General features: G+C 63.2%; 53 protein-coding genes and 2 tRNA genes (1 of these 55 running past the window's edge). 25 read left to right on the forward strand and 30 right to left on the reverse strand.

Features of this window, described 5'->3' with window-relative positions; translation table 11 throughout:
• Positions 1-782 carry the start of a peptidyl-prolyl cis-trans isomerase gene (locus tag AAG612_RS02300; protein WP_342506867.1) on the reverse strand. Its footprint begins 1,156 nt before the window's first position, so only the first 782 of its 1,938 coding nucleotides appear in the window; its start codon is at positions 780-782; its stop codon lies beyond the left edge, outside the window.
• Positions 783-1,044: 262 nt separating this feature from the next.
• On the opposite strand from AAG612_RS02300, the gene tpiA reads away from it, so the two are divergent.
• From tpiA to AAG612_RS02315, 3 genes are all read left to right on the forward strand, one after another.
• The gene (tpiA, locus tag AAG612_RS02305; RefSeq protein WP_342506869.1) at positions 1,045-1,815 is read left to right on the forward strand and encodes a triose-phosphate isomerase; all 771 of its coding nucleotides are present in this window, start codon (positions 1,045-1,047) and stop codon (positions 1,813-1,815) included.
• A gap of 81 nt (positions 1,816-1,896) precedes the next feature.
• Positions 1,897-2,304 (forward strand): preprotein translocase subunit SecG, encoded by a 408-nt coding sequence (gene secG / locus AAG612_RS02310; RefSeq protein WP_342506870.1) that lies wholly within the window; start codon positions 1,897-1,899, stop codon positions 2,302-2,304.
• A gap of 88 nt (positions 2,305-2,392) precedes the next feature.
• Positions 2,393-4,027 carry a CTP synthase gene (locus tag AAG612_RS02315; RefSeq protein WP_342506871.1) on the forward strand — a complete coding sequence of 545 codons (1,635 nt, stop codon included), beginning with the start codon at positions 2,393-2,395 and terminating at the stop codon, positions 4,025-4,027.
• A 326-nt stretch (positions 4,028-4,353) separates the two neighbouring features.
• On the opposite strand, the gene AAG612_RS02320 is transcribed toward AAG612_RS02315, so the two are convergent.
• Positions 4,354-4,848, reverse strand: coding sequence for an Hsp20 family protein (locus AAG612_RS02320; protein ID WP_342506872.1), 495 nt, complete (start codon positions 4,846-4,848; stop codon positions 4,354-4,356).
• 143 nt (positions 4,849-4,991) lie between these two features.
• Here AAG612_RS02320 and grxC point away from each other — a divergent pair, with 143 nt between their 5' ends.
• From grxC to AAG612_RS02345, 5 genes are all read left to right on the forward strand, one after another.
• Complete coding sequence (gene grxC / locus AAG612_RS02325) at positions 4,992-5,252, forward strand: glutaredoxin 3 (RefSeq protein WP_342506873.1); 261 nt, start codon at positions 4,992-4,994, stop codon at positions 5,250-5,252.
• A complete protein-coding gene (locus AAG612_RS02330; RefSeq protein WP_342506874.1) occupies positions 5,252-6,079 on the forward strand; it encodes a carbon-nitrogen hydrolase family protein in 828 nt (275 codons plus the stop codon). The genes grxC and AAG612_RS02330 overlap by 1 nt, the downstream gene beginning before the upstream one ends.
• Positions 6,076-6,552, forward strand: coding sequence for a DUF1178 family protein (locus AAG612_RS02335; RefSeq protein ID WP_342506875.1), 477 nt, complete (start codon positions 6,076-6,078; stop codon positions 6,550-6,552). The genes AAG612_RS02330 and AAG612_RS02335 overlap by 4 nt, the downstream gene beginning before the upstream one ends.
• Before the next feature lie 213 nt (positions 6,553-6,765).
• Positions 6,766-6,842 (forward strand) — tRNA-Arg (locus tag AAG612_RS02340).
• A gap of 27 nt (positions 6,843-6,869) precedes the next feature.
• Entirely contained in the window at positions 6,870-7,604 is a 735-nt protein-coding gene (locus AAG612_RS02345; RefSeq protein ID WP_342506877.1) for a DUF1499 domain-containing protein, read from the forward strand.
• A 3-nt stretch (positions 7,605-7,607) separates the two neighbouring features.
• On the opposite strand, the gene AAG612_RS02350 is transcribed toward AAG612_RS02345, so the two are convergent.
• The 3 genes from AAG612_RS02350 to hppD form a co-directional block, all read right to left on the reverse strand.
• On the reverse strand, positions 7,608-8,531 hold the full coding sequence (locus AAG612_RS02350) for a mechanosensitive ion channel family protein (protein ID WP_342506879.1): 924 nt from the start codon (positions 8,529-8,531) through the stop codon (positions 7,608-7,610).
• A gap of 82 nt (positions 8,532-8,613) precedes the next feature.
• Positions 8,614-9,192 (reverse strand): VOC family protein, encoded by a 579-nt coding sequence (locus AAG612_RS02355; RefSeq protein WP_342506881.1) that lies wholly within the window; start codon positions 9,190-9,192, stop codon positions 8,614-8,616.
• The gene (gene hppD, locus AAG612_RS02360; protein WP_342506884.1) at positions 9,189-10,319 is read right to left on the reverse strand and encodes a 4-hydroxyphenylpyruvate dioxygenase; all 1,131 of its coding nucleotides are present in this window, start codon (positions 10,317-10,319) and stop codon (positions 9,189-9,191) included. Before hppD ends, AAG612_RS02355 begins: the two co-directional genes overlap by 4 nt.
• A 246-nt stretch (positions 10,320-10,565) precedes the next feature.
• On the opposite strand from hppD, the gene AAG612_RS02365 reads away from it, so the two are divergent.
• The 3 genes from AAG612_RS02365 (at position 10,566) to AAG612_RS02375 (ending at position 13,521) form a co-directional block, all read left to right on the forward strand.
• The gene (locus AAG612_RS02365) at positions 10,566-10,907 is read left to right on the forward strand and encodes an FtsB family cell division protein (RefSeq protein ID WP_342506886.1); all 342 of its coding nucleotides are present in this window, start codon (positions 10,566-10,568) and stop codon (positions 10,905-10,907) included.
• Positions 10,908-11,025: 118 nt separating this feature from the next.
• A complete protein-coding gene (gene pdhA / locus AAG612_RS02370; RefSeq protein WP_425341825.1) occupies positions 11,026-12,114 on the forward strand; it encodes a pyruvate dehydrogenase (acetyl-transferring) E1 component subunit alpha in 1,089 nt (362 codons plus the stop codon).
• 3 nt (positions 12,115-12,117) lie between these two features.
• Entirely contained in the window at positions 12,118-13,521 is a 1,404-nt protein-coding gene (locus AAG612_RS02375; RefSeq protein WP_342506887.1) for a pyruvate dehydrogenase complex E1 component subunit beta, read from the forward strand.
• Between the two features lie 49 nt (positions 13,522-13,570).
• Here AAG612_RS02375 and AAG612_RS02380 read toward each other — a convergent pair whose 3' ends face one another.
• The 3 genes from AAG612_RS02380 to AAG612_RS02390 are packed head-to-tail and all read right to left on the reverse strand — an operon-like array spanning position 13,571 to position 16,700.
• Positions 13,571-14,332 (reverse strand): TadE/TadG family type IV pilus assembly protein, encoded by a 762-nt coding sequence (locus tag AAG612_RS02380; protein WP_342506889.1) that lies wholly within the window; start codon positions 14,330-14,332, stop codon positions 13,571-13,573.
• A gap of 8 nt (positions 14,333-14,340) precedes the next feature.
• A complete protein-coding gene (locus AAG612_RS02385) occupies positions 14,341-14,955 on the reverse strand; it encodes a TadE/TadG family type IV pilus assembly protein (protein ID WP_342506891.1) in 615 nt (204 codons plus the stop codon).
• Positions 14,952-16,700, reverse strand: coding sequence for a TadE/TadG family type IV pilus assembly protein (locus tag AAG612_RS02390; protein ID WP_342506893.1), 1,749 nt, complete (start codon positions 16,698-16,700; stop codon positions 14,952-14,954). Before AAG612_RS02390 ends, AAG612_RS02385 begins: the two co-directional genes overlap by 4 nt.
• A gap of 160 nt (positions 16,701-16,860) precedes the next feature.
• On the opposite strand from AAG612_RS02390, the gene AAG612_RS02395 reads away from it, so the two are divergent.
• The gene (locus tag AAG612_RS02395; protein ID WP_342506895.1) at positions 16,861-17,538 is read left to right on the forward strand and encodes a hypothetical protein; all 678 of its coding nucleotides are present in this window, start codon (positions 16,861-16,863) and stop codon (positions 17,536-17,538) included.
• 24 nt (positions 17,539-17,562) lie between these two features.
• The gene (locus AAG612_RS02400; RefSeq protein WP_342506897.1) at positions 17,563-18,039 is read left to right on the forward strand and encodes an EF-hand domain-containing protein; all 477 of its coding nucleotides are present in this window, start codon (positions 17,563-17,565) and stop codon (positions 18,037-18,039) included.
• On the opposite strand, the gene trmFO is transcribed toward AAG612_RS02400, so the two are convergent.
• On the reverse strand, positions 18,036-19,418 hold the full coding sequence (gene trmFO, locus AAG612_RS02405) for a methylenetetrahydrofolate--tRNA-(uracil(54)-C(5))-methyltransferase (FADH(2)-oxidizing) TrmFO (RefSeq protein WP_342506899.1): 1,383 nt from the start codon (positions 19,416-19,418) through the stop codon (positions 18,036-18,038). The genes AAG612_RS02400 and trmFO overlap by 4 nt on opposite strands.
• A 350-nt stretch (positions 19,419-19,768) precedes the next feature.
• Between trmFO and AAG612_RS02410 the strand changes: the two genes are divergently transcribed.
• Complete coding sequence (locus AAG612_RS02410; RefSeq protein ID WP_342506901.1) at positions 19,769-20,362, forward strand: lysoplasmalogenase family protein; 594 nt, start codon at positions 19,769-19,771, stop codon at positions 20,360-20,362.
• A gap of 105 nt (positions 20,363-20,467) precedes the next feature.
• On the opposite strand, the gene gyrA is transcribed toward AAG612_RS02410, so the two are convergent.
• A complete protein-coding gene (gene gyrA, locus AAG612_RS02415) occupies positions 20,468-23,293 on the reverse strand; it encodes a DNA gyrase subunit A (RefSeq protein ID WP_342506904.1) in 2,826 nt (941 codons plus the stop codon).
• Between the two features lie 298 nt (positions 23,294-23,591).
• On the opposite strand from gyrA, the gene AAG612_RS02420 reads away from it, so the two are divergent.
• Complete coding sequence (locus AAG612_RS02420) at positions 23,592-24,896, forward strand: hypothetical protein (protein WP_342506906.1); 1,305 nt, start codon at positions 23,592-23,594, stop codon at positions 24,894-24,896.
• A gap of 79 nt (positions 24,897-24,975) precedes the next feature.
• On the opposite strand, the gene AAG612_RS02425 is transcribed toward AAG612_RS02420, so the two are convergent.
• Complete coding sequence (locus AAG612_RS02425) at positions 24,976-25,701, reverse strand: NYN domain-containing protein (protein WP_342506908.1); 726 nt, start codon at positions 25,699-25,701, stop codon at positions 24,976-24,978.
• A gap of 110 nt (positions 25,702-25,811) precedes the next feature.
• Between AAG612_RS02425 and lipA the strand changes: the two genes are divergently transcribed.
• Both lipA and AAG612_RS02435 read left to right on the forward strand, forming a co-directional pair.
• A complete protein-coding gene (gene lipA / locus AAG612_RS02430; RefSeq protein WP_342506910.1) occupies positions 25,812-26,768 on the forward strand; it encodes a lipoyl synthase in 957 nt (318 codons plus the stop codon).
• A complete protein-coding gene (locus AAG612_RS02435; protein ID WP_342506911.1) occupies positions 26,768-27,226 on the forward strand; it encodes a type II toxin-antitoxin system RatA family toxin in 459 nt (152 codons plus the stop codon). The genes lipA and AAG612_RS02435 overlap by 1 nt, the downstream gene beginning before the upstream one ends.
• Here the strand turns inward: AAG612_RS02435 and AAG612_RS02440 are convergent.
• From AAG612_RS02440 to AAG612_RS02450, 3 genes are read right to left on the reverse strand one after another with little or no spacing between them, the layout of a single operon-like run.
• Complete coding sequence (locus tag AAG612_RS02440; protein WP_342506913.1) at positions 27,187-27,687, reverse strand: CinA family protein; 501 nt, start codon at positions 27,685-27,687, stop codon at positions 27,187-27,189. The two genes, AAG612_RS02435 and AAG612_RS02440, sit on opposite strands and share 40 nt — an antisense overlap.
• Positions 27,684-28,223, reverse strand: coding sequence for a hypothetical protein (locus AAG612_RS02445; RefSeq protein ID WP_342506915.1), 540 nt, complete (start codon positions 28,221-28,223; stop codon positions 27,684-27,686). Before AAG612_RS02445 ends, AAG612_RS02440 begins: the two co-directional genes overlap by 4 nt.
• On the reverse strand, positions 28,220-29,377 hold the full coding sequence (locus AAG612_RS02450; RefSeq protein WP_342506917.1) for a bifunctional 2-C-methyl-D-erythritol 4-phosphate cytidylyltransferase/2-C-methyl-D-erythritol 2,4-cyclodiphosphate synthase: 1,158 nt from the start codon (positions 29,375-29,377) through the stop codon (positions 28,220-28,222). Before AAG612_RS02450 ends, AAG612_RS02445 begins: the two co-directional genes overlap by 4 nt.
• Before the next feature lie 61 nt (positions 29,378-29,438).
• Here AAG612_RS02450 and dusB point away from each other — a divergent pair, with 61 nt between their 5' ends.
• The 5 genes from dusB (at position 29,439) to hflX (ending at position 36,395) form a co-directional block, all read left to right on the forward strand.
• Entirely contained in the window at positions 29,439-30,458 is a 1,020-nt protein-coding gene (gene dusB / locus AAG612_RS02455; protein WP_342508584.1) for a tRNA dihydrouridine synthase DusB, read from the forward strand.
• 115 nt (positions 30,459-30,573) lie between these two features.
• Positions 30,574-32,808 (forward strand): sensor histidine kinase, encoded by a 2,235-nt coding sequence (locus tag AAG612_RS02460; RefSeq protein ID WP_342506919.1) that lies wholly within the window; start codon positions 30,574-30,576, stop codon positions 32,806-32,808.
• A 28-nt stretch (positions 32,809-32,836) separates the two neighbouring features.
• A complete protein-coding gene (gene ntrX, locus AAG612_RS02465) occupies positions 32,837-34,216 on the forward strand; it encodes a nitrogen assimilation response regulator NtrX (RefSeq protein ID WP_342506921.1) in 1,380 nt (459 codons plus the stop codon).
• A 179-nt stretch (positions 34,217-34,395) separates the two neighbouring features.
• Entirely contained in the window at positions 34,396-35,025 is a 630-nt protein-coding gene (gene hfq / locus AAG612_RS02470; RefSeq protein ID WP_342506923.1) for an RNA chaperone Hfq, read from the forward strand.
• A 41-nt stretch (positions 35,026-35,066) separates the two neighbouring features.
• Positions 35,067-36,395, forward strand: a complete 1,329-nt coding sequence (gene hflX, locus AAG612_RS02475; RefSeq protein ID WP_342506925.1) for a GTPase HflX — start codon at positions 35,067-35,069, stop codon at positions 36,393-36,395.
• Here hflX and mazG read toward each other — a convergent pair.
• From mazG to AAG612_RS02525, 10 genes are all read right to left on the reverse strand, one after another.
• A complete protein-coding gene (mazG, locus tag AAG612_RS02480) occupies positions 36,387-37,166 on the reverse strand; it encodes a nucleoside triphosphate pyrophosphohydrolase (protein ID WP_342506927.1) in 780 nt (259 codons plus the stop codon). The two genes, hflX and mazG, sit on opposite strands and share 9 nt — an antisense overlap.
• Positions 37,167-37,274: 108 nt before the next feature.
• Positions 37,275-37,442 (reverse strand): hypothetical protein, encoded by a 168-nt coding sequence (locus AAG612_RS02485; RefSeq protein ID WP_342506929.1) that lies wholly within the window; start codon positions 37,440-37,442, stop codon positions 37,275-37,277.
• Positions 37,439-38,206, reverse strand: a complete 768-nt coding sequence (locus tag AAG612_RS02490; RefSeq protein WP_342506931.1) for an MBL fold metallo-hydrolase — start codon at positions 38,204-38,206, stop codon at positions 37,439-37,441. The genes AAG612_RS02485 and AAG612_RS02490 overlap by 4 nt, the downstream gene beginning before the upstream one ends.
• The gene (locus AAG612_RS02495) at positions 38,203-38,997 is read right to left on the reverse strand and encodes a TatD family hydrolase (protein ID WP_342506933.1); all 795 of its coding nucleotides are present in this window, start codon (positions 38,995-38,997) and stop codon (positions 38,203-38,205) included. The genes AAG612_RS02490 and AAG612_RS02495 overlap by 4 nt, the downstream gene beginning before the upstream one ends.
• Positions 38,997-40,571 (reverse strand): methionine--tRNA ligase, encoded by a 1,575-nt coding sequence (gene metG / locus AAG612_RS02500; protein WP_342506935.1) that lies wholly within the window; start codon positions 40,569-40,571, stop codon positions 38,997-38,999. Before metG ends, AAG612_RS02495 begins: the two co-directional genes overlap by 1 nt.
• Complete coding sequence (locus tag AAG612_RS02505) at positions 40,564-41,523, reverse strand: DNA polymerase III subunit delta' (protein WP_342506937.1); 960 nt, start codon at positions 41,521-41,523, stop codon at positions 40,564-40,566. Before AAG612_RS02505 ends, metG begins: the two co-directional genes overlap by 8 nt.
• Entirely contained in the window at positions 41,520-42,179 is a 660-nt protein-coding gene (tmk, locus tag AAG612_RS02510; protein ID WP_342506939.1) for a dTMP kinase, read from the reverse strand. Before tmk ends, AAG612_RS02505 begins: the two co-directional genes overlap by 4 nt.
• The gene (locus tag AAG612_RS02515; protein ID WP_342506941.1) at positions 42,176-43,339 is read right to left on the reverse strand and encodes a D-alanyl-D-alanine carboxypeptidase family protein; all 1,164 of its coding nucleotides are present in this window, start codon (positions 43,337-43,339) and stop codon (positions 42,176-42,178) included. Before AAG612_RS02515 ends, tmk begins: the two co-directional genes overlap by 4 nt.
• A gap of 71 nt (positions 43,340-43,410) precedes the next feature.
• The gene (locus tag AAG612_RS02520) at positions 43,411-44,505 is read right to left on the reverse strand and encodes an SPOR domain-containing protein (RefSeq protein ID WP_342506943.1); all 1,095 of its coding nucleotides are present in this window, start codon (positions 44,503-44,505) and stop codon (positions 43,411-43,413) included.
• On the reverse strand, positions 44,489-45,514 hold the full coding sequence (locus AAG612_RS02525) for a lytic murein transglycosylase (RefSeq protein ID WP_342506946.1): 1,026 nt from the start codon (positions 45,512-45,514) through the stop codon (positions 44,489-44,491). Before AAG612_RS02525 ends, AAG612_RS02520 begins: the two co-directional genes overlap by 17 nt.
• A gap of 226 nt (positions 45,515-45,740) precedes the next feature.
• On the opposite strand from AAG612_RS02525, the gene AAG612_RS02530 reads away from it, so the two are divergent.
• Positions 45,741-45,830 (forward strand) — tRNA-Ser (locus AAG612_RS02530).
• Positions 45,831-45,958: 128 nt separating this feature from the next.
• On the opposite strand, the gene AAG612_RS02535 is transcribed toward AAG612_RS02530, so the two are convergent.
• Entirely contained in the window at positions 45,959-48,595 is a 2,637-nt protein-coding gene (locus AAG612_RS02535) for a TonB-dependent receptor (protein ID WP_342506948.1), read from the reverse strand.
• Between the two features lie 37 nt (positions 48,596-48,632).
• Positions 48,633-51,104 carry a glycoside hydrolase family 3 protein gene (locus AAG612_RS02540; RefSeq protein WP_342506950.1) on the reverse strand — a complete coding sequence of 824 codons (2,472 nt, stop codon included), beginning with the start codon at positions 51,102-51,104 and terminating at the stop codon, positions 48,633-48,635.
• 129 nt (positions 51,105-51,233) lie between these two features.
• On the opposite strand from AAG612_RS02540, the gene AAG612_RS02545 reads away from it, so the two are divergent.
• On the forward strand, positions 51,234-52,322 hold the full coding sequence (locus tag AAG612_RS02545; protein WP_342506952.1) for a LacI family DNA-binding transcriptional regulator: 1,089 nt from the start codon (positions 51,234-51,236) through the stop codon (positions 52,320-52,322).
• On the opposite strand, the gene AAG612_RS02550 is transcribed toward AAG612_RS02545, so the two are convergent.
• Positions 52,319-53,524: a glycoside hydrolase family 6 protein gene (locus AAG612_RS02550; RefSeq protein ID WP_342506954.1), complete on the reverse strand. Its 1,206-nt coding sequence runs from the start codon at positions 53,522-53,524 to the stop codon at positions 52,319-52,321. The genes AAG612_RS02545 and AAG612_RS02550 overlap by 4 nt on opposite strands.
• A gap of 157 nt (positions 53,525-53,681) precedes the next feature.
• On the opposite strand from AAG612_RS02550, the gene AAG612_RS02555 reads away from it, so the two are divergent.
• The gene (locus AAG612_RS02555) at positions 53,682-53,837 is read left to right on the forward strand and encodes a DUF1328 domain-containing protein (RefSeq protein ID WP_342506956.1); all 156 of its coding nucleotides are present in this window, start codon (positions 53,682-53,684) and stop codon (positions 53,835-53,837) included.
• A gap of 34 nt (positions 53,838-53,871) precedes the next feature.
• Here the strand turns inward: AAG612_RS02555 and AAG612_RS02560 are convergent, their stop codons facing one another.
• From AAG612_RS02560 to lpdA, 3 genes are read right to left on the reverse strand one after another with little or no spacing between them, the layout of a single operon-like run.
• On the reverse strand, positions 53,872-54,063 hold the full coding sequence (locus AAG612_RS02560) for a hypothetical protein (RefSeq protein ID WP_342506958.1): 192 nt from the start codon (positions 54,061-54,063) through the stop codon (positions 53,872-53,874).
• Positions 54,064-54,102: 39 nt separating this feature from the next.
• Positions 54,103-54,453: a hypothetical protein gene (locus AAG612_RS02565; RefSeq protein ID WP_342506960.1), complete on the reverse strand. Its 351-nt coding sequence runs from the start codon at positions 54,451-54,453 to the stop codon at positions 54,103-54,105.
• Positions 54,454-54,493: 40 nt separating this feature from the next.
• Positions 54,494-55,906: a dihydrolipoyl dehydrogenase gene (gene lpdA / locus AAG612_RS02570; RefSeq protein WP_342506962.1), complete on the reverse strand. Its 1,413-nt coding sequence runs from the start codon at positions 55,904-55,906 to the stop codon at positions 54,494-54,496.
• Positions 55,907-55,915 lie beyond the last annotated feature (9 nt).

Genomic DNA, 55,915 nt, shown 5'->3' on the forward strand with positions numbered 1-55,915 from the left:
CGGGCGCGGATTTCGGCCTGCGTCGGCTGAATTTCGTTGCCCATCGCGTCGGTGTCGAACACCGCGTAGCGCACCCGGCGCCGTTCCGGCAGGATGAAATCGCTGCGATTCTCGCGGTAGAATTTCTGCAGCTGCTCGTCCGTCGGGTCTTCATCGGGGAGGAATTGCTGCGAGGGGACGAGCGCGATCGAGCCTTCGCGCCGCTCGCGCAGCTGCGTGGCGTAACGCTTCACGATCGAGTCCGGCAGCCTTGCGCCGAACACCGCCGGGATCAGCACCTGGCGGGCGACCAGCCCGTCGCTCAGATCCTCGCGCACCAGCTGGTCGGTCAGACCCTGCCGCTGGAGCGCCTGACGATAGAGGCTCTCGTTGAAATTGCCGTCCGGGCCCTGAAACGCGGGAATCTGCATGATCTCGCTATTGATCAGGTTATCGCCCACGCGCAGCCCGAGCATGCGTCCGTATTCCGACACCGAAACCCGTTCGAGCAAGTCGTTGAGTGCCATCGTCAGGCCGCCTTCGGCGAGGAATTCCTCCAGCGACATGGTCGGGTCGTTGCTTTGTACCTGGCGGAACGCGTTGTTGGCCGATTCACGCAGTTCTGCGGTGGTCACTTCCTCGTCGCCGACCACGGCCACGTTGTTGGTGCCCGACAGGCCCCCGAAAGTGCCGGTGGTCGACACGTCGGCGCTGGCAAAGGCGAGCGCGATCAGCACGAGAAAGCCGATCGTGATGGCGAGGCCGATCTTGGACTGGAAGAAGGAACGGAAGAAATTGATCATCGAATGACGGGCCTTGGCGGATGGGGCGATGCTATAATGGAGCTTTATCGGCCTGCGCACGCGAAGGAAACGCACTTGCAGACCGGCGCGACCCTTAAATGGGCAGCCGGGGTGCCGCAAGGCCACGCATTACGGGTTTTGACGTGGGTGTCGCTACGTGGGTTTTGACTGTCCGGGATTGCTTCGCTACCGACCGGCAGCTGCGTACGGAACGAACCGTCGCGCACCACATTTCGAAAAACACAACAGGAAACTATACGGAATGGCGAACCGCCCTTTCATCGTTGGCAACTGGAAAATGCACGGCACGCGCGCGATGCTGTCCGAAGCGCGTGCGATCGATCGCGCAGCGCAACGACTGATGCAGGTGGAGATTGCCCTCGCTCCACCGTTCACCCTGATTCACCCGGTTCGGCGCGAAGCCGAGCAGATCGGCGTCGGCGCGCAGGATTGCCATCCGGCGGATGGCGGCGCGCATACCGGCGACATTTCCGCCGCGATGGTCGCCGATGCGGGCGCTGGCTTCGTCATTCTCGGCCATAGCGAACGCCGCGATGGCCATGGCGAGAAGGACAAGCTGGTCGCCGAGAAGGCGCAGGCCGCGTTCGATGCGGGCCTGAAGGTCATCCTGTGCTGCGGCGAGCCGATGGCCAAGCGCGAAGCGGGCAAGGCGGTCGAGCATGTGCTGCGTCAGATCAAGGCCTCGCTGCCCACCGAGATCGAGGAGCCGGGCGAGCGGCTGACCATCGCCTACGAACCGATCTGGGCGATCGGCAGCGGCGCTGCGGCGGGCGTAGAAGACATTTCGGAAATGCACTCCGCGATCCGCGAATACCTGGTCAAGACCTTCGGCGAGGAAGCGGGCACCGCGATCCGGATCATCTATGGCGGTTCGGTCAATGCGGACAACGCGGCAGAAATCATTGCGGCGGACGAGGTGGACGGAGCGCTGGTCGGCGGGGCGAGCCTGTCTGCCGAAAGCTTCATGAACATCGTGCTGGCCGCGCAGGAAGTGATCGCCAACCGGGATTAGCTCGAGCGCCGCCGCGCTTGCGTCGCGGCGTGCCAGTTCCTAGCTCTCATCACATCAATTCTTCGAAAGCAGTAACCGACAATGTTTCTCTTCCTCACCGTTCTCCAGGCACTGGTCGCCGCTGCGCTGGTCGGCGTGATCCTGATGCAGCGTTCCGAAGGCGGGGGGCTGGGCATCGGCGGCGGCGGCTCGCCGGGCGGAATGATGAGCGCGCGCGGCGCGGCGGACTTCCTGACCCGCGCTACGCGCTGGCTGGCGGTGGCTTTCGTCGTTCTGTCGATCATCCTCGCATCGATGGCGGTGGACATGTCGGGCGGCGATGCGATCGAATCGACGCTGGACCGCAATGTCGGCACGACCGCACCTGCGGTTGCGCCCGATCCGCTGGCAGAGAACGGCCCGCTCGACAGCGAAGGGCTCGACGGCGATCCGCCGGTCGATTCGGTGCCCGAAGGCAACTCGGACCCGCTCGCAGGCGCGACCGAATAAATTTCATCCGGAAATTCGGGGATTGCGGCGAGCAGCGCTTCGCAGCGGCTTGCCTTTGCCCGTCAACGCCACGTAAGGCTCACCTCCCATGGCGCGGTATATCTTCATCACCGGCGGCGTGGTCTCCTCGCTCGGCAAAGGTCTCATGGCGGCATCGCTCGGCGCGTTGCTGCAGGCGCGTGGCTACAAGGTCCGCATCCGTAAGTTCGACCCCTATCTGAACGTCGATCCGGGGACGATGAGCCCCTATCAGCACGGTGAGGTCTACGTGACCGACGACGGGGCGGAGACCGACCTCGATCTGGGTCATTACGAGCGCTTTACCGGCGTTTCCGCGCACCAGGGCGACAACATCACCTCGGGCCGGGTCTATCAGGACATCATCGCCAAGGAGCGTCGCGGCGACTATCTGGGCGCGACGGTTCAGGTCGTTCCGCACGTCACCGACGCGATCAAGGCGTTCGCGCTGGCCGACCAGGGCGACCACGATTTCATCCTGTGCGAGATCGGCGGCACGGTCGGCGACATCGAATCGCTGCCCTTCATGGAAGCGATTCGCCAACTGCGTAACGAGCTGGAGCCCATGCAGACGCTGAGCGTCCATGTGACGCTGGTGCCCTACATCGCCGCCGCCGGAGAACTGAAGACCAAGCCGACGCAGCATTCAGTGCGCGAACTGGCCAGCCTAGGGATCAAGCCCGACGTTCTGCTGTGCCGCGCCGAGCATCCGATTCCGGATAGCGAACGCCAGAAAATCGCGAATTTCTGCAACGTGCGCCAGCAGGCGGTGATTCCGGCTCTCGATGCCAAATCGATCTACGCGGTGCCGCTTCAGTACCACCAGGAAGGGCTCGACGCCGAGGTGCTGCGCGGATTCGGCATCACCGATGCACCCGCGCCCGATCTTTCGCCGTGGCGCGAAGTCACCGACCGCTATTTCAACCCTGAAGGCGAAGTCACCATCGGCGTGGTCGGCAAGTATGTCGGCCTCAAGGACGCGTACAAGAGCCTCAACGAGGCGCTCGTCCACGGTGGAATGGCGAACAAGACGAAGGTCCACCTGAAATGGATCGACGCCGAGATTTTCGAGCGCGACCCGTCTGAGATCATCGCCGAGCTCGAGCCACTTCATGGCATTCTGGTGCCCGGCGGCTTCGGCGAGCGTGGCAGCGAAGGCAAGATCGCGTCGGTCCGCTTCGCGCGCGAACGCAAGGTGCCGTTCTTCGGCATCTGTCTCGGCATGCAGATGGCGTGCATCGAAAGCGCGCGGGCGGCGGGCGTCGAAGGCGCATCCTCGACCGAGTTCGGCGATACCGATGAGCCTGTGGTGGGCATCATCACCGAATGGATGACCAAGGAAGGTCTCGAAACGCGCGCTGCGGACGGCGATCTTGGCGGCACCATGCGGCTTGGCGCCTACGAAGCGAAGCTGGCGGGCAACAGCCATATCAGCGCGATCTATGGCGGCGCGACCGAAATTTCCGAACGGCATCGCCACCGCTACGAGGTCAATGGCGCCTATCGCGAGCGTCTGGAGAGTGACGGGCTGGTCTTTTCTGGCATGTCGCCCGACGGATTGCTGCCCGAAATCGTCGAGCGGCCGGATCACCCCTGGTTCGTGGGCGTACAGTTCCACCCGGAACTCAAGTCACGCCCCTTCGATCCGCATCCCCTGTTTGCAGGCTTTGTTGCCGCAGCACTCAGGCAATCGCGTTTGGTATAGTTTTCACGTACTTGCGTGATGACTTAAGGGTTCAAAGACGAACCCCCTTTATCTTTACCATAATTTGGGTCATAGCCGCGCCCTCGCGTTGTGGGGGCAACGCTTCTTGGGGGTGCCCAATTCAAGAGCTTGTCCCGGGTTTGATCGTCTTCTGCGACCCGGACGGCCAGACTCGGTCAAGGCGGCGTAAGCCGTGGGGCGGTTCCTTCGGAGCCGCCCCAAAACGCGCCTCAATATTCTGATTTTAAAGTAAAAGCCCGCCGCCTCTAGGAGAGACGACGGGCCGTTGTGATGCGCAGATCAAGCTACGCGGGGCAGGGCGAGCGCTAGGCGGCGTCCTTGCCGCGCTCCGCGTCGCCATCGTCCGATGCATCGACGATGCTGAGCGAGGATTTCTGCTGCCCGTTGATCGCGATCTTCTTGGGCTTCATCGCCTCGGGCACTTCGCGCACCAGATCGATCACCAGCAGTCCGTCTGCGAGGTCGGCACTGGCGACACGCACGTGGTCGGCCAGTTCGAAGCGGCGCTCAAACCCGCGATTGGCGATCCCGAGATGCAGCATCTCGCTCTCGGCAGCCTTCGCTTCGTCCTGCTTGCGACCAGTGATGGTCAGCAGGTTCTGCTGCGCGGTGATGTCGATATCATCCGCGCGGAAGCCCGCGAGTGCCAGCGTGATGCGGAAATCATCCTCGCCGCGCTTCTCGATGTTGAAAGGGGGGTAGTTGTCGCCGCTGTTGCGGACCGAGCTTTCGAGCAGGTCGAACAGGTGGTCGAAACCGACCGTGCTGCGGCGATAGGGCGTAAAATCGATACGTGCCATTGAAACAAATCCTCCATTGAGCGATTCTGTTAGTCACAAGCTGTCCGGATCGACCCATCGTGGCATCGCCGGACGGAATTTATGTAGGGTGGCTTGCAGACCGTGCAAGAGCCCGCTCACAGCGAACACGCGAGGGACAATCAGTGGCAGCTAAAGTCGATATCTATACCAAGTTCGGATGCGGATACTGCTTCCGTGCCAAATCGCTACTCGAGCAGAAGGGCGTCGATTTCAACGAGTACGACATCACTATGGGCGGCGAGAAGAAGGACGAGATGCAGGAGCGTGCGCCCAATGCGCGCACCGTGCCCCAGATCTTCATCGGCGATACTCACGTGGGCGGATCGGACGAGCTCGCCGCGCTGGATCGCGAAGGCAAGCTTGATGAGATGCTGGCCGGCTGATGAGCCGCATCGCGGTTCTTCAGATGACCTCCGGCATCGATCCGGAGGTGAACGCGAATGCGATCATCGCGGCGATGGCCGATGCACGCGAGGGCGGGGCGGACATGCTGTTTGCGCCCGAGATGGCGCTGTTGCTCGACCGCGACCGCAAGCGTGCCACCGGAGCGATGGACGATCCGGGCTATCCCGGCATCGTCGACCGGCTGTGCGCGGCGGCGAAGGAGCACGCTATCTGGGCGACTTTCGGCCTGCCGGTAAGGTTGGAAAATGCGATGCTCGCCAATCGGTCGCTGCTGATCGCACCGTCGGGTGAGATCGCGGCGCAGTACGACAAGCTCCATATGTTCGATGTCGATCTCGACACCGGCGAGAGCTGGCGCGAGTCGAATGCCTATCTGGCGGGTGAGGCGCTGGGTGTCGCCGACGAAACGCCTGCCGGCAGGCTTGGTCTGACGATCTGTTACGACATCCGCTTTCCCGCGCTGTTCGACGCGCTGGGTAGGGCGAAGTGCGACATGATCGCGATTCCCGCCGCCTTCACCGTGCCCACGGGCACCGCGCACTGGCATACGCTGGTGCGCGCCCGCGCGATCGAGGCCAGCGCCTTCGTGGTCGCGGCCGCGCAGGTCGGCGAGCATGCCGACGGGCGCACGACCTATGGCCATAGCCTGGTGGTCGACCCGTGGGGCGACGTATTGCTGGATATGGGCGGAGATGAGGCCGGGCTCGGATTCGCCGAAATCGACCCGGACCGGATCGCCAAGGTGCGCAAACAAGTGCCCAGCCTTGCCAATCGCCGCGCCATTCCCGATCTGTCGCAACCATGATCGTGTTCGACCTTGCCTGCGACGACGGCCATCGCTTCGAGGCTTGGTTCCGCTCGTCCTCCGCATTCGAGGAACAGGGCGCGAAGGGCCTGTTGGTCTGCCCGCATTGCGGTTCGGGAGCGGTAAGGAAAGCGCCAATGGCTCCCGCCGTTCCCGCGAAAGGCAATGTGCAGCGTGCGGATCTTCCGGCCAAGGTCGAAAGCGATGCCGACCAGAGCCAGGGCGGTGCGCTGCCGCCTGCGCTCAAGGAAGCGATGGCGAAGCTCGCCAAGCTGCAGGCCGAGACGATCAAGGACAGCACCTATGTCGGCAGCAAGTTCGCCGAGGAAAGCCGCGCGATGCACTATGGCGAGAAGGATGCGGCGCTGATTCACGGCAAGGCCGATGCAAAGGAAGCGCGCGAACTTCTGGAAGAAGGCATCACCATCGCGCCGCTGCTGGTCCCCTTCACGCCACCCGACGAGACCAACTGAGCACCATTGCTGCTTCGCGCATTGCGGCCGCACGACGACTGCCGATAACGCCGCGCCCGGCGCACCCGTAGATCGGGTGGATAGAGCATCGGATCCCTTGCCGGAGCCGCGTAGCGGCGGAGACGACCGGAGCGTTAGCGGAGGTCTATCCGGGGGCCATTGCGGCTTCCCTCATTGCGGCGCACGGCGACTGCCGATAAACCCGCGCCCGGCGCGCCCGTAGCTCAGGTGGATAGAGCATCGGATTCCTAATCCGGGGGCCACAGGTTCGAGTCCTGTCGGGCGCACCACGCACATTGCGAGGGGGGCAATCGCGCATGACGCATAAATGGACCACAGGCTTTTCGTGGCTGGCACTCTTGCTGGCGCTCGGCGCTACGATCGTTGCGTTTACGGGGATGACGCTGGCGCGCGTCGACCGGATCGGGAAACTGGAAGGGTTCGGATATCTCGTCCAGTCGGCGCCCTTCGCGGCAGCCGCACTGGTGATCGGGCTGATCGCGGTGATCCTGAATTGGCGTAAGGGCTGGCCCGCGCTGCGTGCAGCCGTGCCGGGTTTTTTCATTGCCCTCGGCTTCGTCGGATGTCTCGCGGTCCGCGTGGCGATGGGGGCCGACGCGCCCATGATTCACGATGCGACCACCGACCTTGCCGACGTGCCGCAGTTCGAGGCAATCACTTTGCCCGAAGACAATCTGCGCGGATTGAGCGAGCCCAGCGAATGGGTTTCGCTGCACGAGATCGGCTATCCGGATCTGCGCAGCGTGGTGCTCGACCGGCCGGTTGCGCAGACCATTCGCGATGCCGAAAAGCTCGCCAAGGCGCGCGGCTGGACGATCCGCGCGGTCGACCCCGAAGCGGGTCGGCTGGAGGCGACCGCCTATGCGTCGTACATCCGTTTCGAAGACGAGGTCGTGATCCGCGTCCGGCCCGACGGTGCCGACCGCAGCCTGGTCGACATGCGCTCCACCAGCCGGGTCGGCATCGGTGATCTGGGTGTGAATGCAGACCGGATTCGCGACTTCCTCGAAGATCTCGCCGCAGTGCGGTAGGCGTCAGCCTTCGACGGTTTCGCCGGGTTCGCGGCCCAGGGGTACACGTTCCTTGAAGGTGTGCGTGACGTAGGGGAAGGGGATTTCGATCCCTGCCTCGTCCAACCCGCGCTTGATCGCGCGTACCACCTTGTCGGTCGATTCCCACCCATCACGCGGGGTCGAGCCTGCGTGCCAGCGGACGAGGAAATCGACCGAGCTGGAATTGAAGGTGGTGGCGAAGATGTCGATGCCCTTGCCCTTCTCAATCCCCTCGACGCCCTCGACCGCCTTGCGGATCACCTGTGCCGCATGATCCAGATCGGTGTCGTAGGAGACTCCCGCGACCACCTCGTGGCGGCGCAGCTGCTCGTCTGTCAGGATCTCGACCGGGTTCTTGAAGATCATCGAGTTGGGCACGATGGTCAGCTCGCCCGAAAGCTTGCGCACATGGGTCTCGCGCAGGGTAATATGCTCGACCTTGCCCTTGATCCCCTCGCACTCGATCACGTCGCCGATCCGCATCTTCTCGCGCAGCATGATCAGCACGCCCGCGAGGAAGTTCTCGAAGATATCCTGAAAGGCGAACCCTATCGCGACCGCGCCGATGCCGAGCCCGGCGATCAGGCTGGCGGGCGTCATCCCGGGCATGACCACGATCAGCGCGATCATCAGGCCGACGATCCAGATGCCGAGCTTCACGACGGTATCAATCAGATTTTGCAGGCTGGGGCGCATGTCGGTCTTGCCGATCGCGCGGCTGACCCCGCGCACCGCGATGCGCGCGACGATCCAGGTCACCAGAAGGATGAGGATGGCAATGGCAAAATTGGGGAGGGCGCGGATGAAGCCCTCCGCCATGTCGACCAGCTGGTCCTGCAAGGTGCCCAGCGTGTTGACGGTCTGGTCGTAGGTTTCGCCCGCAGGCGTCGTATTCGGTACGCTCATGAAACTCCCCGTTTTGCGCCACTAACGGCGCAAAAGCGGGGCTGGTTCCGCCCTGGCCGAAAGGCGGTAGGGAAAAGGCGGGTTAGGCGCCCTTTCCTTTCGCATGTTCCTCGCGCGCGATCTCGTGCAGCCAAGCGGCATGCTGTGGCGCCTTCTTGGTTTCGCTCCATTCGTCGAGCATGGGCATGGCGACGCGCTTGAGCTCCGCATACTGCTCGTCGGTGCCGATATCGGCGGCGAGCTCCACGCGGTGGCCGTTCGGATCGAAGAAGTAGATCGACTTGAAGATGCCGTGATGCGTGGGGCCGAGGACATCGATGCCGAGGCCCTCGATATGCTCCTTGGCGGCGACCAGCGCATCCTCGTCCGCCACTTTGAAGGCGAGGTGCTGGACCCACATCGGCGTATTCTCGTCCCGGCCCATGTCCTTCTGGTTGGGCAGTTCGAAAAAGGCGAGAATATTGCCGTTACCCGCGTCGAGGAAGACGTGCATGTACGGGTCGTATTCGCCCGTAGAGGGCACGTGATCCTCCGAAAAGGCGCTGGTATATTCCATACCAAGCACCTTCTCGTACCACTCGACCGTCTCTTTCGCGTCCTTGCAACGATAGGCGGCGTGGTGGACGCCGCCGAGGTTTACCGGATGGCTCGCTTCATTCATTCTGCCGGTTCCGACACGGTCTTCGCGTCTTCCACGTTCAGCACACCGCGCCGCACCTGGTCGCGCTCCATGCTTTCGAACAGCGCCTTGAAATTGCCTTCGCCGAAGCCTTCGTCACCCTTGCGCTGGATGAACTCGAAGAACACCGGGCCGACCTGCGCTTCCGCGAAAATCTGCAGCAGCAGGCGGGGGTTGCCACCTTCGGTCGTCCCGTCGAGCAGGATGCCGCGGGCCTTCAGTTCGTCGACCGGCTGGCCGTGATCGGGCAAGCGCTCGGACAGCATTTCGTAATAGGTTTCGGGCGGTGCGGTCATGAACGGCACGCCGAATTCCTTGAGCTTGTCCCACGCGGCGATCAGGTCGTCGCAGATCAGGGCGATGTGCTGGATGCCTTCGCCGTTGAATTCGCGCAGATATTCCTCGATCTGGCCCTTGCCGCCATCGCCTTCTTCGTTGAGCGGGATGCGGATCTTGCCGTCCGGCGCGGTCAGTGCCTTGGAGGTCAGGCCGGTATATTCGCCCTTGATGTCGAAGAAGCGGATTTCCTGGAAGTTGAACAGGTTTTCGTACCAGTCGGCCCAATAGGCCATCCGTCCGCCGTAAACATTGTGCGTAAGGTGGTCGATCCGCTGGAAGCCCGCGCCTTCGGGATATTTCTCGACCCCGTCGAGATATTCGAAATCGATGTCGTAGACCGAAAGACCGTCCGCGCTTCCTTCGCCATCGGCATCGGCATAGCGGTCGATAATGTAGATCAGCGCGCCGCCGATGCCCTTGATCGCGGGGATGGAGAGTTCCATCGGGCCGGTCTGCGTGTCGACCGGCTCTGCGCCGGCATCCATCAGCTTCGCCCAGGCTTCGGCCGAATCCTTCACGCGGAAACCCATGCCGCACGCGCTCGGCCCGTGCTCGCGCGCAAAATACCATGCCGCGCTCATCGGTTCGTAGTTGGTGACGAGGTTGATATTGCCCTGCCGCCACAGCTGCACGTCCTTGGAGCGATGGTTGGCAATATGGGTAAAGCCCATGGCCTGAAAAACCGGTTCCAGCGTGCCCTTTTCCGGCGCGCAGAATTCGACGAACTCGAAGCCGTCGAGGCCCACAGGGTTTTCGAACAGGTCGGCCATCAGCCATCCTCCTTCATAAATCGTGGTTTCTTGGCGGGTGCTGCCTGCTTTTCTCACGGTATTGCCGTAGCGGAAAGGCCTGCCCCGGGGGTGGGCACGAGCTAGGTCTGCACAGCCCCCGTGTCAATCTTAGCGACGGGCTCGAATCGGGCCAGCTTCCGGCAATGCCCGGCATCGAAGCGGAAAATGCACTCGCGCAGCCGCAAGGGGCTTGTTTCGCGGACTCGCTTGTGATTCAAGGGATTCATGAACATCTCGAAAAAAGCACTGGCAAAACAGGGTCGCGCCGCACGCCGCGAACGCCTGACCCAGGGCTTGGCACTGGCCGCTCTGCTGCTGATGGGTGGCATGGCTATCGCCGGGCCGAGCGGAGTTTTCGCGTGGAGCGATGCGTCCGCCGCGCTCGCCCAGCACGAAACGCGCATCGCGATGTTGCAGGAACAGCGCGACGACCTGCGCCAGCGGGTCGATGCGCTCGATCCCGACAATGCCGACCCGGACATGGTGGTCGAGATGATGCGGCGAAACCTCAACGTCGTTCATCCCGACGAGGTCATTCTGCCGAAGCCGGAAGCCTCGGCGGACTGATCCGACATGGTGGCGGTGGTTTCACTGCCCCGAACCTCACAAGCAACCATTGCATGCCCCGCGACGTTACGTCATGGGCGTTGTCGCAATAGGTCGTCAGCCTGCGAAGGAGCATCAATTGGCCAAAAAACCCGCCCCCAAGAAGAAGGCCCCGCAGGCCGAGAGCATGGTCGCAAAGGACGACCCCGATTTCGCGCTGAAGTCGCTTCAGGAAGAGTTCGAGAAGAACAAGACCTTCGAAGCCGACGACGAGCAGATGCTGCGTTTCTACGAGCAGATGCTGCTGATCCGCCGGTTCGAGGAACGCGCGGGCCAGCTCTATGGCCTCGGCTTGATCGGTGGGTTCTGTCATCTTTACATCGGGCAGGAAGCGGTCGCGATCGGGCTCCAGTCCGCGCTGGATAACGACAGGGATTCGGTCATCACCGGCTATCGCGATCATGGCCACATGCTCGCCTACGGGATCGACCCCAAGGTCATCATGGCCGAATTGACGGGGCGCCAGGCGGGTATCTCGAAGGGCAAGGGCGGCTCGATGCACATGTTCAGCACCGAGCATAAATTCTATGGCGGGCACGGCATCGTCGGCGCACAGGTGCCGCTGGGCGCAGGGCTGGCCTTCGCGCACAAGTACAACGAGGATGGCGGCATGACGCTCGCCTATTTCGGCGACGGCGCGGCGAACCAGGGCCAGGTGTACGAAGCGTTCAACATGGCCGCCTTGTGGAACCTGCCGATCTGTTTCGTGGTCGAAGACAACCAGTACGCGATGGGCACCGCGACCAAACGGTCGAGCGCCGAGACCCGCTTCTACCGCCGCGGCACCAGCTTCCGCATTCCCGGCATGGAAGTCGATGGCATGAACGTGCTGGAGGTGCGCCAGGCCGCCGAAGTGGCGTTCAAGCACGTGCGCGAGGGCAACGGCCCGGTGCTGATGGAGTGCAACACCTATCGCTATCGCGGGCACTCGATGTCCGACCCGGCGAAGTACCGCACGCGCGAGGAAGTGCAGGACCAGAAGGACCACCACGACCCGATCGAGCGGATCAAGAAGGCACTGATCGAGCAGGGCAAGAGCGAGGACGAATTGAAGGATATCGACAAGGGCATCCGCTCGCGGGTTTCCGAAGCTGCCGACTTTGCGGAAAATTCGCCTGAACCGGAGGGCAAGGAACTCTACACCGACGTTCTGGTGGAGGAGTATTGAGCGATGGCAACCGAACTGAAGATGCCCGCGCTCTCGCCCACGATGGAAGAGGGCACGCTCGCCAAGTGGCTCAAGTCCGAAGGTGACAAGATCGAGATCGGCGACATCATCGCCGAGATCGAGACCGACAAGGCGACGATGGAATTCGAGGCGGTCGACGAAGGCACGCTGGCGAAGATCCTCGTCGATGAAGGCACCGAAGGCGTGTCCGTCGGCGCGGTCATCGCGATGATGGCCGACGAGGGCGAGGATGTGGGCGATATCGAAGCGCCTGCCGCGTCGTCTGAGGAACCCAAGGAAGATGTCGAAGGCGAAGGCAAGGACGTTGGCCGCGAGCCCTCCGAAGCCGATGTGACGGATACGGCGGAAAAGCCGACCCGTTCGCCCGCCAGCGATCCTGCGATTCCCGAAGGCACGAAAATGGTCTCGACCAGCGTGCGCGAAGCCTTGCGCGATGCGATGGCCGAGGAAATGCGCCGGGACGAGCGCGTGTTCGTGATGGGCGAGGAAGTCGCCGAGTATCAGGGCGCCTACAAGGTCACGCAGGGCCTGCTGGACGAGTTCGGCGCCAAGCGCGTGGTCGACACGCCGATCACCGAATATGGCTTTGCCGGCCTCGGAACGGGCGCTGCGATGGGCGGTCTGCGTCCGATCGTCGAGTTCATGACCTTCAACTTCGCGATGCAGGCGATCGACCACATCATCAACTCGGCCGCCAAGACCAACTACATGTCAGGTGGCCAGATGCGCTGCCCGATGGTCTTCCGCGGGCCCAACGGCGCCGCAAGCCGTGTCGGCGCGCAGCACAGCCAGAATTACGGCCCCTGGTACGCCAGCGTGCCGGGCCTGATCGTGATCGCACCTTACGACGCGGCGGACGCAAAGGGCCTGATGAAGGCCGCGATCCGAAGCGAAGATCCAGTCGTATTCCTCGAGAACGAGCTGGTCTACGGGCGTAGCTTCGATGTGCCCGAGATGGACGATTACGTGCTGCCGATCGGCAAGGCACGCATCGTGCGCGAAGGCAGCGACGTGACGATCGTGTCCTATTCGATCGCAGTCGGCCTCGCGCTGGAAGCGGCGGAAGAACTGGCCGGGCAGGGCATCGAGGCCGAGGTTATCGACCTGCGTACGCTGCGTCCGCTGGACAAGGAAACCGTGCTCGAAAGCCTCAAGAAGACCAACCGCATGGTGGTCGCCGAGGAAGGCTGGCCGACCTGCTCCATCGCGAGCGAGATCGTGGCGATCTGCATGGAAGACGGCTTCGACTATCTCGATGCGCCCGTGACGCGGGTCAGCAACGAGGACGTGCCGCTACCCTATGCCGCGAACCTCGAGGCGATGGCCTTGATCGACACCGACCGGATCGTGAAGGCGGTCAAGAAGGTCTGTTACGTCGAGGGGTGACCGCCCGACCGGCTGTGCGAGCGACCAATCGGAAGTCGAGCGGATCTCGCTAGATCGTATGGCAATGGTAGCCGTCGTGGTGTGTCGTATGACACACCCCGATGGCTGCATTGTCGCGAAACGGATTGGTCGGTGACGGACTTGGCGTGGGTGAAGGGGTGGAGCAGTCGGCCGGAGTCACGCCGCTGACCGGGTAGAGGCCGTCGTTCGCGCCTGCGGTATCGCGACGTTCGCGCACCATCATCGACGCGATCTCGCTGATTTCGATGTCGGGCACGAGGCTGGCCGAAATGAGCGGTCGGTATTCGTAGTAGACCTCCACGAACATCGTCACGCCATCGGTTTCGACGAGTGCCTGCCGCCCCGTCGGACCGATCCCGTCGAGGTTTTCTTTCTGATCGTCGTAGGGTGAATCGTAGTCCTTGCTGCCCTTGCACCTCTGCCAGCGAATCCGAGCCTTGTTGTTCGGATTGGCGCCAGCCATCGGCTCCAGACTGGTGATGACGATCCTGCCCTGATCGTAGAGATTGAGCTCGCCGGCCTGAACCTGCGCGCCGTCCATCAGGTCGTGAATGTCGGATTCGTAGACCTTCTTGGCCTCGCGCGGCCCGCCGACGCCCACGCGCGCGGCATTATCGGCCAGATGGAGCGCCAGCTGACTCAGTCGCATCCGCACCGTGATGTAATTGGTCAGCTCGGCCCCGGTCAGGAACAGGCCCAGCAGCAAGGGCAGCGACAGCGCGAACTCGACCAGCGCAAGGCCGCTGCGATCGTGCGCAATGGTGCGCAGCCTCGCGATTCTTCTGGCCATGCCGACGATCACAGGCAGTTTCTCCATACCGGCGCGGCGTAGCTGCCCTGTTCGTTATAGGGCTGGTTTCGCAGGATGGTCGTCGCGGTGACGGACCTGGACTGCGTTCCGTTGATCATCTTCCACAGCGGAAACAGCGAATCGTAGGTGGCCGTGACCGAGTAGAGCACTGCATCTTTCGCGCCGCCCTGGCCGGCATTGCCGCCATCCTCGTCCCACACATTGTTGCCGTTGGCGTCTTCGTAGGCTTCGCCGCCGTTGCACCGTCCGTTGCCATCGCTGTCATTGAACGTTTCGGGCTTGGCAGCCTTGGCTTCGGCAAAGCTGCGGTAGAAGCGCCGGTTGGTGTCGACCTGAGCGTCCTTCACCAGCGCGTGAATCTGGGCCTCCACCTTGTCGTCCAGCGCATCCTGCACGCTGGTGGTCGAACTTGTTTCGAGCGTGGAATCGCGCCCCGCCTTTTGCATGATGCCTTCCATCACCGTTCGCAGATAAAGCGAATGGCCGATGTCGAACGCGCCCATCAGCATCAGGCACAAGACCGGCGCGACGATTGCGAATTCGATCAGGGTTGCGCCGTCACGCTCGCTTCGAAGACGGTTGAAGAATGGGCGGAGCGTCAACGCGTCAACCTCAGTTGCGAGATGTCGTCCGCGATCTTCTTGAAGGTCTGCTGAAGTTCTCCGCTATCGGCTGCATGGAAATAGTACGTTTCCGCGGTGGCGCATCTCTTCAGGCGGTTGTTGGTCGAGTTGTTGGTGCCATCGCCGAAGGACACCACCCACAAGGTGATGCCGCGCGGGGTCATGTTCTTGATCTCGTTGCACAGCGCTTCAAACCGGGCGTTCACCTGGTGATTATAGTCGTTGCCAGACGTCGTGCGCTGATCGTACCAGCCGACGCCATAGGCGGTGTAATCGTAATTGTTGGCGACCGTATCGCCATCGGTCATGAAGATCAGGTGCCGGTCGATCTCGCCGCCCTTGGGCGTCAGCTCGTTTTCCGTTTTGAAGATACCGCCGGCCGAGAGCAGGCGTGCCCCCCACAACAGACCGATGTCGTGATAGGTGTTTCCGTTCGTCGAGAGGCTGTCGACATAGTCTTCGAAATCGTCCGCTTCCTTCCACTCCTGCAGCTTCTTCGCCTCGGTCGGGCAATAGCTCGACGGCTGCCCGTAATTCGTGGTCGTCCCGCTGATCCGGTTCCTCTGAAAGTCCTGCGAGCGCGTCGCATTGGTCGCTCCGCGGGTATAGATCAGGTCGGGCAGGGCAGGTGCCCAGCGCGTGGCATCATTGGTCGGCAGCAGATCGATCTGCAGATCGTAGGCGCCCGAGGGGATTGGCCAGTAATTGCCCGAGCGGACCGTCTGCCGTTCCTCGATACAGCCGGGCCAGTCGACCGTGCGGGTATCGCTGCCGTCGATGGTCACTTCGGCTCTATCGCGGTCGCCCGTTTTGAAGCCGCTGACATCTACGGAGAACTGGTCGTACGTGAGGCTCGGCGGCGTACCGGTCGCCTCGCGACGGTTGTAACGGCACCAAGTGCCGAAGAACCAGGTTCGATCGACTTCTACATTCTGGACCGTAGCGGTATTGCCCTGACCGCAGCTCTCCCAACCGGTCGTGTACCACGCGCCCCAGGTTGAAGTGCCGCCCACCGATTTGCGCGTCTGATACGAATGCGTGTCCTTGAAGTAGGACGCAGGCAACAGGCGGCCGACATTCACGTTGGTGTTGTAGGGTACGAACCCGAAACGAATCTGGACATCGCTGCTGGTGCCGCCGCTGGGCGTGCCGGTCGCGCAATTCGCGTCCGTGTCGCGCCGCGCCACGATTTCGTAGAAGCACTTCACCGAGGTCTTGAGACCGTCGATCTTCTTGGTCGACTCGCCGGGAATGTTCGAATTCATCGAGCCCGTTACGTCGAGCACGAACATGATGTCCGTATTCGGCAGCCGCATTTCCGCGTCGCAGGTGACCGCCATCGTATCGGCCTCGAAACCGAAAATGGTCATCAGGCTCATCGGGACATCGGCCGAGGCCGTGCCGGTGACCTTGCCCGCGTCTTCCGTGAAAGTGCGCTCAATATCCTCTGCGCCATAGGCTCCCGGCGCGATATTGGCATCGAAAAACTTCTCCGCGGCGCGGCGCGGGGCATAATTTGCCTGGCTCCACTGGCCACTGGCCATGGCCTTGCGACCCGCCAGCGCGCCCGCATCGCATGCGTGCTGGAGCCGCGTTTTGATGATATACATGCGGCTGATATCGACGCCGCTACCGATGATCCCGATCAGCGGGACGAGCGAAGCGGCGACGATCGCGAGGGTGTTGCCCGCGACATCGTGGCGCAGACGTTTCAGGAAACTCATGCCCGCCACTTCCTCGTCATCGAAAATTCCCGCTCCAAGCTCAGCCTTTGCTGCATGATGCGCGTAACGCGCACCTATCCGCCGCATAGTTACGCCGCGGTTAGGTAGTTTTGACCGATCGGGGTTGAAGAGCCGTTAAGACCCGCGCATTTGCGGTCTTGTGACGCGCGAGAATTCTTCCCTCAGCGAGCCCATGCAGGTCGATCCGGCGATCACGCTGGCGCTGGCCTATGCGCGCAAGGATACGCGGCCCGTGTTCGAAGACCTGTTTGCGCTGGACCGGCGGCTCGCCGATGCGGTGCGGCAGGCGAGCGAACCGATCATCGCCCAGCTCAAGCTTGCGTGGTGGCGCGATCGCTTCGCGCAGTCGCCGTCCGAATGGCCCAAGGGCGAACCGCTGCTCGCGCGCCTCGCGGCGTGGGATGCAGATGTCTCGCAGCTTGGCACGCTCGTTGACGGGTGGGAGGCGTTGCTGGCCGAAGGGCCGCTATCGAACGATGCGGCCATTGCCTTTGCGCAGGGCCACGCAGACGCCTGGTCGGTAGCCGCTTGCGCGCTGGGTCGGGCGGGCCCGCCTTCTCCCGAACATGCGGCGCAGCTGTGGTCTTACGCCGATCTGGCCGAGCACTGCTCTTCGCCAGAGGATGCCGAGCGCGCCCGTGCGGCGGCGAGGAGCCAGAACCTTTTCGATGCGGCTTCGCCGCGCCTTCCCCGCGATTTGCGCCCCTTCGCCATCCTCGGGCGGCTGGCGCATCGTGCGATGCTCGGCGAACATCCGATGCTGTCCACGCCTGGCGACTTCCTCGCTGCCGTGCGGACGGGTATGCTAGGACGCTGATCGGGTTTCAGAGGGGACGTGCGTATGAAGGGGCAGGGACTGGACCGGCTGGTGCTGGGCGCCGTGCTCGGATTGGCGCTTGCAGGCGTCGGCATGTTCTGGTGGCAGGGCAGGGCGCAGGTCGAAGAGGCCGCTCCGCCACCGCCCGAACCAACCGAAACCGCGACCGAGCCGACGCTGCCACAGGTCGATCCGGCGGACCTGACAGGTCCGGCGCCTCCGCAGGCCACCGAATTGACCCGCGAGCAACGCCGGTTTTTCCGCTACGACCGGAACCGCGACCTCAAGATCACGCGTAACGAGATGCTCTCGACCCGTAGCGATGCGTTCCGCAAGCTCGACAAGGATGGCAACAATCTGCTGACTTTCGAGGAATGGGCGGTCACCACCGCGACCAGGTTCGATGGCGCCGATGCCGATGGCGACCGCGCGCTGACGCAAGCCGAATTCGCGACCACCGCACCCAGGCGCAAGACCAGCAAACCGCGCTGCAATTGCTAGGCGGGAACAGGCTCGTTCGCCGCCAGCCATTCGCCCAGATCGGCTTTCGCGCGTGACGTATAGGCTTCCTTGCGCTGCTTCTTCTTCACCTCGTGCAGCGGCGGAAAGAGCCCGAAATTGACGTTCATCGGCTGGAACGTATCGGCCTCGGCATCGCCGGTCACATGGCTCAGCAAGGCGCCCAGCGCAGTCGTGCGCGGGGGAGGGGACCAGTCTTCGCCGCGATGCTCTGCCGCCACCATCAGCCCCGCCATGAGGCCGATCGCCGAGCTTTCGACATAGCCTTCGCACCCCGTGATCTGCCCGGCGAAGCGGATATGCGGCGCCTTGTTCAGCCGCAGCTGCCGGTCGAGCACCAGCGGCGAGTTGATGAAGGTGTTGCGGTGCAGCCCGCCGAGCCGCGCGAACTCTGCGTTCTCCAGACCCGGAATGGTCCGGAAAAGCTCCACCTGCGCACCATATTTGAGCTTGGTCTGGAAGCCGACCATGTTCCACAGCGTGCCCAGCTTGTTGTCCTGCCGCAGTTGCACGACGGCGTAGGGCCAGCGCCCCTGCGGATGCTCTTCGGTGGTATCGTAAGGATTATCGAGCCCGACACCCTTCATCGGGCCATAGCGCAGCGTTTCGACCCCACGCTCCGCCATCACCTCGATCGGCATGCAGCCGTCGAAATAGGGGGTATCGGCCTCCCATTCCTTGAACTCGGTCTTCTCGCCATCGACCAGTGCCTGCACGAAGACTTCGTACTGCTCCTTGGTCATCGGGCAATTGATGTAGTCGCCATCCTCGTTGCTGGCCTCGTTGCGCTTGTTCCAACGGCTCTGAATCCAGCACTTGCTCATGTCGATCGAGTCGCGGTGGACGATCGGCGCAATGGCATCGAAGAAGGCGAGTCGATCCTCGCCGGTCGCCTCGACGATACTCTTGGCCAACGTTTGCGCGGTCAGCGGCCCAGTCGCGACGATCGTGAGGCCTGCGTCGGGCAAGGTATCGACCCGCTCGCGCACCACCGTGACGTTGGGATGATCGGTCAGCCTTCGCTGGACCTCGGCGGAGAACACATCGCGGTCGACGGCCATTGCGCTGCCTGCCGGAACGCGCGCCTTTTCGCCCGCCGTCATCACGATGGAATCCAGCCTCCGCATCTCGTCGTGCAAAAGGCCGACCGCGTTCTTGTCGCTATCGTCGGACCGGAAAGAGTTGGAGCAGACCAGCTCGGCCAGCCCATCGGTCTGGTGCGCGGGCGTCATCTCGCCGCCTTTGTCTTCAGGAGCGCCGCGCATTTCGGACAGGCGAACCTTCAGCCCCGCCTGCGCCAGCTGCCATGCCGCCTCGCTGCCTGCGAGCCCGCCACCGATGATATGTACGTCGTATGTCATCGCGCGCACCTAGGGGTTGGGGCGGAGCTTCGCAATCGGGGCAGTCGAGCCTCCGCCACTCATCGACTTCTGAATGCCTGTGCTCGACATCCCCCGCAACGGTTCATCGGAACGCGATTGCGTTACGCCAATTGACTAAGCAGCCGGGCAGACCCAAGGGCGGCGACCATCGTGAAATGCCCCTGTTTCGCGATGGAAATTTGTCATACCGAGCATCATTGCTCCACGCATTGCATCACACCATCCTGACAGCCTCTCGACTGCCAGACCGAAAGGATTTCAGCATTCGCCGTCGCGCCCGCCCTCATCGCGCATTGGTCCAGCACCGCCCGTGGCTCGTCCTGAGTATCATGGCAGGCATCGCTTTCCCGTTGCTCGAGGAAACGGCGCTCGGCGGACTATGGCTGATGGCGATCAAGGCGAGTGCGGTGGGCTTCCTCGCGCTCTATGCTGCGCAACGGACCAGGGGCTTACGGGCCGCGCCGTTCGTGGTGGCGCTGGCGTTGAGCGCTGTCGGCGACGCTGCGATCCAGCTGTCTTTCGTAGCGGGTGGCGCGGCGTTTTTCGCCAGCCACATCGCGGCGATCTTCTTCTATCGGCGCTATCTGCGACCCGAGCCGAGTGTCGCACGCAAGTGGGCGACGATCCTGCTGCTGGTAAGCGTGCCCGCAGTGTCGTGGCTGCTGTCGGGCGACATCTTGATCGGTCTCTACGGGCTCGGGCTCGGCGGGATGGCGATGGCCGCCTGGCTCAGCCTGTTTTCGCAATGGCGGGTGGGACTGGGCGCGCTGCTGTTCGTCGCATCCGACTGGCTGATCTTCAGCCGCATGGGGCCGGTCGATCTCGCGCCGTTGCCCGACCTGCTGATCTGGCCGCTCTACTATATCGGTCAGCTCTTGATCGCGACCGGCGTAGTGCAGACGCTGCGACGGTTTCGCCGCTAATTTTTCGAACCGAACTCAGCTCGTCCAGCGCTTGTCGACGAGCGAGTGGCGATCCCGTCCGCGCTTCGGCTAGCTCAGCGCGAACGGGATCATCGAGATGCGAGTCTACACATCGGTCGGCGGGGGATCGTCACGATCGAGCGTGGTGTGCGGGCTCGTCGTTTGATCCTCGCGCGCCATGCGCTCGTCCATGATCGCTTCTTCGGCCGGGTTTTCGGGATCGGCATCCTCGTCGATCCGCGCGGCGCCGACGATCTGCTCGCCCTTGGCGACATCGAAGACTTTCACGCCCGACGATCCGCGACCGTAGATGGACCAGCCCTTGTGGTTCTCGAACCCGCCGGGGATCAGGTGGCGGAAGTCGATCGGCAGGCGAATGAGCTTCGCCTGATCGGTCACCAGCATCAGCTGCATACCATGGCGCACCGGGAAGCTGGCCACGACCGGGCCGTTGCGGCTGGCATCGCTGGGCTCTCCGATATTGGTGAGCCCCTGGCCACCACGCCCGATTGTCCGGTATTCGTAGGCCGAGGAAATCTTGCCGTAGCCATTGGCGGTCAACGTCAGGATGAATTCCTCGTTCTCCTCCATCGCCTGCGCCTCGTCCGCGGGAAGCGTATGCTCGGTATCATTGTTCTTCCAAACCGCGCCGCGCAGGTATGCCTCGCGCGTTTCCATGTCCTGCGACAATTCGTTGAGCACCGCCAGCGACACGACCTTTTCGCCCGGCTTCAGCTTCATGCCGCGCACGCCGATGCCTGTGCGGCTCTTTGTTTCGCGCGCATCGGTGGCGGCAAAGCGGATCGCCTTGCCCGCGTCCGAGGCGAGGAAAATCTCCTGTTCCTCGTTCAGCAAGCGCACACCGATCAACCGGTCGCCGCTGCCTTCAGCGAAACCCATCGCGTACTTGCCGTTGGAGGGCACGTTGGTGAAGGAATCCATCGAGTTACGGCGGACCATGCCCTGCTCGGTCGCAAACACGATGTTGAGCGCGCTCCACTCGGTCTCGTCCTGCGGCAGCGGGAGGACATTGGTAACGCGTTCGTCCTCGCCCAGCGGCAGCAGGTTGACCATCGGGCGGCCCTTGGTGGTCGGGCTGCCTTCGGGCAGCTTCCATACTTTCAGGCGATAGACCCGGCCGGTATTGGTGAAGAACAGCACCGGATTATGGGTGCTGGTGACGAACATCTCGACCACCGCATCCTCGTCCTTGGTGGCCATCGAGCTGCGGCCTTTGCCGCCGCGCGCCTGGGCGCGGAAGGCGTGGAGCGGGGTGCGCTTGATGTAGCCGCCGTGAGTGACGGTGACGACCATGTCTTCCTGCTCGATCAGGTCTTCGTCTTCGACACCGTCCCACGCGGGCGCGATTTCGCTGACACGCGGGGTCGCGTACTGGTCGCGGATCGCCTCGAGCTCTTCGCGCATCACCTGATAGAGCTTGCGACGGTCGGCGAGGATCGAGAGATATTCCTCGATCCTGGTCGCGAGCTCTTTCAACTCATCACCGATCTCGTCGCGGCCCAGCGCCGTCAGGCGATGCAGGCGCAGTTCGAGGATGGCCTTCACCTGCTTTTCGGAGAGACGGTAGGTGCCGCCTTCCTGCTCGCTCGAAACATCGATCGCTTCGACCAGCTCGATATACTGGGCGATGTCGCCGATCGGCCATTCCTTGCGGAGCAGCTTGCCGCGCGCTTCGGCGGGGTTCGAGGCGCCACGGATGATCGCGACAACCTCGTCGAGGTTGGACACTGCGACCACCAGGCCGAGCAAGATGTGCGCCCGGTCGCGCGCCTTGTTCAGTTCATATTTGGTGCGACGGGTAATGACCTGTTCGCGGAACTGAATGAAGGCCTGAATAATGTCGCGCAGGGCGAGAACTTCGGGACGTCCGCCACGAATTGCGAGCATGTTCGCGGGGAAACTCGCCTGCGCAGGGCTGTAGCGCCACAGCTGGTTGAGCACGACTTCGGGCGAGGCATCGCGCTTCAGGTCCACGACCACGCGCACGCCTTCGCGGCTCGATTCGTCGCGGATGTCGGAGATACCTTCGATCCGCTTTTCCTTCGCGGCATCGGCAATCCGTTCGACCAGCATGTTCTTGCCGACCTGGAAGGGTATCGAGGTCAGCACAATCGACTGGCGATCATTGCGCCCGGTCTCGATCTCGTGCCGGGCACGCATCATGATCGATCCGCGACCGGTGGTGTAGGCGGCGCGCGCGCCCGACTGGCCGAGGATCAGCGGAGCGGTGGGAAAATCCGGCCCCGGAATATACTCGATCAGCTCTTCGGAGGTTATCGCGGGATTGGCCATGAAGGCCAGGCAGCCCGAAATCACCTCACCTAGATTGTGCGGCGGGATGTTGGTCGCCATGCCGACCGCGATGCCACCCGCGCCGTTGACCAGCAGATTGGGGAAGCCCGCCGGAAGAACGGTCGGTTCCTCGCGCGAACCATCGTAGTTCTCCGCGAAATCGACGGTGTCCTTGTCGAGATCGTCGAGCAGCGCATTGGCGACCCGCTCCAGCCGCGCTTCGGTGTAGCGCATGCTAGCCGGCGGATCGGGGTCCATCGAACCGAAGTTGCCCTGGCCATCGATTAGCGGGACCCGCATCGACCAGCTCTGGGTCATGCGTGCGAGCGCATCGTAGATCGCGCTGTCGCCATGCGGGTGGTAGTTACCCATCACGTCGCCGACGATCTTGGCGCTCTTGCGATAGGGTCTTCCGGCGACGAAGCCGCCTTCCTGGCTGGCGAAAAGAATCCGGCGATGGACGGGCTTCAGGCCGTCGCGCACATCGGGCAGCGCGCGGCTGACGATCACGCTCATCGCGTAATCGAGATAGCTCGTTTTCATCTCATCGACGATGTCGATGCGGTCATACTCGCCCATGGGGCTGGGCGGGCTCAGGGTGTCGGTCTCGTCGCTCAAGGAATGTCCGGTCCGTCAGTTAATCGGAAGCGTCTGTCGCGCTGTCGAGGGAGGCTAGGGGAAAGCCTCCGAAGGTGCCAGCACGCCCGCTAAAGGATGGGGATTGCGTGGGGCTTTTTCCACATTTTCCGCCGATTTAGGTGGGATTTTGCGCAGCGTTGCCATTCAACAACGGTTCAACCGCCGTTTGCCACCATCTGGACGTTCGCAAGGCACTATCCCATAGGCCCCGCGTTATCCTGATAACACATTCACAATTCGGGGTGAGCCCTCAACGGGCCCCCACAAGGAGAGATAAATGGCAATCCGCACCTTCTCGTCACGCAAGGCTTCGAAGCTGGCCATCGCCGCAGCCGTGATGAGCGTCGGCGCATTTGGCGTAACCGCTTTCGATGCCCCTGCCTTCGCGCAGAAGCAGAACGAACAGAAGCCTGAGTTTTCCGAAGGCTTCATCGAGAATTTTGGCCCGATCGATACCGCGCTGAAGGGTGAAAACCCGGACTACGCCGCGCTGCTGACCCAGACGAGAGCTGCGAAGGATTCGGTACAGACCGCCGACGACCGCTTCGTTTACGGTAGCACGCTCGAAAAGATCGGCGCCAAGATGAGCGACCCTGCGCTGCGCCGCGAAGGCATGGAAATGATGCTGGAAAGCGGCAAGGTGCCCGCCGATGCCCTGCCGCAATACACCTACATCGCCGGGCAGCTGGCTTTCAACATGGACGATTATATTGTCGCCCGTGAACGCATTCAGGAAGCGCTCGCACTCGGCTATGAAGACCCGCAGGCAGAGCGTCTGATCGCTGCCACCTATTCGCGGACCGACGATGTCGCAGGCGGGCTGGCCTATTACGCCCAACAGGTGAACGACCAGGTCAAGGCTGGCGAAAATCCCAGCGAGGACGTCCTTCGCTCGGCCTTCCAGATCGCGGCGGACAATGACATGGCGGACGATGCCGCCGCTTTCGGCACCCTGCTCGTCAAATACTATCCGAATGACGTCTATTGGGCGAACGCCATCGCAATCGAGCGCAACTACGGCAATTATACCGATGGCGAACTTCTCGACCTGCTGCGTCTGCTTCGCGAAGTCGGCGCGATGCGCAATGCGCGCGACTACACCGACTATATTGATGCAGCGGATTACCAGCGACTTCCCGGCGAGGTCGAAGCGGTTGCGCAAGAAGGTGTGAACGCGGGCCTCCTCAACACCGGCGATACCTTCGTCAAGGAAGCGCTGAGAGAATCGAAGAGCCGCGCGCCGGGCCTGCGAGCTGACCTGGCTGGGCTGGAGCGTGATGCCAAGGCGTCGGGCGCCAGCGCCAGCCTAGCGATGGCGGCGGGCAATTCTTTCCTGAACTTCGAAGATGGGGCAAAGGCGGCCGAGCTGTACGAGCTTGCTCTGACCCGCCCGGATGTCGATCGGAATGCCGCCCTCACGCGCCTCGGCATCGCGCAGGTCCATACCGGCGACTACGCCGCTGCGAAGGCGACTTTCGACAAGGTGGAAGGCAACCGCGCATCCATCGCCAGTCTGTGGGCGGCCTATGCCGCTCGCCAGGCTTCGGGTGAGGCACCTGCAACGACTGCGGCCGCGAGCTAAGCGCTCGCCATTCTGCGAATGATGCTACGGCGCGGGAGGGAAGCCTTCCGCGCCGTTTCTTTTATGTAGCGATGCCCATTCAGCGCAGGCGCTTCACGTAAATCTGATTGTCGTCCCGTGTCTCGACCGCGAAATTGTCGAACGAGTCGAACATCTCTTTGAGGCTTTTGAACCCGTAGTTGCGCACATCGAAGCTGGACCGGTTGCCCGCAATCTGGCCGAGTTGGGAAAGCCGGGCAAACCCGCCATCGCCCTTCGCTTCGGAATAGGCGGCGGTAATCAGTTCGAGCAGATCGTCGTCGACCACGTCGGACACGATCGCGCTGCCCTTCTTGCGCTCGTTCGAGCGGTCGGCGGCATTGGTCGCGATCAGCTTTTTGATGTCGATGAAGCGCGTGCAGACCGACTGGAAGGCCATTGGCGTCTTCGCCTCGCCGAAGCCGTAGACCACGATCCCGTCCTGCCGCAGCCGCGTGACGAGCGGGGTAAAATCGCTGTCCGAGGTCATGATTCCGAACCCGTCGACCTTGCCCTGGTAAAGCAGATCGATGGCGTCGATGGTCATTGCCATGTCGGTGGCATTCTTGCCGCGCGTCACGTCGAATTGCTGCTGCGGACGAATGCCGAACTTGTTGGTGATCTTGTCCCACCGCGCCAGATTGTCCTTGGCGAAGTTGCCGTAGGCGCGGCGGATATTGACCTGGCCGAGCTCGGCCATGACGGTCAGCACCGGGTCGATCCCGTCGGGAGTGGTGTTGTCCGCGTCGATGAGCAGGGCGATGTTCTTGAGCGTTGCGTCTGACATGCCCTCGCACATGGGCGAGGGGAGGCGGGCTGGCAAGCCGTGGCTCGACGCTTCCGCGCACAGCGAGGGCCGCCATTGCTTCGATGCCCTACGGGCACTAAGTGGCGGGCATGAACGATCTGTCTTCCGCGCCGACCCCCGAAGAAGCCCCCGCACCGCGGCAGCGCAAACCGGACTGGATCCGCGTGAAGGCGCCGGTCAGCAAGGGCTATCATGAGACTCGCCGCCTGATGCGCGATCTGGGCCTCAACACGGTGTGCGAAGAAGCTGCCTGTCCCAATATCGGCGAGTGCTGGGAGAAGAAGCACGCCACGGTGATGATCCTGGGTGATGTCTGCACCCGCGCCTGCGCCTTCTGCAACGTTAAGACGGGGATGCCACGCCTGGTCGACCCGATGGAGCCGGAAAACGTCGCGGTCGCAGCGGGCAAGATGGGTCTGGAGCACATCGTCATCACCAGCGTCGATCGCGACGATCTGCCCGATGGCGGCGCCTCGCAATTCGTGAAGGTGATCGAGGCTCTGCGCCGCGAAACGCCAGGCACGACGATCGAGATTCTCACGCCGGATTTCCGCGGCAAGATGCGCCCCGCGATCGAAGCAATCTGCGAAGCGCGGCCCGACGTCTTCAATCACAACCTTGAAACCGTGCCGCGGCTCTACCCGACGATCCGCCCCGGCGCGCGCTACTATGCCTCGCTTCGCCTGCTCGAAGAGGTGAAGAGTCACGACCCGACGATCTTCACCAAGTCGGGCATGATGATGGGACTGGGCGAGCAGCGGCTCGAGGTGCATCAGGTGATGGACGACATGCGCAGCGCGGATGTCGATTTCATCACCCTGGGCCAGTATCTCCAGCCGACGCCCAAGCATGCGAAGGTCGAGGAATTCGTCACCCCCAAGGCGTTCAACGCATTTGGCGCCATCGCGCGTGCGAAGGGCTTCCTGCAGGTCGCATCGAGCCCCCTGACCCGTTCCAGCTATCACGCGGGCGACGATTTCGCCCAGATGAAGGCCGCGCGCGAAGAACGCCTCGCGCGCGAGGCCGCGCGCGCCGGAAACGCCTGATGCCCGGCATCCACCAGAAGCGCACGTTGCCCTATACGCCCGAGCAGATGTACGCCCTCGTGGCGGACGTGAAGAGCTACCCCGAATTCCTGCCATGGGTGATCGCGACCCGGATCAAGTCGGACAGCGAAACCGAAATGGTCGCCGACATGGTTGTCGGCTTCAAGGCGATCCGCGAGAAATTCACCTCCCGCGTCGAGAAGAAGCGACCCGACAGCATCAACGTCCACTATGTCGACGGGCCGCTGAGTGATCTCGACAATGACTGGGCCTTCCGCCCGGTCGAAGGCGGCTGCGAGATCGACTTCCGGGTCGATTTCACCTTCAAGAACAAGATTTTCGAAGCGCTTGCCGGGGCCTATTTCGACCGCGCTTTCCGCAAAATGATGACCGCGTTCGAAGATCGCGCCAACGAGCTTTACGGCAGCAACAGCTCCAGCGCACAAATCGTCGCCTGACGGCGTATTCCGCCCCGGCCGAGGTCGCCGAAACTCTTGAGTTCACCCTCGGGCTCGGCATCCTCGCCCCGGATCGCGCGGGCGAAAACGACCGTTCCGACAGGCTTGGTCGGCGTGCCGCCGCCCGGGCCCGCGACCCCGCTGATCGCGACCGCGATGTCCGCATTGCTGTTCCTGAGCGCGCCTTGGGCCATCGCCCAGACGCAGGCGATCGAAACCGCCCCGAACGTCTCGATAATGTCGTGCGAAACGCCCAGCTGCTCCATCTTCGCTTCGTTGGAATAGGTGATGAACCCGCGGTCGAGCACCGAGGAAGATCCCGAAATCTCCGTCAGCGCAGCACAAACCAGACCGCCGGTGCAGCTTTCCGCGAGCGCAATGGTCCGCCCGGCATCGCGGCTTTCCGCCACCACGCGGGTAGCGAGTTCGATGATGTCGGGCGGGAGCAGGGTGTCGGTCATTGCTCGTCCGGGCAGATGTTCAGCTTGTCGTCGCTATCGCTCACCAGGCTGAAGATGGTGGCGAGCAGCGGGCCGTAGTTTTCCGCAGGCAGCGGTGCGATCAGCGGGAGGATCTGCTCGATCGAGGCACAGGAGGAGGGGGTGATTTCCTCGGCGAGCATCGGTCCGATGATCGCATCGACGAACGGGCGCAGGGCCTCGTCGTCCATCTCGCCGAGCATTCCGCTCATCGCCTGATTGTCACCCTCGGCTTTCATGAAGGTCATCAAGGCCCGCCTTGCGCCCGGCCATGCCTGATCGTTCAGCGCAGCGAAGCGATCCGCAAAGCCCTCTCCATTGGCGCCCATCACAAAGCTGTCGGCAGGCAGCACATCGGAGCAAGAGATCTGCACGCCGTCCATCAACATCGGCACTGCGTAGGTTACCATATCTGCCAGGTCGTCCGATTGGACGCAGGGTGTTCCCTGTGCCATCACGGGCTGAGCCAGCGAGACGAACGCGGCGGCTCCGGCGGCGTGCTTGAACGACATCTTCATGCGAAATCTTCCCTGATAAGCGTTGCCACGGCCTGCGCGGCGATCCCTTCCTCACGCCCGGTAAAGCCGAGCTTTTCGGTGGTAGTCGCTTTTACGCTGACGGCATCCACCTGAATACCCGCAAAATCGGCGATCTTTGCGCGCATCGCATCCTTGTGCGGGCCGATCTTGGGGGCCTCGCAAATGATCGTGAGGTCGAGATTGCCGATCCGGTAGCCCGCCTCGGTCGCCAGCGCCACGGCGTGCTGCAGGAACTGGCCCGAGGATGCGCCGCGCCAGCGTTCGTCGCTCGGCGGGAAATGCGTGCCGATGTCGCCATTGCCGATCGCGCCGAGGATCGCATCGACCAGCGCATGGAGCGCGACATCGGCGTCGCTGTGTCCGGCGAGCCCCGCGGTATGCTCGATTCGCATCCCGCCCAGCCACAGGTCCTCGCCCTCGGCCAACTGGTGGACATCGAAGCCGGTGCCGGTCCGCACGGGCGCTGATTGCATCGCGAAATCCTCTGCGAATGTGAGCTTGGCGAGCCGCTCGTCGCCCGCAACGATGGCGACGTCGCCATCGGATGCCCGCAAAACCTGAGCATCGTCGGTCGGTTCGGTTGCCGGATCCCACGCGCGGTGCGCCGCGAGGATATCGGCGAAGCGAAAACCTTGCGGGGTCTGCACGCGGGCGAGGGCGGTGCGGTCTTCCTGACCCGTCATCATGCCATCTCTGGTGCGCGCGATCGTGTCGACCACGGGGAGGGCAGGAATCGCACCGGGGTGTGCGTCGAGCGCGGCGAGCACCCGGTCGATCACGGGCTGCGGCAGGATGGGGCGTGCGGCGTCGTGGATCAGGACACGATCGGGCGTCTCGCCAGCAAGTGCCTCCAGTCCGGCGGATACCGAAGCGCGCCGCGTTTCGCCGCCGTCTATGAGTATGATCGAGTCGAGTCCGGACAGCGCGTCGCGCGCCAGATCGGCAGCATCGGGCGCAATCGGGACCACCAGCGGCTCTGCGCCTGCCGCAAGCAGCGCCTCGGCAGAATGGCGCAGTACGGGCTTGCCGCGCCAGCGTACATATTGCTTGGGGATCGTTTGCCCGGCACGCGTGCCGGTACCTGCGGCAACGATAATCGCGGCGAAACGGCTTTCGGGTACGGGGGCTGGCATCGTGAGCGAGGGCTACGCGCTTGCGGGATCGGCGGCAATCCACTATTTGGCGCGCTTCCCCATGCTTGAAGTGCCAACCCCTCCCTCGGCTCTGAAGCCGATCGCCATCGGCGACGTGCGTGTCGAAACGCCGGTCGTCCTCGCGCCCATGACCGGCGTGACCGACATGCCGTTCCGCACGCTGGTGCGTCGCTATGGCTCGGGCCTCAACGTGACCGAGATGATCGCCAGCGAGGCCGCGATCCGCGAAACCCGCCAGAGCGTGCAGAAAGCGGCGTGGGACCGGATCGAGGAGCCGGTGAGCATGCAGCTGGTCGGCTGCGACCCGGCGAGCATGGCCGAGGCTGCGAAATTGCAGGAAGGCAATGGCGCGGCCATCATAGATATCAATTTCGGCTGCCCGGTGCGCAAGGTCGTCGGCCAGCTGGCCGGCAGCGCGCTGATGCGCGAAGTGCCGCTGGCGACCAAGCTGATGGAAGCGACGGTCAAGGCGGTCGATGTCCCGGTGACAGTCAAGATGCGGATGGGCTGGGACCACGCAAGCCTCAACGCGCCCGAGCTGGCGCGGATTGCCGAGGATCTGGGCGTCAAGATGATCACCGTCCACGGCCGCACGCGCAACCAGATGTACAAGGGGTCTGCCGACTGGTCCTTCATCGCCAAGGTGAAGGAAGCGGTGAACATTCCGGTGATCGTCAACGGCGACATCTGCAGTATCGACGATGCCGCCAAGGCGCTGGAGCAATCCGGCGCGGACGGACTCATGATCGGTCGCGGCGCCTATGGCCGCCCGTGGCTGCTCGGCCAGGTTATGCATTGGTGGCAGACCGGCGAAAAGCGGGCCGATCCGCCGCTGAACGAGCAATATGCGGTCGTCGTTGAGCATTTCCGCCGGATGCTCGATCACTATACCCCCGAGGTCGGAGTCAAGATCGCGCGCAAGCATCTGGGGTGGTACGTGAAAGGTCTCTACGGCTCGTCTGAGTTCCGCAAGACGGTCAACTTCATCGACGATCCGGCGCAGGTGCTGGGCGAGATTGAGCGGTTCTACGAACCCTTCCTTGTCCGCACCGCCGCATAGCGGCCCCTCCCGATCTGCCTGCTGCCACGAGGCGTTGCCCATATGCGGCACGAAGTGGGACGAACAGGCTTTGTAACTTGTATTCCGGCAACAGCGATGTTGTAAGTTCGCAACGATGGCGACTGCTTCAAGAAGGACAATCCGCGGGTCACGCTTCACACGGCGTCTGGTCGTGGTGTCGCGGCGCGCCAATCTGTTCGCCTGGCTCGAGATCGCGGCCGCAGTAGCCCTCGCGATCATGATCGTCGCGACTTGGACGGCATTTTCCAATGGCGACGACCAGTCCAGCCTGCTGCCGACGCAGCAGGTTTCGATCCTGCTGGTCGGCGCACTGGTCCCCGCCATGGCGCTGCTGGTGCTGCTCGGGCGCAGGCTCGCGCTCAAGCGAGCGGCGGGTAGCACCGCAAGGCTGCACGTGCGCCTCGTGTTCGTGTTTTCGTTGATCGCCGCCGTCCCGACGCTGCTGGTGGCGGCTTTTGCCGCGGTCCTTTTCCAATCGGGCGTCGATTTCTGGTTTTCGAACACATCGCGCGGTCTGCTCGAAAGTGCCAACGAGCTTGCGCGCGGTTATTACGAACAGAATCAGGTCGACGTGTCGAACCAGACCCGCGCGATGGCGGGCGACATGCTGTCGATCCTTCAGGGGCGCTCTGGTGCGGATCTCGCGGAGCCGGAGTTCCTCGATCTCTACCGGCTTCAGGTGCAGGGGAGGGACCTCAATGAAAGCGCCATCCTGCAGGCCTTTCCGAACGGGCTCGTCACGACTCCCGTCGCCATCGGACTGGTCAGCGGGAACGAGCCCGCCGCCACGCTGGAAAAGGCGCTTGAGCAGCTCGATGCGGGCGAGATCGAGGTGGTCTTCGCCAGCCCCGAACGGATCGAGGCGGTGACTGCCATCGATCGTTCGGCCGGAATCTATCTCTACAATGCGCGCAATACCGAAGCGCTGGCCTTCAGCCAGTGGGAGAAGGCGGGCGAGGTCGTCGCCCGCTACGAAGGCCTGCGCGAACGTGCCCGTGCCTTGCAGCTGCGCTTCAACCTCGCGCTGTTCTTCGTCAGCCTTGCGCTGGTTGGCTTCGCGGTATGGTTCGCGTTGCGGTTTGCGGATCGGCAGGTCGAACCGCTGACCGATCTGGTTGCCGCCGCTCGGAAGGTGGGCGCGGGGAACTTCTCGCTCCGGGTCGAAGGGCGCACGGGCGCCGACGAGATCGGCATGCTCAACCGCGCCTTCAATCGTATGACAGCGCAGCTGGAAGCGCAGACCGACGATCTGGTTCAGGCCAACCGTCAGCTGGAGGAGCGGCGGGCCTTTATCGAGGCGGTGCTCGAATCGATGAGCGCAGGCATCGTCTCGCTCGACGAGACAGGGGCGATCCAGCTGATGAACACCTCCGCCCGCCGTCTGCTGTTCGACGATCTGAGCGAAGAGGGGCGGGGCAGGGCCTTCGCCGGGGTCTCGCCGCAGATTGCCGCGCTGCTCGATCAGGGCGCCGAAAACGGCATCGTCACGATCAACAAGGGCCCGGATCTGCTGACGCTCGCTGTGCGGGTCGCGCCTGCGACGGGCGGCCACGTCATTACCTTCGAGGATATCACCCGCCAGCTCATCGATCAGCGCCGCGCCGCATGGTCCGACGTGGCACGCCGCATCGCGCACGAGATCAAGAACCCGCTGACCCCGATCCAGCTCGCGACCGAGCGGCTGAAGCGTCGCTATCGCAAGCAGATCAGCGAGGGTGAGGAATTGTTCGACGAGCTGACCAGCACGATCGTGCGGCAGGTCACTGCGCTGCGCACCATGGTCGATGAATTCTCGTCCTTTGCCCGCCTGCCCAAGCCCATGTTCCGGGACGAGGACGCGCTCGATCTGGTTCGGCAGGCGGTGTTTCTGCAAGAAGTCGCGCATCAGGACATTGCCTTCTGCCTCGAAACGCCGGGTGGCGAGGTTCCCCTCAGCTGCGACCGGCACCAGTTCGGCCAGGCGATGACCAACGTACTCAAGAACGCGGTCGAAGCGGTTCAGGCGCGTGCGGCGGATGTGGGCGAGGGGAAGGACGAGGGCGAAGAGTTTGCGGGACGGATTGCGGTGTCGATCACGCCGGAGAACGACTTCGTCGATATCCGCATCACCGATAATGGCGTAGGGTTGCCAGCGGAGCGGGATCGGATCGCCGAACCCTATGTGACAACGCGAGAGAAGGGCACCGGGCTCGGTCTCGCGATCGTGAGCAAGATCGTCGAAGAGCACGGCGGCGAGATGAGCTTCGCGCCGATGGCCGAAGGCGGCACGCAGGTGATTCTGCGCTTTGCCCGAAATCCCGCACCCGCGACGGAAGACATGACGTCATGAGGGTTCATTTTCATACGAGGAGGCGCTGATGGCGCTCGATATTCTGGTTGTCGACGACGAGCGCGATATTCGCGATCTGGTGTCCGGCGTGCTCAGCGACGAAGGCTACGAATGCCGTGTTGCGGGCGACAGCGGCACCGCGCTGCGTCTGGTGGACGAACGCCGGCCGAGCCTCGTGCTGCTCGACGTCTGGCTGCACGGGAGCCCGATGGACGGGCTCGAAGTGCTCGACGCGATCAAGGCGCGCGAACCCGAACTGCCGGTCATCATCTTTTCGGGGCATGGCAACATCGACACCGCTGTCTCTGCGGTCAGCCGCGGAGCGATGGATTTCATCGAGAAGCCGTTCGAAACCGAACGCCTCCTGCTGCTGGTCGAACGCGCGACCGAGACCGAGCGGCTGCGACGCGAGAATATCCAGCTCAAGCAGGATAATGGCGGCGCCGGCGAGGAATTCACGGGCAATTCGGCACCGGTCAACCAGGTCAGGGCGACGCTGAAACGGGTCGCCAACACGGGGAGCCGTGTGCTCATCAGTGGCCCCGCCGGCAGCGGCAAGGAGGTCGCCGCGCGCCTGCTCCACAGCTGGAGCCCGCGCGCCTCCGGCGCTTTCGTGATCGTCAATTCGGCCCGCATTACCTCCGAACGCTTCGAACAGGAGCTGTTCGGCGAAGAGGCGGAAGGCAAGCTGGTTCGCGCAGGCCTGCTGGAGATGGCGGATGGCGGTACGCTCTACCTCGACGAGGTGGCGGACATGCCGCTTTCCACGCAGGCACGCATCCTGCGCGTGCTGACCGAGCAGAGCTTCGTCCGGGTCGGCGGCAACCGGCAGATCGGGGTCGACATGCGAGTGGTCAGCTCGACATCGCGCGATCTCCAGAAGGAAATCGAGGAAGGGCGTTTTCGCGAAGATCTGTTCTATCGCCTGAACGTCGTTCCGGTCGAAATCCCCTCGCTGGCGGACCGGCGCGACGACATCCCCGCGCTCGCGACCCATTTCTTCGCCCGCTATGCATCCGAGCAGGGGCTGCAACCGCCCGAGGTCAGCGAAGAGGCGCTTGCGACCCTTCAGGCCTACGACTGGCCGGGCAATGTGCGCGAATTGCGGAACGTGGTTGAGCGAACCGTGATCCTCTCCCCGCGTGACAAGATGCAGGTGATCGAGCCCGATATGCTGCCGGGTGAAATCACCGAGGGCGGGGCCAAGGGCGGAATTGGCATGTCGAGCCTGATGGGCGTGCCTCTGCGCGAGGCGCGTGAGGAATTCGAGCGTGAATATCTAACGATCCAAATCCGACGTTTTTCTGGCAATATCTCCAAAACCGCCAGTTTCATCGGCATGGAACGCTCCGCATTGCACCGCAAACTCAAGATACTGGGTATGACCGATCGCAAGGATGAAGACTGAGTTGCAGGCGTTGGGGACGCGGCGCTAAGCACCAGGAGAAGCAGAACTAGCTAGCACCGGTGGAACGCTAGGCCGCGGCAGGCATTTTTTATGGTAAGTCCTGCCATTGCGCACCGCGCACCGGCATCCGATTTGAGCGACGCGGCACCGCTGAGGCCGCCAAGAACAGGAAATGGGTCATGCCCGAAGGAAAGACGCTCTCGATCCGCACCAAGGCCAAGCCGCTCGACGAACCGGTCGATGTGAGCGAAGACCATGACGAAGTACCGCCGCGCCCGAAAGCCAAGAAGGCCACTGCGCCGCGCCAGTCCAACCGCGCGGAAAAGCAACCCGGCCTGCAGGATGGCTTTCTGAATATCCTGCGGCGTGAAAAGGAACCCGTGACGGTGTTTCTGGTCAAGGGCGTGAAGCTTCAGGGCATCATTACCTGGTTCGACAATTTCTCGCTGCTGTTGCGGCGTGACGGGCAATCGCAGCTCGTCTACAAGCATGCGATCAGCACGATCATGCCCGCCAATCCGATGGATGCGGAGCAGTTCTCCAACCAGGACAGCGGCAAGAAGCAGCGCCAGTTGCAGGATGTATTCCTCGGCCGTGTCAGCGAGGCCGAGGTCCAGGTTACCATGTTCCTCGTCAATGGCGTGATGCTGCAGGGCCGGATTGCGGCCTATGATCTCTTCTGCACGCTGCTGGAGCGCGATGGTTACGTCCAGCTGGCCTACAAGCACGCCGTCTCTACCATCCAGCCTTCCGGCCCGGTCGATCTCAGCGACTGGGAAGGCGAGGATGATGACGACGACGACGATTGACAGGAACCAGCTAAATTTTCGATGATGATCTGCAAGGCGAGGTGACGCGCGGCGCGCGCGCCATCGTCGTCTGCCCCGATATCCGTGGCCAGGCCAATGATCTGCCGGCCGATGAACGCCTGGCCGAGGCGATCGGCCTCGCCAATGCGATCGGCATCGTGGTGGCCGAAAGCTATGTTCAGCCGGTGCGCGATGTGCGGCCCGCGACGCTGTTCGGGGCAGGGCAGGTCGAGCAGATCGGCGTCGATGCCGAAATGGCGGAGGCGGAACTGATTATCGTCGATGGCGCGCTCTCCGCGATCCAGCAGCGCACGCTCGAAGAAAAGCTGAAGCGCAAGGTAATCGACCGGACCGGGCTGATCCTCGAAATCTTCGGCGAGCGCGCGGCGACGGCGGAAGGGCGCCTGCAGGTCGAACTCGCCCACCTCGACTATCAGGCGAGCCGTCTGGTACGCAGCTGGACCCACCTCGAACGCCAGCGTGGCGGTTACGGCTTCCTCGGCGGTCCCGGCGAAACGCAGATCGAAGCCGACCGGCGGATGATCCGCACCCGCATGAGTCGGCTGCGCAAGGAGCTGGAGCAGGTGCGCAAGACCCGTGCGCTCCACCGCGAGCGGCGCAATCGCGCACCGTGGCCGGTCATCGCGCTGGTCGGTTATACCAACGCCGGCAAGTCGACGATTTTCAATCGACTCACCGGTGCGGACGTGATGGCCGAAGACCTGCTGTTCGCCACGCTCGATCCGACCATGCGCGCCATTGGCCTTCCGGGGGTGGAAAAGGCGATCCTCTCGGACACGGTGGGCTTCATTTCCGATTTGCCGACGCAGCTCGTCGCGGCATTCCGCGCCACACTGGAAGAAGTCACCAATGCGGACCTGATTCTGCATGTGCGCGACATCGCCAATCCCTCCAGCGCGGCGCAGAAAACGCAGGTTCTCGAAGTCCTGCGGGGTCTCGGCGTGGTCGGCACGCTCGAGGAGGGGGCCGAGGACGAAGGGGAGGGCTCTGTCGTGATCCCGATCGTCGAGGTCTGGAACAAGTGGGATCTGCTCGCCGAGGACGTTCGCGAGGACCTCGCTGCCCGGGCTGCCGAGGATGAAGAAGTCGTGCCGCTCTCCGCCGAGACCGGGTTCAATCTGGAAGGACTCGAGGCAACGATCGCGAACGTGCTGACGCGCGGTGCGACCATTCGCGAATTCGTGCTTCCTGCCTCTGCCGGACGCGAGATTGCGTGGTTGCACGCGCATGGCGACGTGATCGAGGAAGAGGAAATCGATGGAGAGGGGGGTAGCGGCCCCCAGCATCGGCTCATCGTGCGGCTCGGGCCCAAGGAATTGGGCCAGTTCGAGAGTTTCGACCTAGTCTGAGGCGCGCTTTTCCGAGCGTTTTACGGCCTGCCAAAGGGCCTCCTGCGCATCGAGATCGAGCGTGGCGAAAGCGCCTTGGGCAAGCATTTCCATGCCGCGATAGCGCCGCTCGAACTTGTCGTTCGCCGCCTTGAGAGCCTCTTCGGGCTGGATACCATTTGCGCGAACCAGATTGACCGCCGCGAACAGCAAATCGCCTGCCTCTTCCTTGCGATCCGCCGGATTATCGGCCTCGGCAAGTTCGCGCGCTTCTTCTGCCAGTTTCTCCGCCGCGCCCGAGGGATCGGGCCAGTCGAACCCATCGCGCGCTGCGCGCTTCTGAAGCTTTTCTGAGCGGAGCAGCGCGGGAAGGGCGCGCGCCACGCCGTCCATCGCGCTCTGCTGGCCCTTCGCTTCACGCTCCTGCGCCTTCAGCGCCTCCCATCGGGCTTCATCCATCTGGCCATCACCAGTGCCGAAGATATGCGGGTGGCGGGCCTCCATCTTGTCCGAAATGGCGCGCGCCACATCCTCGAAGGCGAATAAGCCGCGCTCCTGCGCCATGCGGGCATGGAACACGACCTGAAACAGCAGGTCGCCCAGTTCCTCACGCAGCTCGTCCATAGCGTCGCGCTCAATTGCGTCGGCCACCTCGTAGGCTTCTTCGATGGTGTATGGCGCGATTGTGCCGAAATCCTGCGCGAGATCCCAATCGCATCCTTTTTGAGGATCGCGCAGCCGCGCCATGATGGATAGCAGACGGTCGAGTTGCGAGCTTTCCGGTGTGTTCATGGCAAGAGGGCATAGGAGCGCCGTGCCCGACCGTCAGCATATCCTTTAGATGGATAATATATATTATGTAAAATAAAAGGTGTTTGTCGGGGCGGGCTCGACGCCACACTACTGGATCGTCGTCACCAGCAGCATCAATGCCGTGATGATCACGGCCCAAATCAACGCATGGCGGAGCGATGTCTTCCAGTTGAGCCGAAACGACGCGAATGCGCTCACAGCCAAAACAAGCCAGCCAACCAATGCGATGATCTGGATCACTTCGAACTGGTTCATGGCGAAACCGTTAGCCCATCATAGCCGACAATCACATTCTTCGGAACTTCGCCGCATAAAGTCCTGTAATCCATGCTTTTATCGAGATGCGTCAGAACCATCCTGCCGACACCGCAGCGCTTCGCGAGGTCGAGCGCCATGGCGAGGTTGGCATGGGTCGGATGCTCTTCACGCCGGAGACAATCGCACACCAACAGGTCGGTGCCCTTGAACAACGCCACCATCTCTGAAGTTATTTCACTAAAATCAGTGGCATAGCCTATGGACTTCCCATCGCATCCGAAGCGGAAGCCAGTGCTTTTTGCGGGGCCATGCGGCATGACCGTCCAGTCGACGGTGAAGCCAGCGAACAACCGAAGCCGGTCGAGCACTTCGAGGTTCACGATCGTCGGATAGCCATGTTCGCCTGCGAAGACATAGCTGAAGCGCGCGCGCAATCTGCGGACGGTTTCCTCCACGCCATAGCCCGGTAGTGGCCCGCTGCGTCCATATCTCAGCGAGCGCAGATCGTCGATGCCGTGGCAATGATCGGCGTGGTCGTGCGTCCAGAAGACGCCGTCGATATTGTCGATGCCGCACCGCAGGAACTGATCGCGCAGGTCCGGCGGCGTATCGACCAGCACGCGGCTACCGGCATCGTTCTCGACCACGATCGCGACCCGCGAACGGCGGTTGCGCGGTTCGGAAGGATCGCACGTACCCCAATCGCCATTTATGCGCGGAACGCCGGTCGACGTACCCGTGCCGAGCAACGTGACCTTCACGCCCCTTCCCTTTGGGTCGCTTTCGTCTTGGAGAACAGATCGTGGAAATTGCGGGTGGTCTGCTCGCCCAGTTCGTCGACGCTTGTGCCACGCAATTCGGCCACGAATTGTGCGGTATTGGCGACAAAGGCGGGTTCGCAGGTCTTGCCGCGATGCGGCACGGGCGCAAGAAACGGACTGTCGGTTTCGACCAGCAGGCGATCCGCTGGGATAACCTTGGCAACCTCCTGCAGATCCCTGGCGTTCTTGAAGGTGACGATCCCCGAAATCGAGATCGACAGGCCTAGTTCGAGCACGCGGCGACCGAACCCGGCCGAGGCGGTGAAGCAGTGGATCAGCGCGGGGTAAGCCCCCTTCCCCATCTCGTCTTCGAGAATGGCGGCAGTGTCGTCCTCCGCGTCGCGCGTATGGATGATCAGCGGCAGTCCGGTCTCGCGCGCCACATCGATATGCATGCGGAACAGCGCCTGCTGTACGCTGCGGTCGGACTTGTCGTAATAATAGTCGAGGCCTGTCTCGCCGATCCCGACCACCTTGGGGTGACGCGTCGCCTCCAGCAGCGTTTCGCGCGCAAGATCGGCATGATCATCGGCGTTGTGCGGGTGGATGCCGACGCTCGCCCACACATCGGTTTCGCGCGCGGCAGTGGCGACCACCTGGTCCCACTCGGCCTGCTTGGTCGAGATGTTGAGGAAGCCCTGCACGCCCGCATCGCGCGCCCGCGCCAGAACGGCGTCCTGATCTTCGACCAGGCCTTCGTATTCGAGATGGCAGTGGCTATCGATCAGCATCAGCGGGCCTCCCCATCTTCCGCAGGCGCCTCCGGCAATTCCAGCCTCGGGAACAGCGGATCGGGCTTGGGCACGCGATATCCGGTCTTGATCAGCGCGCCGTACCAGCCTTCGTCGGCCAGATCGGCGTGGGTGCGCGCGTCTTCGGCAATTCCTAGCATGGTGAGCAGCTGGCCCGCCTTCTCCGGAATGACAGGCTGGATCGCGATGGCGAGGTCGCGAAGCGCGATGAACAGCGTTTGCAACACGGTGCGCATGCGATCCGGATCGGTCTTCTTGAGCGCCCACGGAGCCTGTTCGTCGACATACTGGTTGCAGGCGTAAACCGCCTTCATCCACGCATCGATACCGACCGAGAATGCCAGCTTTTCAAACTCTTGTGGCAAATACTTGCGAACGGCATCCTGCACCGTCTTCAGCAGCGCTTTGTCGTCGCCGTTGGGATCATACGCGCCCAACTCGCCATCGAGATTCTTGGCGATCATCGAGAGCGTACGCTGCGCCAGATTGCCGAAGCTGTTCGCCAGTTCCGCATTGGCGCGGGTCACGATCGCCTCGGGCGAATAGCTGCCGTCCTGACCGAAAGCGATTTCGCGCATCAGGAAATAGCGCAGGGCATCGACGCCGAACTGGTCCGCTAGCACAGTCGGATCGGTGACATTGCCGAGCGACTTGCTTTCCTTCTGCCCGCGATTGAGCAGGAAGCCGTGGCCGAACACCTGCTTGGGCAGCTCCACGCCCGCGCTCATCAGGAAGGCGGGCCAATAGACCGTATGGAAGCGGACGATATCCTTGCCGATCAGGTGGAGGTCGGCAGGCCAGTATTTCCAGTCCGCGCCCTCTTCCGGATATCCAAGGCCGCTGATGTAGTTGGTGAGCGCGTCGACCCACACATACATCACGTGGTCCTTGTTGCCCGGCACCTGCACGCCCCAGTCGAAGCTGGTGCGGCTGACCGAAAGATCGCGCAAACCGCCTTCGACGAAGCGCATCACCTCGTTGCGGCGACTGTCGGGCTGGATGAAGTCGGGCTGCGAGGCGTAGAGGTCGAGCAGCTTGTCTTGGTACTTCGACAGGCGGAAGAACCAGCTTTCCTCCTTGGTCCATTCGACCGGCGTACCCTGCGGGGAGAGCTTCTCCCCCCCTTCCCCTTCGACCAGCTCCTTCTCGTCATAGAAGGCTTCGTCGCGGACCGAGTACCAGCCTTCGTAGCGGTCGAGATAGAGGTCGCCGCGCTCTTCCATCTTGCGCCACAGCGCCTGGCTGGCGGTGTGGTGATCGGGCTCGGTCGTGCGGATGAAGCGGTCGTAGGAGATGTTCAGCAGGTCGAACAGGCGCTGGAAATGCGCGCTCATCTCGTCGGCGAGTTCGCGGGGCGTCTTGCCCTCGTCCTGCGCCTTGCGCGCCATTTTTAGGCCATGCTCGTCGGTGCCGGTCTGGAAGCGAACATCGCGGCCCTTGAGCCGCTGGAATCGGGCGATGACATCCGCCGCCACAGTCTCGTAAGCATGGCCGATATGCGGCTTGCCGTTGGGATAGTGGATCGCGGTGGTAATATAGTAAGGATCAGCCATTGGCGGGGGCTCTATGCGTGGCAGCCGAGGCGAGCAAGGTGCCGATTTCCATTGCGAGGAAACCGGGGTCGAAATTGTAGCTTTTTGCCTGCCCGGAAATGGTGACGAGCCGCGAATGCGCCTCGACCAGCGCAGGGATGTGAACGTGGTCCAGCTGTTCCAGTCTTTGTGCCAGCACCGTGCGCGCCAGATCGAGCGTGGTCGCGAGCCTGTTGCGGTCTGGACGCGCCCCGATTTCCTCGCCCAGCTTGCCGCGCAGCACGAAGTCGGGGTCGCCCTCCATCACGATACGCCGCATCAACGCTTCTGCGGGCCCGAGCTCCTGCTCGAGGAACATGAGCCCTGCCCCCGGCGCACCACCGCTGGCCCGCGCGGCAAGCGCGATATCGGCAGCGTCGGCTATGTCGGTCTGGCTGCGCAGAACCTCCTCGACCTGCGAGGTCGGCAGCGCATTGAAGCGCAGGATGCGCGCGCGCGAGCGAATGGTGGGTAGCAGCAGGCCGGGACGGTGCGTCACCAGCAGGAAGAACGTACCCTGCGGCGGTTCCTCCAGGCTCTTCAGCAGAGCATTGGCGGCATTGCGCTCCAGATCGTCGGCCGGATTGATGATGATCGCGCGCCGCTCGCCCAGCGTCGGGCGGGTGTTGAGCCGCGCCTGCATGCTTCGCACCTGCTCGATCGCGATGTTGCGCTTGGTCTCGAAAGCTTCGCCCTTCTCGGCCTTCTTCGCTTCCTTGTCGTCCTTGGGCAGGTGCGTCAGCAACTGGACGTCGGGATCGTTGTCGGACACCGGGGCGTCCCGGCCCATCGCGACGAGTTCGCGGGCGGCGGCGAGGGCGAATTCATGCTTGCCCAGCCCCTTGCGCCCGGCAAGAATCCACGCATGATGCATTCGGGGGCTGGCGAGTGCTGCGCGCCATTCGCGCCATTGGGGCGCGTTCGCCCCGGTCACGTCTCCACGCCAAGCAAGGGTTCGACCTGGCGCATGACGGCTGCATGCACATCGTCTGCGCTGCCCGAGGCATCGATCTGCACGATGCTGTCGTCGCCCTGCGCGAGCCCTGCGAAACCGCGCGCCACATCGGCGTGGTACTTCGCATTGCGTCCGCCGATCGCGTCGGCCTCGTCCCCGTCGCGCATCCGCAGTCTCTCGGCGACATCATCTCCGGGGGCTTCGAGCAGGATGGTCCGACACGGAGCCAGTCCACCGCTGCCAATCCGGTGGAGCGTGCGAACTTCCTCGTCGCCCAGCCCTCCGGCAAGGCCCTGATAGGCGCGGCTCGACAGGACGAACCGGTCGCACACGACCCATTTGCCTGCCATCAGCGCAGGCTTGATCGCCTTGGCCACATGGTCCGATCGTGCGGCCGCGAACAGCAGCGCCTCGGCCTGTACGCCCCAACCCGTTCCCGGCGGTTCGAGCAGCAGCTTGCGGATCATCTCTGCCCCGCTGGTCCCGCCCGGCTCGCGCGTGAGGACAGCCTCGATACCACGCTCTGCCAAGGCAGCCACCAGTCGTTTGGCCTGGGTGGATTTGCCCACGCCCTCCCCACCTTCCAAGGCGATGAAACGAGCTTTGAGCGAATGGCGTGTCGAGGTTTCGTTCACCGGAAGAGCCCTTTGAAGCCATTGGCGATCCGGCGGAAAACACCCGCTTCCTCGACATCGCGTGCGGCATAGAGCGGCAGGGTCGAGCGCTCCATACCAGGCACCGCGATCACCAGCGTGGCAACTGCCTCGCCCTTGGCAATCGGTGCGCGCAGCGGGCCGTCATAGCGCACGGTCAGCGTCGGCTTGGCATTGTCGCCCCGCGGCAAGGCCACGCGAATATCCTGTGCGGCAACCAGTGCCAGCTCGTCCGTCACCCCGTTCTGAACCTGCGCCACCGCTGCAGCCTGGCCCTTCTTTGCCAGAAGCTGGCTGTCGAAGGCTTCGAAACCCCATTCGATGAAATCGCGCGAAGCACGGTTGCGTTCGCTCCCGCGATCGGCGCCCGCGACCACCATGACCAGGCGCCGCCCGTCGCGTTCCGCGGTGCCGAGAAAGCCGTAACCTGCCTGATCGGTATAGCCGGTTTTCAAACCGTCCGCCCCATCGACCCTGCCGGTGATCGGATCGTGATTGTCCTGCGCGATGCCATAGGCCTTGAGGCCGGATCGTCCGTAATAATAGCCGAACAGTTGCGGATGGCGACGCAGGATCCGCTCCGCCAGACGCGCCAGATCGCGCGCGGTGGTGAAGGTGCGGCCTTCATCCGGCCAGCCATTCGGCGTGCTGAAGTGACTATCGTGCATACCGATCGCTTGCGCGGTGGCATTCATCCGATCGGTCCACTCGGCAACGCTGCCCCCGCCGCCCTCGGCCAGCACGACCGATGCGTCGTTTGCGGAGACGGTGGTAATCCCGATCAGCAGCTCGTTCACCGTAGGGCGCGCCCGGGCTGGCAGGAACAGGGTGCTCCCCTTCTGGTGCCATTCCTCGAAGGTCTCGTCGCGATAGGGCATGCGCTGGTCGCGGCGCAGTTTTCCACTGTCCAGCATGTCGAATGCGACCAGCGTGGTCATCACCTTGGTGATCGAAGCAGGGACGAACCGCCGGTCTATGTCACGGGCATACAGCGTCTGGCCGCTGGAAAGATCGATCAGATACGCGATCGGTGCCTGCTCGGGCGTAGGCGGCGTGGGCCGGGCATAGAGTGTTGTCGGCACCAACAGCGCCAGCGCGGCCACCATCGAGGCGGGAATACCCGCCCTATGGTGTCGCTTCACCCGTCGTGCCTGCAATGTCGCTGCTCCTGCTTCGGCCCGTGTGGGGCCCACCGCCCGGCGATGGCAGGCGGCTAATCGCTCGTGTCTATATAGGCATCCCTATAGCCGGAGCTGCGGGCCTTGGCGAGGGCAGCCTCGGCTTCTCCACGGGTGGCGTAGGGGCCCATCCGGACCCGGAGATACTCGCCCGACCGCACGACGAAGCCGCTCAGATCATCGGCCGCGTCTATCGCATTGTCTCTACCCGAAAAAGAAGCGACCTGGATGACGTAACGGCCGGCGCGTGCCGCTGGCCGAGCTGCCTGAGGGGGCGCTGCCCGGGGGGGCGGCTGCCGGGTTGCAGGCATGCGCGCGACTTCGACCGGAGCGGGCCGACCATTCGCCCCCGTCGGCAACTCGCCGATCGGAGCCAGTGCGTAGGATGGCCGAGTCGGCGGCGCTGCCTCGTAGTCTTCAAAACTGTCCGCGACGGCTGTCGAAGGGCCGGGCTCGATCTCCGCGAACGCTTCATCGAATTGCCCGGGCCTGCGTGCCGAGGCGTTGGGCCCCTGCGAAGCGAGGCTGGCCGAACCTGCAGCCGGAAGCTGCTTGCGCAGCACCGAGATCAGCGTGTCGGGCGTATCGAGGCGGTCGCCTGCCGGTCTGCCGGAGCGCAGCGCCGCGCGTTCGAACTCGGGCGGATTGACGCGGCGGATCCGGACCGGAGCCCCCTCGCCCACCCCAAGCTCTCGCGCCGCACCTTGCGACAGCCCGACGATCCGGCTCGTGGTCATGGGCCCGCGGCGTTCGACGCGGGCAAGGATGGTCCGCCCGCTATCGAGCGAGGTCAGCTCGACATAGCTCGGCAGCGGTAGTGTCTTGTGCGAGACGGTCACTCCGCGCGCATCGATCATGTCGAGCGTGGCGTAACCGACCGCATCGTAACTCAGCAGATCGGCAGGGACGAAAGTTTGCCCGTCGACCAGATAAGGCTCGCCCAGCACCTGCGGATAATCGGCCTGAGGGCCGTTTACCGCCGAATTGGGCGTGGGGCGGGCCTGCTCGACCGCGTAATAATCCGATGCAGGCGCAAGATCGTAATCGCCCGATCCGCCCGCACAGGCGGATAGCGATGCGAGCAGCCCGAAAGCTATCGCAAACTTATGTACCTTACCGGGCAATCTCATCGGCTAGCAGCCCCACACTCATCGCGTAGTAATTGGAGCAGTTATATTCGAGGATAACGCGATAATTTGAGGTTAACAGCCAGGCAGGATTTCCCGGCCCGTCGGGCTGGAACAGGCTGACCAGAGTGTCGGACGGCAGGCTGTTATACGGCGTCACGCCCAGATCGCGCCATTCGGCCACGGTCTTCCACTGGCTGTGCCGCTCGTGGACGCGCGGGCAGACCGGTGCGACCAGTTCGGTCCGATAGGCATCGACGTTGAAGCCTGAAGGCACGCTTGCCCTCACCCCCCAAGGGATGCCGGGCCGCCAGCCCGCATCCTGGAAATAGCGGGCAATGGACGCCATCGTATCGGCCTGGTTGGTGAAGATGTTGGCCATCCCATCGCCATCGCCATCGGTGGCGAGACGCAGATACACGCTCGGCAAAAACTGCGGATTACCGAAGGCTCCGGCCCAGCTGCCCACCAGTCGGTCGCGCGAGTAGCCTTTGTCGGCCACCTTCAGCAGCGCAATGAACTCGCTTTCGAACAATTCGCGCCGACGCCCTTCCCACGCCAGCGTGGCGAGCGACCGCGAGAGGTCAAAATTCCCGCGATAGCCGCCGTAATTGGTCTCGTGCCCCCAGATCGCGATGATGATTTCGGCAGGAACGCCATATTGCTGGCGGATCGGACCGTGGAGCCGCGCGGTTTCGTTGTAGACCGCGCGTCCGCCATTGATCCGAGCCGTGTCGACATGCCGGTCGATGTAGCGTTGTAAGGGCGGATAGCCGGGCGACGAGGACGAACCGGGCTGGCTCTGATCGAGCTCGATCACGCGCGGGTTGGGCGTGAGACCCTCGGTCATCCGCGCAATCGTCGCCTCGCTCACGCCTTGCGCCCGCGCCTTGGCGATGACGAGCTGCATATAGGCATCGAACGGTATGTCCTGCGCCGCAGCGGGCGCAGCGGATATCGTTGCAGTGGCGAGGCACGCCGCAAGGGCGATCATTGGGCGTGAAAATCTCATGGGTGGGATATCTGTCACAACCAAGGTTGCTCGCCAATGACTTACCGTGGTGAATTGCGCTAAGCGTGCCTGTGCGTGACAATTGCGGGTCGAAGCGTTAGCCGGCTTCGCGGCAAGGACAGGTGGCCGAGTGGTTTAAGGCAGCGGTCTTGGAGTCGAAGGCGCAGCCGTAGACGTCACCGAAGGTGACAATACCGCCGTTCGGCGCTAGCCGACTGTGCTCGAAGGACAGGTGGCCGAGTGGTTTAAGGCAGCGGTCTTGAAAACCGCCGTGGGTTTACGCTCACCGTGGGTTCGAATCCCACCCTGTCCGCCAGCATCCCGAACAGCGTTGAAAACCTGTGCCCCGGTCGCCCCCGAGCTTTGGCCCGAAACGAATGCGGGGCCGCAGCTCGCCTTGACGAACAGCGGCCCCGCAACGGGTCCTGCGACCCTGATCGGCTCCTAGAACGTTACCCGGGCCCGCAAGCCGTAGGTCCGTGCATCGTTAAGGAAGCGGATGTTGAGCGACGAGCCAACCAGCGCTTTTTGCGACACTTCCTCGTCGAGGAAGTTGCTTGCCCAGGCTTCCAGCCGGAAGTTTCCGACGGTGTAGCCCGCACCCAGGTTGAGCGTCACGAAGCCAGGCTGGCGATCGGGGAAGCCGGCCTCCAGTGCAGTCTGGCGCGTCCCATCGAGGAAGACGATGTCATTCTCGTTGAACTGGGTGAGGAAGTACGACGACCGATAGTTCAGCAGCGCCTGCCAGTCGAACCGGCCCGGACCGACATCGAACCACTGCGATAGGCGCGCGCTCACGTTCATTTCGGACGCCAGCGGCAGGCGGTTGCCGACCAGGCTCGTCAGCGGCGATTCGCCCCCGGCGTCGAAGTCCTGCGCCCGGGCATCGGCGACGACGCCCTTGGTGATCTTGGTGTCGAGATAGGCTGCGTTCAGGTCCAGCGAGTAGTGGGCAGGCAGTCGCAGTTTCAGCTCTGCCTCGGCGCCGTAGATGCGCGATTCGCCGATGTTGCGGTTGACCAGCGAGTAGCCATTACACACCGGCGGGGTCTGCGTTTCGTCGAGGTTGATGCAGGTCAGATCCTGGAAAACCTGATCGGTATAATCGTAGTAGAAGCCGGTCAGGTTGAAAATGTGACGCCGTCCGAACGCATCGAAGCTGTTGCGACTGCCGGCCTCGTAAACGATCAGCGATTCCGGGCGGAAGGATTCGGGAATCGTCGATCCGTTGAAGCTGTCGTTGAAGCCGCCCGATTTATGCCCGGTCGAAACCTTGGCGTAGAGCATGTTGTCCGGGCTGATATCGAACTCGACGCCGGCCCGCCAGTCGACAAAGTCGAACGCAGACTGGCCGACCTGCTGGTCGGGGATCGTCAGTTCGACGAAGCTGAAGCCGCCGTTGAAACCGGTCGGGCACTCCACGAAGCCATTGTCGATATCGGGACGGTCGATGCAGGTGCCATTCGGGTTGGTGCCATCGGCAATCGCACCGATCTGGTCGATCAGCGTATCGCGAAGACCGGGCGTGAGAATGCCTTCTACCAGGAACTGCGCGCGCCCCTGCGGGGTGTTGATCCCGCTGACGTCGAAATTGGGTCGATCGAGCAGCGCGGGGCGGAACCCTTCGGTCCCCAAGCGCGTGCCGAAGCAGCAGGAGAAGTTCTCGCCGCCCAGGGTCAGCGCCCAGTTGCCGCCGATGCCATAGCGCGACTTCTCTTCTTCGGTATAGCGCAGCCCGGCGAAGACACGCAGGCGATCGGTGACGTCGTAGGTTCCGTCGGCGAAGAACGCGTAGCTCTCGCCATCGACGTCCGGCATCGTGAATTCGGTGCCCGAATAGCAGCAGTAGCCCCGATCGGCGAGCGCCAGATAACCGACCTGCTGGTCTTCCTTGAAGTAAAACCCGCCTGCATTCCAGCGGAGGCGCTGATCGTCGTTGGCAGAGAGGCGCAGCTCGTACACCTGGCTCTGGGATCTCGACTGCCAGAAGTTGTTCGAGAAGTTGTCGTATTCGACCGCGTCCAGATCGCGGCCGGGATAGGCGATGCCTTCGCTGCTGGCGTTGGCCTGATAGAAGTCGACCGAGCGATAGCTGCCGTTCAGTTCAGCGGTGAAGGTGCCGAAATCGTAGGCCAGCGTGCCCTGCACACCCCACAGCTCGTTCTCCATGTCGCCCTGCATTCCGCGATAGACGACGTCCTTGATATTGAGCTTGTCGGGCCGCAATCCGGTGGCCTGAACGGCCGAGAAGATGTTCGCGCCGGGATAGCCGGTACCCGTTTCCCTGCCGTAGTCGCCCACGATCGAGAGGCTGAGCCGGCTGCTGGGCTCCCACAGGAGCGAGAGGCGACCGGCATAGTTCTCTTCCAGACCTGCCGGCTTCAGCTTGCGCGCCTCCACACCGGTCGAGGCGTTGCGGAAGCCAAAGTCGCGATTGATGTAATATCCGGCGGCGCGCATCGCCATGGTATCGCCCAGCGGGATATTGAGCGCACCTTCGGCGCCGTAGGACCCGCGATTGGCGACTTCTGCCTGTGCATAGCCGCTATATTCGCCGAGCCGGGGCTTGGCGGTGATGATGTTGAGCGTTCCGGCAAGCGCGTTGCGCCCGTAAAGGGTGCCCTGCGGTCCCTTGTTCACCTCGACCCGCTCGAGGTCGTAGAACATCAGGCCAAGCCCGCGGGGGCGCGGAATGTAGACACCGTTGAGGTGCGGTGCGGCGCCCGGATCGCCCAGCTCGGTGTTGTTCGCGGAGCCCACCCCGCGAATGAAGATCTCGACGTTGCCTTCCTGATTGGCGATGCTCAGCCCCGGCACCGCAACCTGAAGCTGGCGCAGTTCGCTGATCCCGTCCTGCCGCAACTGGTCTGCATCGAGGGCCTGAACCACCCCCGCCACATCCTGCATGCTTTCTTCGCGGCGGTTCGCGGTAACGATGATGACATTGTCATCATCATCCGGATCCTGCGCGGTGGCTGGCGTCTGATCGTCTGCCGCAGCCGTCTGGGCGTGCGCTGGCATGGCGGCGACGGAGCACAGCAACATGGTGGTGAACGTCGCGGCAAAATTTGCTTTGGTCATAGTGTCCTCCCCTACGATCCGTCTTTGCGGATTGTGTTTATTGACATGTGAGTTGGCCGCCCGACGGCGAGACGATACGTGCCGACGAGAGAGTGAGGTCGAGCTGGCCCTCGGTGACCAGCATCAACGGCGCTTCGACACGGCCCATGTCGACGCCCGCTTGTTCAAAACAGCTCAAAGGCAGCGCAAGGCGGGTCCACTGGCCTCCTTGTGCCGCTCGCGAGAGGACGGTGCCGAACGGGAAACCGCCCATGCACCCATCTCCGCAGGTCATCAGCAGATTGACGTCCGCCGTAGGTGCAGCATTGACCTTGAAGACGAGCTCGAGGGCGAGATCGCCGTTGGTCTGCCGCAGCATGTCGATCGGGCTGTCCTGCACGATCGCAGCCACCGCCTTGCCCGCGCCGCTAAAGCGCAAGCGTACCGAATCTTCCTGCGCCTTGTGGTCTGTGCGCTCCATCGTGATGAGGTCGGGCCCCGGATTGGTCGCAAGAGCACCCGGGGCGCCGATCAGCAATTGCCGTCCTTCGCCAGCGCGCCCGGCAGCAAACAGCACGTTGGTATCGACCGGCGCGGCGGACGCGCGATCCTCCGGCAGCTGTGCGAGATCGCCGGGTTTGTCGCTGGTCAGGCCAAACCCGTAGGGGAACAGCGGATCGTAAATTGCATCGCCCACGTTCAGCGCGGTCTGGTCGCTCGATTTCGGCCAGCTATAGGGCAGCTTGCCGGTGAACTCCGCCTCGCCAAACAGCACATCTGCAACGCCGCCACCCTCTGACCCCGGGAGCCAGGCGGCTACGAATGCGTCCGACGCGTTAATGAAGGGGTTCGCCCACATCGCGCGCCCCGACAGGAACACCGATACCGTCGGAATACCATCGGCCTGGAGCGAGCGAAGCAGCGCCAGGCTCTCTGCATCGTCGTAACCGACATCGGGCCGGTCGCCCTGAAATTCTGCATAGGGATCTTCGCCGAACACCACGATCGCGACGTCGGGTTTGCTGGAGAAAGAACCGTCGGGCGAGAGCGTGGCGGTTCCGCCCGCCTGCTGGACCGCTTCCTCGATACCGCCCCAGATGGTCTGCGCGTTGGGAAAGTCCGACCGTTTCGTGCCGGTGCCCTGCCACGTCAGTGTCCAGCCACCGGTTTGCTTGGTAAAATTGTCCGCCCCGTCGCCCGCGACCAGCACGTTGGCGCCTGAGTCGAGCGGAAGCACGCCGTTCGCGTTCTTGAGCAGCACCAGTGATTTGCGCACCGCCTCGCGCGCGACCGCGCGATGTTCGGCGCTGCCCAGTCGCTCGAATTCGCCCGCATAGGGCCGCGACGAAGGCTTGCCCGCCTCGAACAGTCCGGCGCGCAGCTTCACGCGCAGGATGCGACGTACGGCATCGTCGAGGCGATCCATCGAAAGCGTGCCGTTACGCGCATTTGCCAGCGTGGACTGATACAGCCCCTTCCAACTGTCCGGCGCCATGAACATGTCGAGCCCGGCATTCACCGACTGCGGGCAATCGGTCGCCGAGCAACCCGCGATCTGGCCGTGGCCGTTCCAGTCCCCGACGAGGAACCCGTCGAAATTCCAGCGGTTCTTGACCACGCCAGTCAGCAGCGACTCGTTGCCGTGCATCTTCGCACCGTTCCAGCTCGAGAAGCTGACCATGATCGATTGCACACCGGCTTCGATCGCCGGGAGGTAGGGCGGGCTGAACAAGTCGCGCAGCCCCTCCTCGTCGATCCGTGCGTCGCCCTGGTCCTTGCCGCCAGCAGTGCCGCCGTCACCGAGGAAATGCTTGGCGGTCGCAACGATATGCGGACCGCGAAGCCAGTCTTCGTCACCGATCTTGCCCTGCAGCCCCTCGATGATGGGCGCGGCATAGGATGTGGCGATTTCGGGCGTTTCGCCGAAGCCTTCGTAAGTCCGGCCCCAGCGATCGTCGCGCACCACCGCCAGTGTCGGGGCGAAGGTCCAGTCGAGCCCGGTCACCCGCATCTCGATCGCGGTAATCTCGCCGATACGGCGCATCAGCTCCGGATCGCGCGCCGAACCCAGACCGATATTGTGCGGAAACAGCGTCGCACCCACGATGTTGTTGTGCCCGTGGACCGCATCGCTGCCCCAGATTACCGGGATGCGCGGCAGGTCGCCATCGCGCTTCATCGATGCGGCATAGAAGTCGTCGGCGGCCTTCAGCCAGCGCTCGGCGGGAGCATTATATTCCCCGGTAGGCGTGGAATTGCCGCCATTGAGGATCGAACCGAGGTGAAACCGGCTTACATCGGCGGGCGTTACGCTTCCGATATCGGCCTGGATGATCTGGCCGACTTTCTGTTCGAGCGACATTGCTGCGATCAACGCGTCGATCCGCTGCTCGACCGTTTCATCAACCTCGATCGGAGCGGGTTGCGAGGGCCACTGCGATGGGTCGGCAACGGCCTGTGGATTGGGCTGTGCCGTGACCGGACCGGTTGCCAGCCCTGCGCACAGTGCGACCGAAATTGCTCCTGACATGAATGTAGCTCTGCGAAGCCGCACCGGATATCCCTCCCAAATCAGACAACGTTTACCGTTGTTCCTGACAGCGTTTACCGTCGACCATTGGAACGAGTCAAGCGGCGTGCCGAGCAAGCGCGTCGACAAATGCCGCCAATCGGGCTATCGGCGCGCTTTCTTGGAGATTCAGCTATTTCTAAGCGATCTACGATCACCGACGTCGCCGAGCTCGCCGGTGTATCGATCAAGACGGTTTCACGTGCGCTGAACGGTGCGCCGCATGTCAGCGCAGATGCCCGCGCACGGGTGCAGGCGGCGGCGGACGAACTCGATTACCATCCCAACATCGCGGCGCAGAGCCTGATCGCGCGGCGCAGCTTCCTGATCGGGCTGACCTACGAGCGCCCCAGCCCCAGCTATGTCGTCGAATTGCAGAACGGCGCGCTCTCGCGTCTCGAAGATTCGCGCTTCCGTCTGGTAGTGCTGCCATTTCGCGACGTCGCCAATCGCCAGGACGAACTGGGCCGGCTACTGATGCGCGCGGGACTCGACGGCGTGGTGCTCGCCCCGCCCGCCTGCGATCAGGACGCGTTGCTGGCGATGCTGGACAGGCAGAAGCTGCCCTACGCACGGATCACTCCGCATCGCGAGATGGACCGAGGCATCGTGGCGGCCATGGACGAGGTCGCTGCCGGACAGGCGATCGCCGCGCATCTGCTCGAACTCGGGCACCGGCACATCGGGATCATCATGGGCGATCCCTCGCACGGGGCCAGCTCCGCCCGAATGGAGGGCTATCGTCGTGCCTTTGCAGAAGCCGGGGTCAGCATCGATGATGGTTTGGTCGTCACCGGCGATTTCACCTACGAGATCGGCTACGAGGTCGCTGCGGAGCTCCTCAACCGCACCCCTCGCCCGACCGCAATCCTCGCGCAGAACGACGACATGGCGGTTGCCGCCATGGCGGTCGTACGCGAAGCCGGGCTATCCGTACCGGTCGACGTCTCGATCGCCGGGTTCGACGATTCCGAAGTGTCGCGCACGGTCTGGCCGCAACTGACCACCGTGCGCCAGCCGGTGAGCGAGATGGCGTGGGATGCGACCGATCGGCTGATTGCCGCGCTGGAAGCGGACCGCAAGAAAGGCGGCGGCGAAGAGATCGCCCAAACGCCGACCCGGATGGGTGCCCACGGATATAAGCTGTGCGTGCGCGGCTCCACGGCCCCGCCGGGCTAGTTCTCGTCCAGCGGCGGCACCGCATTGCGGATCAGCTCGCGAGCCTGCTCGGGAAACCAGCCGCCAGCACGCGGCGCGACCATGCCGCGCTCGGGATCGGTCGGGCCGGCGGTTCCGCGATAGCAGTGTCCGTCTGATTCGCCGGGGATCTTGATCCAGAGAAACGCATCGACATAGGCGCTGCCCGTGTCGAGCGTTGGCCTCCTGCCAAGCCCGCGATCGGGCGGATTGCACCAGATTTCGGCATCGGCATATTTGCCTTCCGGCGGGTCCCACGATCCCGTGCCATTGCGGCTCGTATCGATGATTGCGTGCTTCTGCGCCGCTGGATTTCGCGCCATCCGGGCACTGGAGAACAGCGCATCGTAAGCTGCATCGGTCGCCCCCCATGACGAGGTGTCATCGAAATCTGCCGGACGGTACTGGCTGGGACATTCGTCAGGCTGAATCTTGTCGGCCGTGACGAGGGCGAGACAATCGCTGATCCAGCGCGCATAATGGAGCAGGCGCGCGTCGCTTTCGAAGTTCGAGACGTTCAGGAAATAGCCGTCGGCCCGCGCGACGTTCGCACGGATCAGGCGGCTCGCGGCTTCACCGGGAGCGAGCCAGCCGCTGCCCGTCCCGTCGAGATAGATCCGCGCGTTGGGCAAGGCGGAAAACGTTTCCACCGCCGCACTCAGCTGGGTAAAGCGCTCATCGGCAGCTTCGCCATCTTCGCCGCCTTTCGGTCGGCAATTCTCCAGCTCGCCATCGAGCGTGCGGTACCAGGGGATAATGCCGAGGCTGTCGGGCTCGATCACCACGAGTGCCGGATGCTCGCCGATGCCGGCCGCAAAACCTTCGATCCAAGCGAGATAGTCGTCGGTTCCTGTCGCTCCGCCCGAGGAATAGAGCGCGCAGTCGCGCCCGGGGATGTTGTAGGCAACCAGCACGGGCATCTCGTTGCGGGCGGCGGCGGCCTCCACCAATCGCGCGACCTTGCTCTCCACCTCGGCTGGCGTCCCGTGGGTAAACCATGTTGCGGAAGAAATGGCGCCCAGCGCCAGTGCATCGCGTCGCGCCTGCCCATCGAGCCGCTCCGCTGCATCAAGCGTGGTGCTTTCGGGATCGACGTACAACGCCGACTGAGCATGTGCAGATGAAGAAGTGCCGAAACCGGCGACCGCGAGCGCTGCGAATGCAATCGACCGAAAGAGCGACATGAAACGCACCTCCCCAACCCACGCGGCTATCTGGCAGGCCAGCGCACAGCTGACAAGCGGCTCGCGCGCACCCTGCACGCTGGCTTAACAAAGGTTTGAAGCGGGCCCATCCCGTGATCCCCGGGATATCGCCATGACCAACAAGGGGATTTTTCCAATGCTGAAATGGGCCATCATCTTCCTCATCATCGCGCTCGTCGCTGCCGTACTCGGCTTTGGCGGCATTGCGGGCGGGGCGACCAATATCGCTTACATCCTGTTCGCCATCTTTCTCGTCCTGGCGATCATCGCGTTCCTGCGCCGCAACACCTGACGCCAGTGCACAAACCGACTGGCTTGCGGCGCGATCAGTCCGGCTGGTCGCGCCGTTTGCTTTTGTCGACCAGAGACTGCGCGGCACGCTCTTCCTCAGGATACTCATCCGGGCTCGTAGAACTCTGGTTCATCAGCGCCCGGTGTTCGCGCGTCACTTCGCTGTCGTTCGTGCCATCCGGTTTGTCGCCGCGTGGCGGTGTCTTGCTCTTGTTCTGTTCGCTCATGCGAAGGTAACGACCGGGACGGCCTACGGTTTCGCCCTGTCAGTACACCAGCGCGTGATCGACCAGATACGTATCCCCAGGCCCTTCGACGATATTGATCGAGGCGACCAGCTGGTCCGTCGATTCCTCGCATGACTGCCTCCAGACCACAGCCACCGGATCCTTGCGCCGGAAGATCGCGACCGGTGTCCTCTCGCCATACTTGCCGAAGTGCCCCTGGAACTCGCGGCATGCCCGCGCGAACCCGTCGTCGCGGACCAGCGCCTTTAGCCGAGGGGTGAAATCGCGGACATGCCGTTCGAAATCGATATCGTCCGATGCCTGCATCAGGTTGTCCATAAGCGGATCGGCAATCGCCATGATGGCGGAATCGCTCCTGTCGTTCAGCATCACCCCAATTTCCTGCGCAGACCGCAATCTCGGCAATTGGTCAGATATGCAGCGCGCGCCCGTAACTGGCCAGCACGCTTTCGTGCATCGATTCGCTGATCGTCGGGTGCGGGAAGACGGTCTGCATCAGCTCGGCCTCGGTGGTTTCGAGCGTTTTGCCGACCACGTACCCCTGGATCATCTCGGTCACTTCCGCGCCGACCATGTGTGCGCCTAGCAGCTCGCCGGTCTTCGCGTCGAACACGGTCTTGGTGAAGCCTTCCGCCTCGCCCAGCGCGATCGCCTTGCCATTGCCGATGAAGGGGAAGGTGCCCGCCTTGACCTCGTAGCCTGCTTCCTTCGCCTTCGCCTCGGTCAGGCCCACGCTGGCGATCTGCGGGTGGCAATAGGTGCAGCCAGGGATGTTGTTGCGGTCGAGCGGGTGCGGGTGGACATCCTTGTTGCCCAGTTCCTGCGCGATGGCTTCGGCGGCAGTCACTCCCTCGTGGCTCGCCTTGTGCGCCAGCCACGGACCCGGAGTGCAATCGCCGATGGCCCACAGGCCCTTGCTCTTGGTGCGGCCGTAGGGGTCGACCTGAATGAACCCGCGATCCATCGCGGCAAGCTTTTCGAGCCCGATATTCTCGGTGTTGGGCACGATCCCGATGGCGACGATGCAGTGCGTGAAGTCGCTTTCGCTGACTTTGCCCTTCGAATCCTTGATCTTCGCCTTAACACCCTTGGCATCGGCCTTGATGTCTTCCACGCCCGCGCCGGTCATGATCGTCATGCCCTGCTTGGTGAGGCTCTTCTGGAGGAAGGCGGAAACGTCCTTGTCCTCAACCGGTACGATTCGGTCGAGCATTTCGACCACGGTCACATCGCAGCCCATGTCATTGTAGAAGCTGGCGAACTCGATCCCGATGGCGCCGCTGCCGATCACCAGCAGCTTCTTGGGCATCTCGCTCGGCGTCATCGCGTGGCGATAGGTCCAGATGCGCTTGCCGTCGGCCTTGGCGAAGGGCAGATCGCGCGCCCGCGCGCCGGTGGCGACGATGATGTGCTTGGCTTCGAGCTTCTCTTCGCCCTTCTCGCCCTTGACGGTGAGCGAGGTCGGGCCGGTCAGCGTGCCCTCCCCCATGTGCACCGCGATCTTGTTCTTCTTCATCAGGTGCGTGACGCCCTGGTTGAGCTGCTTGGCAACGCCGCGGCTGCGCTTCACCACCGCGTCCAGATCGGCCTCGATCTCGCCCGCGATCTTCAGGCCGTAATCCTTGGCATGCTGCGCATAGTGCAGGATTTCGGCCGAGCGCAGCAGCGCCTTGGTCGGGATGCAGCCCCAGTTGAGGCAGATCCCGCCGAGCAGCTCGCGCTCCACGATCGCGACCTTCAGCCCCAGCTGCGCCCCGCGAATCGCGGCGACGTAGCCGCCCGGTCCGGAACCCAGAACGATAAGGTCGTATTTCTCAGCCATGGAAGCCTC

This window comes from Citromicrobium bathyomarinum, from assembly GCF_038594605.1.
In the GTDB taxonomy this organism is placed as follows: Bacteria; Pseudomonadota; Alphaproteobacteria; order Sphingomonadales; family Sphingomonadaceae; genus Alteriqipengyuania; species Alteriqipengyuania bathyomarina_B.

What these genes read in the sequence shown, in the direction of transcription:
- AAG612_RS02355 (WP_342506881.1), bottom strand. Translation starts at nt 9,192, where the DNA reads ATGAATGAAGCGAGCCATCCGGTAAACCTCGGCGGCGTCCACCACGCC.
- hfq (WP_342506923.1), top strand. Translation starts at nt 34,396, where the DNA reads ATGCCCGAAGGAAAGACGCTCTCGATCCGCACCAAGGCCAAGCCGCTC.
- AAG612_RS02450 (WP_342506917.1), bottom strand. Translation starts at nt 29,377, where the DNA reads ATGCCAGCCCCCGTACCCGAAAGCCGTTTCGCCGCGATTATCGTTGCC.
- AAG612_RS02555 (WP_342506956.1), top strand. Translation starts at nt 53,682, where the DNA reads ATGCTGAAATGGGCCATCATCTTCCTCATCATCGCGCTCGTCGCTGCC.
- AAG612_RS02460 (WP_342506919.1), top strand. Translation starts at nt 30,574, where the DNA reads ATGGCGACTGCTTCAAGAAGGACAATCCGCGGGTCACGCTTCACACGG.
- lpdA (WP_342506962.1), bottom strand. Translation starts at nt 55,906, where the DNA reads ATGGCTGAGAAATACGACCTTATCGTTCTGGGTTCCGGACCGGGCGGC.
- hppD (WP_342506884.1), bottom strand. Translation starts at nt 10,319, where the DNA reads ATGGCCGACCTGTTCGAAAACCCTGTGGGCCTCGACGGCTTCGAGTTC.
- AAG612_RS02420 (WP_342506906.1), top strand. Translation starts at nt 23,592, where the DNA reads ATGGCAATCCGCACCTTCTCGTCACGCAAGGCTTCGAAGCTGGCCATC.
- secG (WP_342506870.1), top strand. Translation starts at nt 1,897, where the DNA reads ATGTTTCTCTTCCTCACCGTTCTCCAGGCACTGGTCGCCGCTGCGCTG.
- AAG612_RS02350 (WP_342506879.1), bottom strand. Translation starts at nt 8,531, where the DNA reads ATGAGCGTACCGAATACGACGCCTGCGGGCGAAACCTACGACCAGACC.
- AAG612_RS02375 (WP_342506887.1), top strand. Translation starts at nt 12,118, where the DNA reads ATGGCAACCGAACTGAAGATGCCCGCGCTCTCGCCCACGATGGAAGAG.
- AAG612_RS02550 (WP_342506954.1), bottom strand. Translation starts at nt 53,524, where the DNA reads ATGTCGCTCTTTCGGTCGATTGCATTCGCAGCGCTCGCGGTCGCCGGT.
- AAG612_RS02320 (WP_342506872.1), bottom strand. Translation starts at nt 4,848, where the DNA reads ATGGCACGTATCGATTTTACGCCCTATCGCCGCAGCACGGTCGGTTTC.
- tpiA (WP_342506869.1), top strand. Translation starts at nt 1,045, where the DNA reads ATGGCGAACCGCCCTTTCATCGTTGGCAACTGGAAAATGCACGGCACG.
- AAG612_RS02410 (WP_342506901.1), top strand. Translation starts at nt 19,769, where the DNA reads ATGGCAGGCATCGCTTTCCCGTTGCTCGAGGAAACGGCGCTCGGCGGA.
- lipA (WP_342506910.1), top strand. Translation starts at nt 25,812, where the DNA reads ATGAACGATCTGTCTTCCGCGCCGACCCCCGAAGAAGCCCCCGCACCG.
- AAG612_RS02520 (WP_342506943.1), bottom strand. Translation starts at nt 44,505, where the DNA reads ATGAGATTGCCCGGTAAGGTACATAAGTTTGCGATAGCTTTCGGGCTG.
- AAG612_RS02445 (WP_342506915.1), bottom strand. Translation starts at nt 28,223, where the DNA reads ATGAAGATGTCGTTCAAGCACGCCGCCGGAGCCGCCGCGTTCGTCTCG.
- AAG612_RS02390 (WP_342506893.1), bottom strand. Translation starts at nt 16,700, where the DNA reads ATGAGTTTCCTGAAACGTCTGCGCCACGATGTCGCGGGCAACACCCTC.
- AAG612_RS02425 (WP_342506908.1), bottom strand. Translation starts at nt 25,701, where the DNA reads ATGTCAGACGCAACGCTCAAGAACATCGCCCTGCTCATCGACGCGGAC.
- AAG612_RS02540 (WP_342506950.1), bottom strand. Translation starts at nt 51,104, where the DNA reads ATGTCAGGAGCAATTTCGGTCGCACTGTGCGCAGGGCTGGCAACCGGT.
- AAG612_RS02495 (WP_342506933.1), bottom strand. Translation starts at nt 38,997, where the DNA reads ATGCTGATCGATAGCCACTGCCATCTCGAATACGAAGGCCTGGTCGAA.
- AAG612_RS02345 (WP_342506877.1), top strand. Translation starts at nt 6,870, where the DNA reads ATGACGCATAAATGGACCACAGGCTTTTCGTGGCTGGCACTCTTGCTG.
- AAG612_RS02525 (WP_342506946.1), bottom strand. Translation starts at nt 45,514, where the DNA reads ATGAGATTTTCACGCCCAATGATCGCCCTTGCGGCGTGCCTCGCCACT.
- AAG612_RS02535 (WP_342506948.1), bottom strand. Translation starts at nt 48,595, where the DNA reads ATGACCAAAGCAAATTTTGCCGCGACGTTCACCACCATGTTGCTGTGC.
- ntrX (WP_342506921.1), top strand. Translation starts at nt 32,837, where the DNA reads ATGGCGCTCGATATTCTGGTTGTCGACGACGAGCGCGATATTCGCGAT.
- AAG612_RS02380 (WP_342506889.1), bottom strand. Translation starts at nt 14,332, where the DNA reads ATGGCCAGAAGAATCGCGAGGCTGCGCACCATTGCGCACGATCGCAGC.
- trmFO (WP_342506899.1), bottom strand. Translation starts at nt 19,418, where the DNA reads ATGACATACGACGTACATATCATCGGTGGCGGGCTCGCAGGCAGCGAG.
- AAG612_RS02335 (WP_342506875.1), top strand. Translation starts at nt 6,076, where the DNA reads ATGATCGTGTTCGACCTTGCCTGCGACGACGGCCATCGCTTCGAGGCT.
- AAG612_RS02565 (WP_342506960.1), bottom strand. Translation starts at nt 54,453, where the DNA reads ATGCTGAACGACAGGAGCGATTCCGCCATCATGGCGATTGCCGATCCG.
- AAG612_RS02560 (WP_342506958.1), bottom strand. Translation starts at nt 54,063, where the DNA reads ATGAGCGAACAGAACAAGAGCAAGACACCGCCACGCGGCGACAAACCG.
- AAG612_RS02365 (WP_342506886.1), top strand. Translation starts at nt 10,566, where the DNA reads ATGAACATCTCGAAAAAAGCACTGGCAAAACAGGGTCGCGCCGCACGC.
- metG (WP_342506935.1), bottom strand. Translation starts at nt 40,571, where the DNA reads ATGGCTGATCCTTACTATATTACCACCGCGATCCACTATCCCAACGGC.
- AAG612_RS02330 (WP_342506874.1), top strand. Translation starts at nt 5,252, where the DNA reads ATGAGCCGCATCGCGGTTCTTCAGATGACCTCCGGCATCGATCCGGAG.
- AAG612_RS02545 (WP_342506952.1), top strand. Translation starts at nt 51,234, where the DNA reads ATGCCGCCAATCGGGCTATCGGCGCGCTTTCTTGGAGATTCAGCTATT.
- AAG612_RS02440 (WP_342506913.1), bottom strand. Translation starts at nt 27,687, where the DNA reads ATGACCGACACCCTGCTCCCGCCCGACATCATCGAACTCGCTACCCGC.
- AAG612_RS02315 (WP_342506871.1), top strand. Translation starts at nt 2,393, where the DNA reads ATGGCGCGGTATATCTTCATCACCGGCGGCGTGGTCTCCTCGCTCGGC.
- mazG (WP_342506927.1), bottom strand. Translation starts at nt 37,166, where the DNA reads ATGAACACACCGGAAAGCTCGCAACTCGACCGTCTGCTATCCATCATG.
- dusB (WP_342508584.1), top strand. Translation starts at nt 29,439, where the DNA reads ATGCTTGAAGTGCCAACCCCTCCCTCGGCTCTGAAGCCGATCGCCATC.
- AAG612_RS02485 (WP_342506929.1), bottom strand. Translation starts at nt 37,442, where the DNA reads ATGAACCAGTTCGAAGTGATCCAGATCATCGCATTGGTTGGCTGGCTT.
- AAG612_RS02400 (WP_342506897.1), top strand. Translation starts at nt 17,563, where the DNA reads ATGAAGGGGCAGGGACTGGACCGGCTGGTGCTGGGCGCCGTGCTCGGA.
- AAG612_RS02435 (WP_342506911.1), top strand. Translation starts at nt 26,768, where the DNA reads ATGCCCGGCATCCACCAGAAGCGCACGTTGCCCTATACGCCCGAGCAG.